The sequence below is a fragment of the Humibacter ginsengiterrae genome, assembly GCF_054780115.1.
The window spans coordinates 55,717-103,701 of sequence record NZ_BAAGWY010000014.1 but is presented as its reverse complement, the minus strand read 5'-3'; the positions used below and the strand labels follow the sequence as shown (position 1 = coordinate 103,701).

Sequence of the window (47,985 nt, the reverse complement as noted above, 5' to 3'; positions counted from 1 at the left end):
TCGGCAGCAGAAACAGCTGATCCAGATCCCCGGAACGCACATTCACACCCACACCTAATTATCCCCTGACCAGGGAATAAACCGGCTCGACTCACCGAAACGAGACCCAGATTCATGCGACAGCCTGAGCAGCACGCCGTCTGCGATGTCGGTTCTGCCGTGGTCGGCGTCCCATTCTTCGATGTGGTGGGCTTCGGTCTGCCAGGGCGGTCGGTCGCAGCCGGGCCAGAGGCATCCGCCGTCGCGGGCGCGGAGCACGATGCGTTGCGCGGGGCTGAAACCGCGTCTGCTGCGGCCTAGGTTCAGGGCACGGCCGGTGCGGTCCACGGTGATCGGGACGACCCCGTCGGTGCAGGCTGTCGTTGCCACGAAAGTACTGGGGACGGCGAATGCGGATCCTTCTAGCTGTCCGGCGTGCCCGGTAAGGCTGCTGCCGTCTCCCTCAGTGGTGGCGCGTGGCTCGCCGTCGGCCTCATGGGTGTCGACGACGGTGATGACGCGGACTGCCGGCCGATCGGTGCGGAAGGTCGTGCTGTGATCGCACGCAGCCCCGGCGTGGAGCACGTCGAGGAGGGTGTCGAACGCGAGTTGTTCATTGCTGCGCGGGTCGTCCATCATCGTCTGCGCCCACTCGAGGTCGTCTTTGGCCACGAATCGGGGGCCGCCGCGGCGGGGACTGAGCGCGAGGTCGAACAGCTGGGTGAGGAAGATCCCCGATTCGTCGTCGCAGACCGCGTGCAGGTTCAGCGCTCCGTCCCGGTCGTGCCAGGTCTTCACGGAGCGGCGTTCGTACCGTTTCGTGAAGCGTTCTTCGATCCCGTCCGGGTCGACCAGGTCCCGCACCTGCCGGGCTCGACGGAGGAGGTCCTCGTGCAGCGTGGCGCACTCCCGCTGCTGGGTTGCATAGGCGACGAGTTCGGCCGCGGCGTCCCGCAGCGCCTCGCCCGTGCAGGTGGCGGAGACGCTCTCCAGGGTGCGGAGGATGACGTGCCCGTTCTCGGTGGAGAGCGCACCGGTCATGATCGCCGCTGTGACCGGATGCTGCCACGGCAGCGCGCGCTCGGACTCCGGCAACCCGCGGATCGGGTCCTCATCGTCGAGACCATTGTTGTTCCGGCCGCCGTCGCTCGGGCCCGGCTCGGCCGTGGCAGCATCGCCGCTGCCGCTGCCGCTGCCGCTGCCGCTGCCGCTGCCGCTGCCGCTGCCGCTGCCGCTGCCGCTGCCGCTGCCGCTGCCGCTGCCTACACCCGTGCTCGTGGCCAGGCGCTGCGCCGCGTCGGTCTCGCCGATCAACTCCCCGACCTTGACCTGCCGGGCCGCTTCACCTTTGGATTCCCCGGTCAGGGACTGCACCAGCTGCACCGCGGTGCGGTGTCCCCGGCGTTGCGCCAGCCCGCCGTGCCCGAGGGCGCGTTGCGAACGTTTCGCGGCCTCACCGGCGGCGACGGTGATCACCCGGTCGAACTCCGCCCGCCCGACCGCTGCTTGCTCGAGCAACGCTTCCAAGTCCGAGTCCGGCAGGAGATGCACCGCCTCCACCAGAGAAGATGCGGAGTCGTCGGGCGTGGTTCGCGAAGCGGGGTGGAGGCTCGACACCGAGCGGCCGACACCCGCGTCTGTGGCCGACGCCGGAACCGATCTTTCGCTCGCAACCGGCTCCCGCTGCTCCAGGATGGCGCACACCATCGCGGTCATCTCGGGGAGCCGCGTGAGGTGGAATGCCATGCTGTCATCCTACCCGAATAATAGAACAAAGTACCGAGGTGGGGATAACCCATCAACCACGCACCTGTGGACGGAAAGTCGCAAATTCAGGACGTAGAGCATAGAAAATAGAACATACCTACGATAGTATGGCGATACTGCCCGGTGGACCCGTCACGACCGTTGTAACCATTGCAGTCAGCCCCGCCGCAGTCGTGCGCACCCGTTAGTGTCGGGACCATGACCGACGCTGCCGACAACCGCTCCGCCACGCCCACCGGGGCCGCCACAGACGACCGCTCCGCCACGCTCGCCCGGGCCGCCACCAATGACCGCTCCGCCACGCCCATCCGGGCCGCCACCAATGACCGCGCCCTCGCGCTGAAGGCCCTCTACGAGGCGCCCGAGATCCTGCGCGTGGTCAACGTGTGGGATGCGGTGAGCGCCCGTGTCGTCGCATCCCTTCCCCAGACGAAGGCGATCGCCACGGCCGGCCACTCCATCGCCGCGAGCTTCGGCTACGAAGACGGTGGGATGCCCGTGGATCTCGCGCTCGCCGGCGCCCGTACCATCGCCGAGGCGGTGGACTTGCCGGTGACGGCCGACTTGGACGACGGATACGACGACCCGGGTGAGACGATCCGCCGGGCGATCGGGTTCGGTGTGGTCGGTGCCAACGTCGAAGACCGGCTGCGGCCGTTCGACGAGTCCGTCGCCAGGGTGCGCGCGATCACGAAGGCGGCAGAGACGGAGGGCGTGGCCTTTCAGCTGAATGCGAGAACGGATGCTCTCTTCCTCGGTAAGGACCGCTCCCCGGAGGAGCGCATCGAGGACGCCATCTCACGTGGTCGTGCGTTCCTCGACGAGGGTGCCGCGCTCGTCTTCGTGCCCGGCGCGCTGACCCGTGACGTGGTGGAGCGGCTCGTCGACGGCATCGGCTGGGGCAAGATCTCCGTGATCGGACTGCCCGGCGCGCTGCCGGCATCCGAGTACGAGAAGCTGGGAGTGGCGCGCATTTCGTACGGACCGCTGCCGCAACGCGCGGCATTGCTGGCGCTGCGCGAGCTCGCCGCCGACCTGTACGGCGAGGGTGTCGTGCCGGAGGGCCTGCCGCCGCTCAACTGACGTCGGCGCGCACTGAGCCATCCGATTCAAGCCGCGCCGAGTCATCCGATCAAAGGGGGATCATGCGATCAACACGCGTCACGGCCAACCTTCCGGTCGACGACATCGAGGTGGCCAAGGGGTTCTACGCCGATTATCTCGGGCTGAGCAACGAGGAGTTCAATCTCGGCTGGGTGGCACGACTCACTGACCCGGAGACCGGTGCACACGTTCAATTGGTGACGAGAGATGCAGGTGCACCCGAAGACTCCGTCATCTCGGTGCACACCCCCGACGTCGAGGCCGCGTACGAGGAGGCGCAGCGCCTCGGGTACGAGATCGTGCTGTCGCTGCGCACCGAGCCGTGGGGTGTGCGCCGGTTCTTCGTTCGCGCGCCAGACGGAAACCTGATCAACATCGTCCAGCACGCGCACTGAGCGCCGCCGCCGCGAGGCCCGGTGCGTCCTAAGCTCGTCCCATGGCCAGGCTCGTGCTCACCGTCGTCGGCGACGATCGCGCCGGACTCGTGCAATCGCTCGCCGACGCAGTCAGCGAGCACGGTGGCAACTGGGAGACCAGCGAACTCGCCGAGCTGTCCGGAGCGTTCGCCGGCATCGTGCTGGTCTCCGTACCGGATGCCCGCCTCGGTGAACTGCGCGACGCGCTGCAGGGTCTCGACGGCCTCCTTCGCGTCACCGTTCACACCGGTACGGATGCCGCCCCGCACGCCGACCGTCAGCTGACCTTCTCGGTACTCGGAAACGACCGGCCCGGAATCGTGCGCGACGTCACGGGCATCCTCAGTCGCCACGGATTGACGATCGACCACTTCTCCAGCGAGACGCGCGAGGCGCCGATGGCAGGTGGCGTGCTCTTCGAGGCGGATGTCGTCGCCCGCGTTCCGGAGGGAGCGCACGTCGCCGCTGCGGTTGCGGACCTCGAGCGGCTGGCCGGCGAGATCCAGGTGGACCTCAGCGTCGCGGAGTGACGCGCTCGTCAGCTGTAGTCGTAGCTGCGCTGCTCAACAGCTTCCATCGGCTCGGCAGAGCGATCGAGCTCGCTCTGCTCTCGCCTCAGTCAGCTGTACTCGTAGCTGCGCTGCTCAACAGCTTCCATCGGCTCGGCAGAGCGAGCGAGCTCGCTCTGCTCTCGCCTCAGTCAGCTGTAGTCGGCAGTCACGGTGCGTTCGACGCCATCGAGCCGAACACGCCCGCCGTACGGCACGATCCACTGCGGCCTGGTGTGCCCGAACGGCACGCCGACGCAGACGACGGCGTCCGAGTTGTAGCGCGTCACCTGCTCGATTACGGCGTCCCGTTGCGCGGCACGCAACCGCGCCCGCTCCGCCGCCGGCGGCACAGGCGAGTTCAGCTCGCTGACCGGCGGCCGTGCGACGAGCACGCCGGCCACGACGGAAAGGATGCCCCGCTCGCCGAGCCCGCGCACCCAGCGCATCACCTGGTCGGCATCCGGAAGCTCCTCGCTCGTCTCCAGCAACAGAACCGTGCCCTCGAGATCACCGGTCGCAGGCATCCGGTCGGCGAGAGCGAGCTGGTCGATCACCTCGATGCATCCGCCCCAGGTGCGGCCCTCTGCGACCGTCGCCGGACCGGACCACGTCCATGGTTCAGTCGGCTCCCGTAGGCCGAACTCCGTCAGCGCGCGGGGATCCGTCCACGGCATGCCGAAGTCCTCTGCCTCGCCGGGCTCGGTGAGCTCGATCGAGCCGCCGTCGAGAAGAGCGGCCTTGAGCGACCGCTGGTGGATGTCGTCAACGCCCGGGCCGGCGCCGAGGTGCACCTGGGTCGATCCGCCGTAGAAGCTCGGTACGCCGAGGCGCCAGAGGTGGTTGTGCAGGTTCGTGTTGTCGCTATACCCGAGGAACGGCTTCGGGTTCGACGCGATCACCTCGTCGTCGAGGTGAGGGATGACCGTGACCTGGTCGTCGCCACCGATCGTCGCCAGCACGGCACTGATGCTCGGGTCCGCGAAGGCGGCGTTGACATCCGTCGCGCGCGCCTCGGCACTCGCCCCGAGCTGCCGGGTCGTCGGGTACTCGACGGGAATGAGCCCTGTCACCTCGGTGAGCCGGCGCATCGCCTGCTCATGCACGGCGGCCGAGACCGCCGGCGCTGCGAACGCGGGTGAGAGAACGGCGACGCGGTCGCCGGGGGCGGCCTTGGGCACGGGGACGAACCGAGCTGGTGTCATCCGGTCATTGAAGCAGACGGGCGTCGTGTTCAGCCCGCGAAGACACCGTCTGGTCGAGGAACGCGTCCGCGATGGCATGGAACCGGTCGCGGGCATCCCGGCGCACGAAGTGGCCGGCGCCTTCGATCACCGTGACGCCGGCATCGAGCGATCGGGCGATGGCGCGGTGGTTTTCGGTGATGCCGATCGCGACCGTGCCCGTCACGATGTGCACTGGCACCGAGGCGTCCCTGAGCGCTCCGAGGAGTGTCGTCCAGGGGGCGGTCGGGATGACGTCGCCGTTGCGCACCAGCTCGACGTCGGTGCGCAGCTTCGCCAGCGACCATTCGGTCAGTTCGTCGTCCGGCCACCCGGGAAACAGGGCCTTGATCTCGCTGCGCCGTTCCTCCTCGGTCATCGCCTGCTGGTGCTGCAGCGTCTCGGCTGCGTCCGTCGCGACGCGCGGATCCTGGTGGGGTGTCACGGGCAAGCGCCAGAACGGATCCTCGAGAAGAACACCGCTCAGACCAGCCGGCATGCTCGCCGCGACTGCCGCCGCGGCCGATCCTCCGGCGGAATGCCCGAACACGACGAGCGGGTCGCCGTCGAGCCGAGGCGCCAGTTCGGCTAAGAGCTCAGCGACGATGACATCGCCTGGATGTCTCTGCAGGAGTTCTCGGGTCCAGCGCGGCGACTCCCCGTGACCGCGCGGATCGATCGCCAATACGCGGAATCCAAGGGAGGCCCAATGCCGCGCCGTCACTCGTAGGGTTCCCGCGGATTCGGCCAGTCCGGGAACCGCAACGATCGTGCCGCGCCGGCCGGCGTCCGCAGGGAGGGTCTCCTCGACGTGCAGCGATATCACGGAAGGACCTCGGGAAAGGCAAGTGGCAGTTCGTTGACGATGCGCTCCAGCTCCGTCGCGACATGGTCGCCTAGCCGCCGGATCTCGGTGCCCATCGATCCGGAGATGTGTGGGGTGAGGAAGACGTTGGGCATGGTGTAGAGCTCGTGGTCGGGCGGCAGCACCTCGGGTGTCGTGACGTCGAGGATCGCCTCGATGCGCCCTGTCCGCAGTTCGGCGACGAGGGCATCCTGATCGACGATGCCGCCCCGCGAGGTGTTGATCAAAGTTGAACCATCGGGCAGCGAACCGAGCAGGGCCGCGTCGATCATCCCCTCCGTCGACGGATTCAGCGGAGGATGCAGCGTGACGATGTCGCTGGTGAGCATCAACTCGTCGAGATCCACCCGCCGTACGCCGAGGCGGCGTGCCTCCGTGTCGGTGAGGAACGGGTCGTAGACCTGCACGTGCAGGTCGAGCGAGCGGAGTCTCTCGATCACGATCCGCCCGATGCGCGACGCGCCGACGATCCCGACGGTCTTCTCGCGATTGCCCGCCGTCGGGAACTCGCGCTCGCGATCGATCCTGGTTCGGCGAGTGCGGTAGAGGCGGCGGGCCTCGAAGGTCTGCTTGTTCGCCAGCACGATCATCGCGACGGTGAACTCGGCCACCGGGATGGCGTTCATCCATCCCGCGTTGGAGACCTGGATGCCGCGGTGCCGAGCGCTCGGCGGTAGCAGGATCGAGCCCTGCCCACCGGCAAAGAGCACATAGCGCAGGCGCGGCGCTCGGTCGAGGTCGTGGTCGGTCAGCGCGGGCGCGCCCCACCCGGTGATGAGCACGTCGGCGCGTTCGAGCACATCCCGGGCATCCGGCTGGTCGAAGCTCGTGAACGGGGAAGGGTGCAAAGCCTTGGCACCATCGATTCGCAGTGCCTCGAGGTCGACGCCGAAGAGATGCTCGGCGAGCTCTGGCGGGTTCATGGCCATGGCAAAGCCGATGGTGGACCTCGGGGAGGCAGCGAGGGCGGATTCCGCCTCCGCCGTCGTGTTGCCCGGAGCGCTCGTCATGAAAACCTCATCGATCGATCTCACGGCGGAAGTCGCCGCCGCTCTGAAACTAGTTACAAACGAGATCGAATGCAACCGATGTCAAGAAGCCCGAAGGGGTCGCGCGTCAGCTCTTCGCCGCCGGGCCTGCCGAGCCGCGCCGAACCAGATGGGTCGGCAGCAGCACGTTCTCCGGCGCGTCGAGACCGAGTGCGATGCGCGCGCCGCGCACACCCACCTCGTAGAACGGCGGATGCACGGTCGTCAGCCCCGGAGTGAGGTCGCCGACGATGGGCACATCGTCGAACCCGACGATCGAGATGTCTTCAGGAATGCGCAGTCCGAGCGCTCGCGCTGCGCGGTAGGTGCCGACCGCGATGTTGTCGGTCATCGCGACCACCGCGGTGGGGTGGGCATCCGACGACAGCAATTCCCGGGCGGCGGCCTCCCCGGCCTCCTCGGTGTTCGCGGACTCGTGCATGAGTTCCCGTGGATGCCTCAGCCCGTTGCGCTTCATCGCCTTACGGAATCCGTCGAGGCGCTGCTCCGCGGTGGTCATGCCCTTGCCTTCGCCGATGTATCCGATCCGCGTATGGCCGAAGCTGACGAGCTCGTCAACAGCCGACCCGACGCCGGCCCGATGGTCGTAGTCGACGCTGAGGATGCCCGGTGCGCCTGCGATGGGAGGGCGTCCGCACAGCACGAGCGAGGCATCCACGTCTGCGAGATCTTTTGCGTAACCGGCGACACGGGAATCGAAAGCGGTGTCGGACTCGGTCGAGCCGACATAGAGCACGGCGCGGGCGCGTTGCTCCCTGAGCGTCGTGATCAACTCGCGTTCGCGGTCGAGGTCGCCCTCTGTCGTCGAGATCAGGAGCAGGTGCCCGTTCGCCGTGGCGACGCTCTCCGCGCCGGCAGCCAGGGACGCGAAGGTCGGGCCGATCATCGAGCGCACCACGAAAGCGATGGTCCCTGGACCTCTGCCGGTCATGGCCCTCGCAAGCCCGTTGACGACGTAGCCGAGCTCGTCGGCCGCGGCGAGCACGCGAGCACGAGTGTCGGCGTGCACGTTGCTGCTTCCGCCGAACACCCGCGATGCGGTCGCCGGTGAGACGCCGGCACGTGCGGCGACATCGCGGAGGTTCGCGCTGCCCACCCGGGCCGGGCCGCGCGATCCGCCCCGTCGCGAGCGTGGCGATTCGCCTGGAGTGGACATGGTCGGGATCGTACTCGGCGATCTGCGCAGAGCGTGAACGGTGACAGGCTCGCGTGGCGTGCCGGCCGGTTCTCCCGGTGTAACGGGTCGGGTCAGCCGCTTGACACGGGCCAGGACGTGGTCTAGCTTCGCGTTTGTGAAACTAGTTCCATAGCGAACTGAAACCCGAGACTCTCAGAGGAGCCACCGTGCAACGAGGCACCGCAGTCGCCGCACCACGCGGCGCCATCGCCGTTCGGCGGCGGCGAAAGCCGACGAGCCGCGGCACTCTGGGCCTGCTCCTGCTGGCCCTTCCGGGCGTCATCTGGTTCGCCGTCTTCGCGTACGGCCCGATGGCCGGGCTCGTCGTCGCCTTCAAAGACTTCAACGTCAGCGACGGCATCTTCGGGAGCCCGTGGAACGGCCTGCAGAACTTCGCGTACTTCTTCTCCAGCGGTGACGCCCCGCGCATCGTCATCAACACGATCTTCCTGAACGCGTTGTTCCTGGCGGCGTCGCTCGCGGCGGGCCTGCTGCTCGCGTTGATGCTGAACGAGATCAAGGGTCACTTCACCAGACGGTTCGGGCAGTCGATCATCTTCTTCCCGTACTTCGTCTCACCGATCGTGATCAGCATCATCCTGCAGGCCGTGCTGGCCGGTGTCGGCGGTCGTGGCGGCATGGTCAACAACATGCTGAACGTCTTCGATCTGCCGCAGGTGAACTGGTACACGGAGCCAGGCGCGTGGCCGTGGATCCTCACGATCGTCAAGGTCTGGCAACTCGGCGGCTACACCTCGGTCATCTTCCTCGCTGCGATCACCTCGATCCCCGAAGAGGTCTACGAGGCGGCATCGATCGACGGCGCCAGCCGGGCACGCATGGCGCGATCGGTGACGACCCCGCTCCTGCTGCCCACCATGGGCATCCTCATCGTGCTCGGCGTCGGCCGCATCTTCTTCGGCGACTTCGCGACGATCTACGCGATCGTCGGCGACAACGGCACGCTCTTCCCCACCACCGACGTCATCGACACCTACGTGTTCCGTTCGCTCCGAACCGTCGGCGACTTCGGCACCACCGCCGCGATCGGGCTCTTCCAGTCCGTCGTCGGGTTCGTCTTCGTCTCCGCCGCGGTGCTCGTGCAGCGCCGGGTCGACAAGGAAAGCAGCATCCTGTGAGCCTCATCGCATCCGGTCGAACGCAGACCATCACCGACATCGATGCGGAGACCGTGCTCGCGGAGATCCAGCCGGCCGGTAAAGCGCCACGGCGACGCTCCCGCGCGAAATTCGAGCCGTTCACAATCGTCAGCTACGTCTGCGTGTCGATCTTCGGTCTGTTCTGCCTCGTTCCGCTTTGGATGATCCTGGCCGGCTCGTTCACCGACGAATCCGTACTGGCGGCGAACGGCTACAGCTTCTGGCCCGCACCCTTCTCGCTGGCCGCCTATCAGCTTTTGTTCACGGGACAATCGCTGGTCAACGGCTACGTCGCATCCCTGTTCATCACCATCGTGGGAACGGCGCTGTCACTGTCGTGCACCGCATCGCTCGCTTGGGTCATCGCGCGCCGGTTGCCGCGCATCAGCAGGCCGCTGACGGTCTTCGCCTACATCCCGATGCTGTTCACCGGCGGGCTGGTGCCGCTGTATCTGCTGGTCACGCAGGTGCTGAACCTCTCCAACAGCTGGTTCTCGGTGATCCTGCCGGTCATGCTCGCGCCGTTCCTCATCTTCGTGGCCGTCAGCTTCTTCCGGCAGCTGCCCGAGGAGATCCTCGACTCGGCCCGGATCGACGGAGCGGGCGAGCTGCGCATCTTCTTCCAGATCGTCATCCCGCTCTCCAAACCGATCCTCGCGGTGCTCGGCCTGTTCTACGCCGTCACGTACTGGAACGAGTGGTTCATGGCGCTGCTGTTCATCTCGGACCCGGACAAGTTCCCGCTGCAGCTGATCCTGCAGAACCTGATCTCGAACGTGACCAACGCCGCTTCGCTACCCGGTGCATCCGCAGCACAGGCTGCAGCGCCCGTCTACCAGCTCCGCTTCGCCATGACCGTCATGACGATCGCGCCCATCCTGTTCGCCTATCCCTTCGCACAGCGGTTCTTCGTCAAGGGCCTCACCCTCGGCGCCACCAAGGGCTGACGCCAACTCTCCCTCGCAATCTGTTCACAAAGGAGTACACGGATATGTCCACGACAATCAGCCGTCGCGGCTTTCTCGCCCTGGGCGGCGCCGCTGCGATCGGCCTCGGCCTGACGGGAACCCTGGCCGGATGCAGCAGCACCGGCTCCTCGGGAAGCCTCAGCGGAACGTCACTCGCGATTCTGCCCAGCACGGCACCGAGCAACTGGAAGACCGTGCTCGCGAAGTTCAATGCCGGGCTGAAGAAGGAGCACGGCTTCGAGCTCGACGCGCAGTTCATCAACTGGACCAACTACGCCCAGCAGTCGCTGCTCAAGTTCACCGCTGGTGCGAAGTTCGACACCGCACTGCAGGCGCTCTGGCTGAACATGGCGCAGCTGCAGCAGGACAAGTCGCTGGTGGATCTCACGAAAGAGATCTCGAAGTGGCCCAACCTGTCGAAGCAGCTCGCGCCGGAACTGATCGCGTCGAACAAGTGGAGCGGCCACCTCTGGGGCATCCCCCAGGTGAACAGCGCCGGGCGCGTTCAGCACTTCAGCATCCGCAAGGATCTCGCGGACAAGCTCGGCTTCGACACGATCCAGGACTACGGCACGCTCGAGAAGTTCTTCTACGACGTCAAGCAGAAGGAGTCGGGCATCACGCCGTTCGCGGTCTCGTCGAACCAGACGTTCGAGCTCGCGATCGGTCCGCAGGGTCCGGTCGGTCTCTTCGACCAGAGCGGCTGGGCGGATCCGACGACGTACTTCAACACGCTGTTCGCCGGTTCCGGCCTCTACTTCAGCATGAACGAGAAGGACCTCGCCGCCGGCTCCGCGGACCCCGTGCCGTTCTGGGAGAACGAGCGCGTCGTCGAGACGCTGCGCCGCATCCGCAAGTACTACCAAGACGGCATCATCAACGCGAACGGGCTCAACGCCGACAGCGCGACCATCAACGCCCAGTTCCAGGCCGGCAAGTTCGCGGGCGCATGGGCGATCACCGACGGCACGGCGAGCAACGCGCTCGTCGGACTACGCAAGGCGGTGCCGAACGCGGACCTCGAGGAGGTGCTGCCCTTCGGCGGCCCGTTGACCTCGGCCAAGCCGCTTCAGACCTTCCAGGCCGACAACCTCGTGGTGGTGAATGCCAACGGCGGCAACGTCGAACGAGCGCTTGCCCTCCAGGACTACCTGTCGGTACAGGAGAACCACGATCTGCTCGAGTACGGCATCAAGGGCACGGACTGGGAGCCCGTCGGATCCGATGGGGTGAAGCAGCTGAGCACATACGCCTTCCCCGGCTTCTCGCTGTTGTGGCGCACCAAGCTCGAGCGCCGTTCGTCGTTCATGACGGAATCCGAGTCCAAGGTCTTCGACTGGGCACAGGACTACGGCAACTTCACCAAGGCGACGCTCGCATCCTTCATCCCGAACGTCACCCCGGTCAAGCAGGCCGCAGCATCCATGAACAACGTGATCACCCAGTACGCGAATCCGCTCTACTACGGCGTGGTGGATGTCGACAGCCAGCTCGACAAGCTCAAGTCCGCCGCCGACTCCGCCGGCTTGAGCACGTTGCAGAACGAGATGAAGAAGCAGGTGAACGCCTACCTGAAGAGCCAGAAGTAGCCCGGCCGCGCGTTTTTCCGGCCCCACGATGAAGTGAACGGAAGAAGACATGAGCAAAGAGATCAGTCGGCGGAGCGTGCTGGCGGTTGCTGCGGCCACCGCCGGGGTGGCGGCGACAAGCCCCTTCACCTGGGCACCCGCGCCGGCGTCAGCGGCGAGCACCGGGCGTTCGGCGAGTGCGAGCACGACTAGGCCGGCGCTGCGCGCACCGCTCGACACTGTCGTCTTCGGCGATGCGGCCTCCGAGAACGCTCATGCGTTGAGCGGCACGCTCTCCGACGTGGTCACCGGGGCGCTGTCCCAGCCCGCCCGCGTGTTCAACCCGCAGAGCACCCCAAACTGGTGGGGCGGCTCAGCGGTCTTCACCGTCAGGGTCGATCCCATCCACACGACATACCTGACCGTGAAGCTGTGGGGCGGCGACGTCTCCGACAAGGCCGATGAATCGCACAACTGGCGCCTCCAGCTCTTCGTCGACGGCAAATCTGTCGGATGGTACGACGAGAGCCCGGTCGACAACCTCGATCAGCTCGGTACCGACCCGCGCAGCCCGGGCCGGTTCTTCTTCCACACCCTCCCGCTCCCCGAGAGCTACACCAAGGGCAAGACGAGTCTGCAACTCGAGATCCGGTCCATGGGCCGCATCTGGGACTACGGCGGCACCACCGACACCTACTTCTACAAGCAGACGGAGCCGTCCCGCCCGGTCTACCGCGTGTACACCCACACCGACCCATACTTCTTGCCGCCGGCATCCGACGTGCTCGGTGCGGCGCCGGCCACCAAGAATCGGCCGAACGAGGACGACGCTGCGATCGCGAAGCTGACCACCCAGGTGCTCGCCGAGCACAACGCACTCATCTACGGTGGCGGGGCGTACGGTGCGGACGCCTGGGGTTTCAACATGCTCGCCGAGGGCTACGACTGGAAGGCCAGCCCCGCCTACCAGAACCCGGACGCGCTCACGGCGATCTGCGCGGCGATCGACAGCCGCTACAACGCCTGGAAGGCCGATCCCATCGTGCTCACGGGGTCCGATCAGCAGTGGCAGGGCTTCGGCAGGGTGGGCCTCGTGCTCGCGTACCTGTGGGAGGACATCCAGGACGAGCTCGACAAGACCGTCACCACCGGCCCGACCACCGTCGCGAATCCCGGCTTCGAACTCGGCACAGCCGGATGGACGACATCCAGGTGGCGAGGCTCGGGCACGGTGAGCGCCGACTCGGCCGTCGCGCACTCCGGCAACTCATCCCTCAAGATCACCGCGAACGCGAACGGCGCGACGGGCAGTGCCGTCGGCGTCACCATCGCCGGCCGGCCGCTGGTCGGCACCGGTACGTACGCCTTCGCCGTGTGGTGCAGAACCGACGCCGTCTCGGGACTCGGGCCGTACCTGGACATCCTGTTCTACAACGACGCCGGACAGATCGTGAAGTCCGATCAGAAGTTCTACGGTGCGACCGGCACGCACGACTGGCAGCAGCTGACGGCCAGCCTGGCGGTTCCGTCCGGAGCCACGAAGGTGCGCATCGACCTGCGCGTCGATGGCACCGGAACCGCCTGGTTCGACGACGTCACGATGCAGCAGATCGACGGCACACCGCCAGCGCCATCCGGCGAGCCGAGCCGTCGCGTCGCGTACACCGACATGCTGCTCTCCAGCCGCGACTACTGGAAGCAGAACATGCGCCACTACTCCAACCAGGCGCAGATCACGGCGATCGGCATCTACCAATGCAATCGTGGCCTGTCCCTGATCTCACCCAAGGATGCGTGGCCGGAGTCGCGTGCCCGCGAATGGGTCTACGAGAGCATCGGCCTGAAACCCTGGTACGGCCCGGAACTGCCGGACGGTACGCGTACGAAGCCACTCGGGACCGACTACTACGTCGTCACCCCGAAGGGACTCACTCGCGAGCTGGGCTACGTCGGCAGCTACGGCGAGGTCACCGACTGGCTCGTGATGATGTACGAGTCGATAACCCGCGGATACCAGGCCGTCGAGGCGCCCGAAGTGCGCGAGCAGATGGTCAAGATGGTGCAGGCGCGCGGCTACTTCCGGCAGTTCGACGCGGATGCCGACGGATACCGGGTCTCCCGCCTCGAGACGGTTGTCGGCTGGCGCAACGAGCAGTACCCCGGCATCGTCATCTACGCATCGCGCACCGTCTGGGACTGCAGCCCCGTCATGGCAGCGGCGGCCTTCGACGACCCGAAGCTCAACGGGTGGACGCAGGAGATGTTCGACGATGGGCAGTTCGCACCGCAGCTGAGCCTGATGTTCACGAACACCGGCAATCGGGTGCAGCTGAACGCCACGCGCATGCTGGCACGCGACCTGCCTGCATTCCGCCGGCTCGCGGCATCCAGTGAGCGGATGCCCGTGAACTGGGACGCTCCGGACTTCGCCTTCACGGATGAGGTCGACGGCGTGCTCGCCGTGAAGCACGGGCAGGAACTGTTCTTCGCCTCGCTGTACTGGCGAGCGCGGCAGGGCGTGAACGACTGGGGTCGCGTGCACCTGATCACCCCGTCGTCCCAGCAGTCGGCCACCGTGCGGGAGAAGACCGGTGGTCAGCTCAGCTCGAGCACCTTCACGGTGCAGGACTGGGTGAACCAGGACTACACGATCAACGACAGCAACGGCGGCTCGAACTTCCCCGAGGGCGGCATCACCCCGCCCGGGGACACCGTGCACCAGGCCTACGCGGGGGAGGTGCTTCCGCTGGCGATCATCCCGGCGGACGCCCACCCCGCGCTGGGTTCCACCGAGCTCGGGGTCGAAGAGGCCCTCGTCGGCATCGCCCCGTACTACCAGCTGAAGTACGGCCGGTACCTGGTTGCGATGAACACCACAGAAAACCAGACGTTCACCCTGAAGCAGACCGGAGCGGGCACCGGCAGCCTGCTGACGCCCCCGCCCGGAGGGTTCCACGGCGACAAGGACCACGTCGCCCTGGCCAGCGGGATTCCCGTGCCGCCGCGGAGCACAGTGGTTCTCTACCTCAGCGACTGAACTCGCGCGGCCGGTCCCATCGATCCATCGACCCGCGGCGGACGCCTGCCCCCAGCATCACGCACCACGACGAAGTACCGCGAAATCTGCAACGGAGGAAAAAGACGAATGTTCGGGTTGGGTAGACGCCGAGGAGGATGGGCGGCCGCCGCAGCGGCCACCGCTGTGATCGCGGCCGGCCTCGTGCCGGCGCAGGCGGCGCTGGCCGCCGCTGGGACCACGAGCGGTACGGCCCCTGCGGTGACCAAGATGGTGACCATCGACAAGACGACGACCGCGGGATTCGTGCACCCGGGTGTCGGCGTCGACGCCGCGAGCCTCGCAACCACACGGGACGAGCTCATCGCCGGCGCCGACCCGTGGACGAGCTACTACCAGGGGATGCTCGCCACGAAGTACGCGAGCACCACTCTGACCTCCGCGAACCAGGGCTCAGGCGAAGGCGTTCCCGCCGAGAGCGAGTTCAACAGCGTCGACGAGAGCAACAGGCTGGGCGCGGACTCCGAGGGCGCGTACACCCAGGCGATCCTCTATTACCTGACGGGTGACCCGGTCTACCGCGAGAACGCGATGAAGATCATCCGCATCTGGAGCCACATGGATCCGGCCGGCTACAAGTTCTTCGCGGACGCCGAGATCAAGACGGGCCCCTTCGTCTACCGCATCATGGCCGCAGCCGAGCTGCTCCGTTACACCTCTGTTGTGCCCAGCACCGACGGGTACCCGCTGGCCTGGACCGATCAAGACACCGCCGACTTCACGAACAACTTCGCGGTCCCGATGGTGAACACGATGGACTACGGCAACGCCTGGTACATGAACCAGGGGATTCTCCCTCTCGAGGGCGCGATGGCCAGCTACATCTTCACCGACAACAAGGCGAGGTACGACCAGGCCGTGGAGTGGTTCACCATGAACTCGACCGCTCCCGATCAGGATGTCAACGGCGCGCTCGGCTCGATGTATCGGCTTATCGACAAGAACGACCCGCGCAACCCGTACGGCTACTCCTTCGTCAACGACCTGGAGATGGGACGTGATCAGGCGCACGCGGGAGACGATGTGCTCACGCTGACCACACTCGCCCGGCTCGTGAACACCCAGGGCACGAAGCTCGATCCGAAGGCGGGCACCGTCTCGACGGCGAGCTATGCCGTCGACCCCTACCGGTTCCTGGGCGACCGGCTGCTGGCAGGCACGAACGCGTTCTTCGGCTTCATGGACGGCTACAAGATCCCGTGGATCGACATCACTCAGCAGGGCGGCAGGCTGGCCGAGGCGTATCGCGGCCGTTGGAGTGACACGCTCAACGAGGTGTACAGCATCTATCGATACGACGAGCACGTCGATGTCGCGAAGGTCGCGCCCTACGTCGCACAGCAGTTCCAGCAGCGCGACGGCGCCCTCTATTACAACTTCAACGTCAACGAGATCGGCACCAAGATCGGCTCCGACGGGCTGCAGAGCTTCTGGGGCGGAACGCTCACCGGCGACGACTACTGGCTCTCCATCCCGGCTGCGGCGAAGGGCCAGACCGTGCCGAAACCAAACAAGAACGTGTCGTTCGTGCAGAAGGCATCCCTCATCAGCGGCAGCGTCAAGACGACCTCCGACGGCGGCGAGAAGATTCTGAGCGCTCGCGTCGACAAGAAGGGTACGACCCTTGCCGTTCGCACCATGCAGTACGGCTCGCTCTCCGGCTACAGCCCGGTCGCGATCCGCGTGCGCACGAACGCCGTGTCCACCCTGCAAGTGCGCAGTCGCATGGGCGCGACCGCGTATCAGACGCTCACGGTGCCCGACACCGGCGGCCGGTGGCGGATGGTCACCTACGACATGGACTCGAGCGTGGTGCCCGGCTGGCAGTCCGGCGGAAACAACATCGTCTACTACACGTTCACCGGCGCGAGCGGTCACATCGACCTCGACTACGTCGTCCCGAACGCGGCTCCAGGTGTGACGCCGCCGCTGTTCCCGCAGGGAGCAAGCGTCACACTGGTCGGAATCGCCGGTGTTCCGATGGACGTCGGTCTCGCCGCCAAGGATTCGGGAGCAGGCGACGTGGTGGCCTACACCGTTTCGGGTGCGCCGACAGGAGTAAGCGTCGGGTCGTCCAGCGGTGAGCTTCAGTGGCGCCCGGCGAGCGGCGATGTGGGCGACCACACCATGATCGTGCAGGCGGACGACGGAACCACGATGACCGCGCTGAAGGTCACGCTGGCCATCGCGAAGAACCGTGCGGATGCCATCGCGCTCGCCGAGACCGGATATCACGCCGCCGAGACCTACACCAGCGACACCAAGCCGGCGTTCGATTCAGCCGTGGCCGACGCGAAGTCAGGGCTGACGACCGACAGTGACGCGGACTTCGCGACCGCGCTGGCGAACATCCAGAAGGCGGTCGCCGGGCTGCAGCTGCTGAACCCTGTCTCCGCCGACGGCACCCTGGCTTACGTGGGCATCACCAGCTCGACCCTGCCCGCCGGAACCTTTGGCTACCTGACCGACGACGACAACTACACCTTCCCAGGTGACTTGCACGTCAACTCCTTCACCGTCGACTTCGGTCGCGGTTACCGGGTGAAGACGACGGCGTTCGACCTGCAGGCGCGACAGACGTTCGGTAATCGCTCGCAAGGTGCCAACGTGTACGGATCGAACGACGACGTCACCTGGACGAAGCTCACCACCAAGGAGACGACGAACACGAATGAGCTGGAGACGCTACCTGTCGCATCCGGGCTGACCGACACCGCTTTCCGCTTCCTCAAGGTGCAGGTCGATGACCCGGGAGTGCCCACCGACCCGAACTTTCCCGGCATCTTCGACCTAGCGGAGTTCCACATCCACGGGGCCCGCCAGGAGGCCGTCGATCGCATCGCGAGCGCGACGATCACGTCGACCAACGCCGAACCCGGGATCGCGAGCAACGGCGACACGGTAACCCTCGCGTTCACGAGCACAGAGCCGATCACGGATGTCGCCGGCACGATCGCAGGACAGACTGCAACCATCGCCGGATCGGGCACGGGCTGGAAGGCGACGGCCGTGCTGCCGGACACGATCGCCTCGGGGCAGCCGGCCGCCTTCTCCATCGGATACACCACGGCCGACGGGCGGAAAGCGGATCCGCTCGTCGCTACGACCGACGGTTCGAAACTCTTCCTCTCGAACTCGTCAGGGCTGATCTCGAACGTGCCGGGCATCAGCACGCCCGTGTCGCCGACCGGCGATGTCGAGGTGTCGAAGGAGGCGTACGTCGCGAAGATGTTCGACGACAACGCGTCGACGTTCTCCGATGTGGGGCCGGTGAACGGGCAGTACTACATCACGCTCGACTTCGGCGACGGAGGATCCGTCGCGCTCTCCCGCGCTGAGCTGCTCGTGCGGCAGGACAACAACGGCACGAGCCGGGCGAGCGGGCTGAGCATCCAGGGATCCAACGACCAGTCGACCTGGACCACCATCACGAACAACGCCAGAGGAACGCTGGACTGGCAGACCCTCGCGCTCCGTCCTGGCACGTCGCCGGTGGCGTACCGCTACCTCAAGATCGCGAACAACAATTGGATCAACATCGCCGAGCTGCGTCTCTTCGGCGCCCGAGTGGCCCCGCCGCTCGACTCCGTGACCGCTGCGCATCTCGGCTCGACGGATGCTGAGCCCGGCATCGCGGTCGGCGGAGACACCGTGAACCTCGATTTCACGACCTCCGAAGCGATCACCGATGTCGAGTCGACGATCGACGGACATTCGGCGACCGTCACGGGAAGCGGTACCTCCTGGCACGCTTCCTTGAAGGAGGCATCGGATGCCGCACCCGGCCGCTTGCTCCCGTTTCGCGTCACGTACGCCGGCCCGAACGGGGAGCCGCGTCAGGCTCTGACCCGCACGACCGACGCATCCGGTGTGTTCCTCACCTCGAACGCCGGGCTGATCGCCGACCCGGGCAGCCTGTTCATGCCGGTGACGGCGACCGGTCAGCCCGACACGGCTAACCAGAAGTACGTCGCGAACATGTTCGACGGCAATGCCTCCACGTTCTCCGACATCGGACCGGCGAGCGGGCAGTACGCCGAGATCCTGGACGCCGGCGCGGGTCACAGCATTAGCCTCGACCACGCCGAGCTACTCGTTCGGCAGGATGCGAACGGACTCAACCGAGCATCCGGTCTCCGCATCGAAGGTTCCAACGACCTGTCGACCTGGACGCCGGTGACGAGCAACGCCGTCGGCACTCTCTCCTGGCAGACCTGGGCGCGGCCCGACGGCACCGCGGTCACCGCATACCGATACCTGAGAATCGCGAACAACAACTGGATCAACATCGCCGAGCTGCGTCTCTTCGGGAGCTACTCGGGCTGAGCCGAGTCGCCGAACGATGCGGTGCGCGCCAGGAGAACCAGTGAGCGACATAATGCCTGAGTGAGAGCACCTGACCTGGGACGACTTCGGCGCCGCGACGTGAGCTCGGCTGCGTGCCGCTCTACACGTGGTTCCAGTGCCGCAGTTTCGCCGGGCGCAGCCTGATCCACAGCACGACCGCGCACTGAGCGATGAAGTCGACCGTCATGACGGCGATCGGCTCGCCGTCCCGCTGAAGGATCAGTCCGGGCTGGTCGTTGACGGGCCTCTCGAGGACGACGAGCCCAGGCCGGGCCGCAAGGCCCCGCATCAGCACCGTCGCCGCATCGTCGACACCTCGCACGATATGCGCGTGCGGATGCTCGTCGTCGCCTGCATCGACCACGACGGCGACGTTCGGCGCCAGCAACGATGCGACGCGTGCGCCGTCGCCGCGCTCCGCGGCCAGGTGCAGATCGTGCACCGCCCGGTGGCTCGGCGACTCGACGATCGAGCGCCACGCGGCTTTCCAGGACCCAGCCCGGTCTGTCGTGGTGCGCAGCGCCCTTTGCGTCATCGCGTTCACCCTTCCAGCATGCGCTCGTCCCCCCGTCATGACCCAGCGGATGCTCAAGTTCCGGAAAGCTGCAGAGGTTCCGCGGCCTGCGGTCCGGCGGATTCACGTCCGTTGGGTGCGAGGATTGAGCCGTGTCGGAGACGTATCGTGCGCGCTCGTCCGACGGGAGCGCAGGGGATGCGGACTACGGACGCATCGGATCGAAGTACAGCTTGTTTCGCGTCCCTGATCCCCGGATCGCTAGGTTCGTCCTGGATGCGCTGGGCGATGCCGAGACCGTTCTCAATGCCGGCGCGGGTGCTGGCGGCTACGAACCAGTCGATCGCGACGTGACCGCGGTGGAACCATCCGCAAGCATGCGCGCTCAGCGGCCCGCGCGCCTCTCGGCCGCCATCGATGCGACAGCCGAGAATCTTCCGTTCCCAGACAACTCGTTCGATGCTGCGATGACGACTTTATCCGTGCACCAGTGGCGGGATCTTGCGGCCGGCCTGCGTGAGATGAGGCGGGTCACGGGTGGTCCAGTGGTGGTGCTCACGTGCGACCCCGGCCTGCTGCACCGGTTCTGGCTCACCGAGTACGCACCAGCGGTGATCGCCACCGAACACCAGAGGTACCCAGCGATCGCTACCCTGCGGACCGGCCTCGGCGGGACGGCGGCAGTCCAGCCGGTACCGATCCCATTGGACTGCACAGACGGCTTCAACGAGGCCTACTACGGCCGACCCGAAAAGCTCCTCATTCCGGAGGCCAGACAGTCTTGTTCGGCGTGGAGCTTCATCGACGGCAGCCTGGCCCACTCCTACACGGACCACCTCGCCGCAGATCTGAGAACCGGCGCGTGGGACGCGAAACACGGCGCGCTGAGGCAGGAGCCGTCGTACAACGGTTCCCTCGTGATCGTCCGCGCGGCGCCCCGCTAGAGGGCGCCCTCCCCGGGTCGGGCGCGTGTGTTGGAATCGTCGGGTGGAAGCGCGGGATCTCGACCAGTGGCTTCGGCCGACTGGCGGCTGGCCCTCCTGGGCGACGTCCGCGCCGTACCGCTACGAAGCGCATCCGCAAGCATCCGCGTTGGATGAGATGGATGCCGGAGCAAACTGCCAGCGGTACGCGTACGCCGTCTTGGAGCTCTTCGATCGCCGCGTACCCCCACACCGTTCCAGCCAGCTCTGGGAAGACGAGAGCCTTTCACACCCCGAACGCAACGATGCCCAGGACCTTGATCTGGTGCTGTTCAACGACACGCACAGCGCCTGGGGCGCACATGTCGCGATCGTCGCCGGCGCTCGGCTCCTCCACCTTTGCGCGGAAGAGGGCGGGCCCGCGCTCTGGTCTTGGAACGACTTCGCGACCAGAGCCCGCTACAAGCACATGGTCGGCCTCGTGCGAGTGGCCAATAGTGAATAGGAATATCTCTCGATTCAGCAAAGTTGAGCCATATAGACTCAAGTTTGTACGGGCATCCGCTCGGCGCAGAATCGTGCTCAGACGACTCGATGCGACTTGACGGATGCCGCGCCACCATAAAGGGAGAAGTAGATGGCGAACATGCAGGGCGCGCCCTCCAGCCAGGAGGAGCAGAAGAGCGCGCTCGAACAGTACGGAGTGGACCTCACCGCGCTGGCCAAGGCGGGCAAGCTCGACCCGGTGATCGGTCGCGACTCCGAGATCCGTCGCGTCAGCCAGGTGCTGACCAGACGTACCAAGAACAACCCGGTGCTGATCGGCGAGCCCGGCGTCGGCAAAACGGCGGTGGTCGAGGGCCTTGCCCAGCGCATCGTCGCGGGCGACGTCGCCGAGTCGTTGAAGAACAAGCGCCTCGTCTCGCTCGACATCTCCGCTCTCGTGGCCGGCGCCATGTACCGCGGCCAGTTCGAAGAGCGGCTGAAGAGCGTGCTCAAGGAGATCGACGAGTCGAACGGCGAGGTCATCACGTTCGTCGACGAGCTTCACCTGCTCATGGGCGCAGGCGGCGGCGAGGGGTCGGTGGCGGCGTCCAACATGCTCAAGCCCATGCTCGCGCGTGGCGAGTTGCGCCTGATCGGTGCGACGACCCTCGACGAGTACCGCGAGTACATCGAGAAGGATGCCGCACTCGAGCGCCGCTTCCAGCAGGTGTACGTGGGTGAGCCGAGCGTCGAAGACACGGTCGCCATTCTGCGCGGGTTGAAGGGTCGCTATGAGGCTCACCACGGCGTGACCATCTCGGATGCCGCGCTGGTCGCTGCGGCCGCTCTCTCGAACCGCTACATCACGGCGCGACAGCTGCCAGACAAGGCGATCGACCTCATCGACGAGGCGATGAGCCGCCTCAAGATGGAGATCGACTCCTCTCCGGTGGAGATCGACCAGCTCAAGCGCCAGGTGGACCGCATGAAGCTTGAGGAGCTGGCGCTCAAGAAGGAGAAGGACGAGGCATCCAAGGAGCGTCTCGCGAAGCTGCGCGAAGACCTCGTGGAGCACGAGCGCGAGCTCGCCCAGCTCGAGGAGCGCTGGGAGCGCGAGCGCATGGGGCTCAACCGCGTCGGAGAGCTCAAGAAGAAGCTCGACGAGGCCATCACCCAGCGCGATCTGGCGTTGCGCGAGGCGAACTACGCGAAGGCGTCCAAGCTCGAGTACGAGACCATCAAGCAGCTGCAGCGCGACCTCGACGAGGCCGAGAAGGCGGAGAGCGCGCCGGATGAGCCGCGCATGGTGAACGAGCAGGTCACCGAAGAAGACATCGCGGCGGTGATCGCGGCGTGGACGGGCATCCCGGTCGGGCGCCTCATGCAGGGCGAGACCGAGAAGCTGCTGAACCTGGAGAGCGAGCTCGGCCGCCGCCTCATCGGCCAGAAGCGTGCCGTGCACGCGGTCGCGGATGCCGTGCGCCGCTCCCGCGCCGGAATCAGCGACCCGAACCGGCCGACCGGTTCGTTCCTGTTCCTCGGGCCCACCGGCGTGGGCAAGACCGAGCTGGCGAAGGCGCTCGCCGAGTTCTTGTTCGACGACGAGCACGCCATGGTGCGCATCGACATGAGCGAGTACGGCGAGAAGCACACCGTTTCCCGTCTCGTCGGCGCCCCTCCCGGCTATGTCGGTTACGAGCAGGGCGGGCAGCTGACCGAGGCGGTGCGCCGTCGCCCGTACAGCGTCATCCTGCTCGACGAGGTCGAGAAGGCGCACCCGGAGGTGTTCGACATCCTCTTGCAGGTGCTCGACGACGGACGCCTGACAGACGGTCAAGGCCGCACGGTCGACTTCCGCAACACCATCCTCATCCTCACCTCGAACCTGGGTTCCGCGATCCTGATCGACCCGACGCTGTCGTGGCACGAGAAGGAGGAGCAGGTGCAGGCGCTGGTGCGGCAGGCGTTCAAGCCCGAGTTCGTGAACCGGCTCGACGACATCGTCGTGTTCTCCGCGCTCAGCGAGGAGGAGCTCGGCGAGATCGTGTCGCTCTACATCGACCGGCTGCAGGCGCGCCTGCACGAGCGGCGGCTCGAGCTCGGCGTGACTCCGGATGCCCGTGCCTGGCTCTCCGAGCGCGGCTACGATCCGATCTACGGGGCGCGTCCGTTGCGTCGCCTGATGCAGCACGAGATCGACGACCGCCTCGCGACGGCACTGCTGGAGGGACGCGTGCGCGACGGCAGCACGGTGCTCGTCGACCTCGCTGCCGACGGCGAGCACCTCGAGGTTTCGCCGGTCGACTAGCCGGGCTCGGTGTCCCAGCCGCGGAGTCGCGAGGCTGCACGCCCGCCCCGACACGATGGGTAATACCCGCTGTCTCGGGGGTCCTGTGCAGTTTCGCGACGAGCCTGGGCTGTCTCGTGAGACGGCCGTGTGCGAACTGGACCGATACGCCCTACGCGGCGACGACGGCGCGCGTCGGCTCCACCAGGAGCCGACCGCCGCGGCCGGTCACGCTGAAGCCCACCCGTTCGAGAAAGCCGCGGCAGTCCGCACTGGCGGAGTCCGCGCGGAGCCAGATCGGGCATCCGTGCTCCTCGGCGATGTGGGCGAGGCGCCGCATGGCCAGTGTGCCGATGCCCTGCCCCCGGTGCTCGAGGAGTACGCCGAGCTGAATGAGCTGGACGCCTCCATCGCGCATCACGGTCAGCATGCGTCCGCAGAGCCGGGCCTGGTACTCGATGGCGACGTCGACGGCATCCGGGAACTCCGCACTGAAACGCACCCGCTCCTCGACGTATTGCATGCTGGCGAGTGCCGCCCGCGTCGCCGCATCGACGGAGAGCGTTGCAATCTCGGAGGTGTGCACCTGCTGGAAGAGCCTGAAAAGCGCCGGGCCGTCGGTGGCGATCGCGGGACGGTAGCGCAGGTCGTCGGCGGCGATCACGGGCGTCGGCCGGTGATGCTCGACGAGCGACGACGAGCCGCGCGACGCGAACGTGCGGATCCCGCGATGAAGAGCTGGGCATCCGGAACCGCGCACGACGTGATCTCGGTGAGGCGATAGACGCCGGCGGGTGGCGGCGTCGAAGACGCCGTGAACATCAGGCCGAAGCGGGTTTCGGTGTGCGCCGAACCGCTGGTCAGTTCCTCAACGGATGCGAGGGTGAGATCGTAGCTGCCGTACTCGCTGGCCGCCTCGAAGTGGTGGCCGACGGCATCCGCATACAGCTCGCGCGCCGGAACGGATGCCTGCGCAACCGCCGGCACGACGCTCGTCGCCATCGCGACACCCGCGTACTGCGGCGCACCGGCCAGTATGACCGTGCGCCGGGTCACCGAGCGACCACTCCCCGCATTCCGTTTCGCCATGTCCACGCTCCCCCAGCGTCAATCGACAAAGTCTGGGCGACACCTTATTCCCGCGGCCGGGGGCGACGGAAGAGTGGAGCGAGCACTTCGTAAGAGTTTTTCGACGGATGTCGGCGTGTCGCGTCGCCGACCTTCGCGAGGCGGCGCTACGTGCCTGGACGCGGTCGCAGCGCCGCGTGCGTCCTCCGGCCTGGCTCTGCCGCGTGAGCTTTCGAAATTGCGGTCCCGGGATGCCGCTAACCGCTGAACTAGCGACACCTTCGGCCCGCAATTTCACGGAGAGCCGCACCAACGCGACTTGCGGTCCCGGGATGCCGCTACTCGCTCAGGTAACGACACTTTGGGCCCGCAACTCTTGGGGCGGGGGTGTCGGTGGCCGGCGGGTAGAGTGGCCGGATGCATTCCCTGGATTTCGTGGCGCCCGCCGGGCGTGAGGAGGTCGCCGGCGTCCGCGCCGGCGGCAGATAACGACCTGCGCCGACCGGATGCCTTACTCCGGCCGCGCGCTTAGGTACATGCGGTGCACGGCGCCGCCCGAGCGGTCAAACCGCCACTCTTCAACGAATCCCGGCCGCACGGCCGACCACGAATCCGACAGGAATACCCATGCTTCCCGTGACCGAGCGGGAGATCCGCGCGTGCTTCGTCAACGCCACTCTCCGCGAACGCAACAATCTCACCCTGCCCGCCGATTTCGCCGACCTGGACTGGGACGCCATCGACTACCTCGGCTGGCGTGACCGCAAGTACGACGGCCTCGCCTACGTCGTCGTGCGACTCGAAGACGCACCCGTAGGCATCCTCCTGAAGCGAGCGGATGCCCGCAGCCGTCGCAAGTCCCAGTGCTCCTGGTGCGAGGATGTGCACCTGCCGAACGACGTGGTGTTCTACGGCGCCAAGCGTGCGGGCAAGGCCGGACGCAACGGCGACACCGTGGGCACCCTCGTCTGCGAGAACTTCGAGTGCTCGGCGAACGTGCGCCGCAGGCATCCGGCTCCGTATCAGGGATACGACGTCGAGGCCGCGCGGGCGGAGCGCATCGAGTCGCTGCGCGAGCACGTCGCCGCGTTCGCGGAGCGGGTGCTCGGCGGGGAGTGAGCTTCCCGCCGCTCGACCGGCCGGCTCGACATCATTCAGGTCGCAGTTTCTGTCGGAAAGGCGCCTTCATACCGACGAAAACTGCGACCTGAATGTGGTCGTTGCAGCTCCTGTCGTCACCCGCCTTTACGCGTTGACGAGCAGCAACTCATCCAGCGGCAGCCGCGTACGGGGTGCGCGCTCACGCTCGCGGGTGTTCTCCGGAAGGTCGTCGACGTCGCCCAGAACTCCGACGGCCGTCACGCTGACGAGGTCGAAGCGCTCGTCGACCTCGAACGCCTCGCGCAGCTCGCCGGCGGCGAATCCGCCCATCTGGTGCACGTGCAGCCCGTCGGCGTGCGCCTGCACGCTGAAGTGCGCCAGCGACTGGCCGAGGTCGTACTGAGCCCAGCGAAGAGGCTGGCCGTCCTCCGTCGCGCGAGCGGCCAGTCCGACGACGAGCGCCCCCGCGTTGACCGCCCAGAACTGGTTGAAGCCCATCAGATTGGCGACGATGCTGTCGAACGCCGGCGTGCCTCGCCGGGCCACGATGAATCGCCACGGTTGGGTGTTGGCCGCGGAGGGTGACCAGCGGGCGGCCTCGAGGGCGGCGGTCAGCTTGGTCTCGTCGATCGGCTCGCTGGCGTCGAACGCTCGAGGGCTGAAGCGCTCGGTGAGCACGGGATGGATCGGGGTGCTGGTCTCGGCGATGCGGTCGGACGCAAGTGTCAGTGACACGGGTCTCCTCGAGGAACGTGAGGCTTTCCGAGCGCGCGGATACACCGCTCGCGTTCAGCCTCTGACGAAAAGGGAACACGGCGACGCTGCCTGCGCTCTATGCAAACACATACGCCGCAGGTGTATTCCCGCCTCGGGGTACCGATCGTCACACGGGGCTTGTGCCCGCTACCCGCCGTACGCGAGCGCTACAACGATCGGCACCCGCTACACGAAATTGCTGTAGCGGATGCCGATCTGTATAGCGGTTCCGACTGGCGAGCCGGAGGCCCTGGTCGTCAGTGTTCGCGCTGCGCGCTCGGCTGACTCCGTCGCCTCGGTCAAGCGAGCAGACTCGCTCGACTCTCGGCTCGGTCGTCAGTGCGGAGCGACCGCCGGCGCATCCTCGTCGGACGACTCCTGCCGCACCCGGCTGCCCCAGAGGGCGAAGAGCACGAACGCGATGAGCACGAACACCGCGCCTCCGAGTACGGCCGCCGCCACGCCACCCGCCTCGCCGCTCATCGCCGTGACCGAGACGAACACGGTGGTGAGTGCTGCGACGCCGATCGATCCGCCGAGCTGCTGCATCGCCTGCAGCACGCTGGATGCCGCACTCACGTGCTCCTCCGGCGCCCGGTCCATCACGACCGCGGTGATCGGCGCGAACGTCATACCGGCGCCGACGCCCATCACGAGGATCGGACCGAGGATGCCCGTGAGGAACGAATCGTGGGAGTCCAGGGTGCTGAGCCAGAGCAGGCCGGCTGCGAGCATCCCGAGCCCGATGGCGCCGACGATCCACTCGCCGATGCGCGGGAGGAATCGCGGAACCAGCTGGCTCACCGTGACGAGCGTCACGACGAACGGCAGCAGCGACAGGCCGGTGGCGAGCGGGCTGAAGCGCAGCACCTGCTGGGTGAACAGCGTGATGAAGTAGAAGAACGCGAACATGCCGGCCGGCACGAGCAGCATCGCCACCAGCGGGGCCACGTTGCGCGGCCCGCGGAACAGCTGCAGCGGCACGACGGGGCTGTGGTGCCTGCGCTCGATCAGCAGCAGCGCGAGCAGCGACACCAGCGCCACGCCGAATGCGATGAGGGCGACCGGGTCGGTCCAGCCCGCGCTGGCGGCGGTCGTGAACCCGTAGATCAGCGCGACCATGCCGAGCGTCGAAGCGACCGCGCCGCCCACGTCGAGGCGGGCGCGTTCGCGATCCGTCTCGCGCAGGAACAGCAGTGCGCCGACGACGATGAGGATGCCCACCGGCACGTTCACGAACATCACCCACTCCCAGCCGAACCCGGTGGTGAGCACGCCGCCGAGGATGAGCCCGATGGCGCCGCCGCTGCCGGAGGCGAGAACGAAGAGCGACAGCGCGCGGTTGCGCTGCTTTCCCGGCGTGGTGCTGGCCATGATCAGCACGAGCGTGCTCGGTGCCGCGATCGCCGCACCGATTCCCTGCACCACTCGAGCGGCAACCAGGATCTCGGCGGTCGGGGCGAGGCCGCCGGCGGCGGACGCGATGATGAACACGAGCGTGCCGATGATGAGTGCTCGCTTCGCTCCGATCATCGAGCCGACCTTGCCGCTGAGCAGCATGAGGCCGGCGAACGCGAGCGCGTAGGCGGTGACCACCCACGACAGGCCGACGGGAGTGAACCCAAGCGCTTTCTGGATGTCGGGCAGCGCCACGTTCACGATGCTCGCGTCGACCACGAGCATGAGCTGCGTGACGAACACGACCACCAGGCCGAGGGTGCGGAACCGGGAGGTGCGGGCATCCGCTCGGGATGCCATGTCGGTGGTGTTGGAGACGGATCCCGTGCGTTCGGGCAACCGGATGCCGTCGGTGGGTGGAACGAGTGCAGTGTCGGCCATGTCTGGCGCGTCCTCTGTTCTGTCGGTGGGGGTTCTGTCGGTGGGGCTCTGTCGGTGGACTGCCGAAACCCCGAGGTTGAGGTAAGGCACTCAATCCGCGGTCGCCGAGGTATCGTGGGTATCCGGAGGAGCTCTCCTGTTAGTGAATATCACGATACGGAGACTGTCTCCGCTTTGTCAACGAACCGCTGTTCGTCGTCGGCGAACAGCACGAGGAGCCGGTCGCCTGCCGCGATCCGGCCCAGGACGAGAACGTCAGGAGCACGACAGATGGGCACCGCCACCGCCGCAGCGCCGCGGCCGTTGAGGGCCGATGCGCAGCGGAACTACGACCGCATCGTAGAGGTCGCCAGTGACGCTTTCGCCGAACGCGGGGTGCTCACCTCGCTCGACGACATCGCATGCCGAGCGGGTGTCGGCCCCGGAACGCTGTACAGGCACTTCCCCACCCGCGACGGGCTCATCGCCGCGGCCCTAGGCGACAGCCTCGACCGGCTGGAGGCGCTGGCGGAGCGGCTGAAGGCATCCGACGATCCGGGTGCGGCCCTCGACGAATGGATGCTCGCACTCGCGAATCACCTGCGCACCTACGACAACCTGCCGGAGTCGATCGCGGAGTCGTTCCGCACCGACGACTCGCCGTTGCGGAACTCGTGCCGGCCGCTGACCGACACGACCTCGGTGCTGGTCGCACGCGCGAAGAACGCGGGCGCCATCCGCGACGACATCGAGCCGCGCGACCTGTTCGCGCTCGTCTCCTCGGTGGCGTGGGCGTCGCAGCGTCGCGGCGACACGGATGCCGGCCTGAAGCGGATGCTCGGGCTCGCGACCTCGGGGATCCGCTGAGGGTTCAGCACGTGGCCCCCTCCGGCATCCGCTGAGGGTTCAGCACGTGGCCCCTCGATCACGCGGACGTGACCGCGCACTGCGGCTCCGCAGGTCGTAGGTGGCGGCTGCTCGAGTCGCGCAGCGCCCTCAGCACTCGATGACGTTCACCGCGAGGCCCGCGGCGCTGGTCTCCTTGTAGCGATCGCTCATGTCGGCGCCGGTCTGGCGCATGGTCTCGACGGCGACGTCGAGGGGCACCAGGTGGCGACCGTCGCCGTGCAGCGCGAGGCGCGCGGCCGACACCGCGGTGGATGCCGCGATCGCGTTGCGCTCGATGCACGGGATCTGCACGAGTCCGCCGACGGGGTCGCACGTGAGACCGAGGTGGTGCTCGACCGCGATCTCCGCCGCGTTCTCCACCTGGTCGGGGGTGCCGCCGAGCACGGCGCAGAGCCCGGCCGCTGCCATCGCGCACGCGGAGCCGACCTCGGCCTGGCATCCGCCCTCCGCGCCCGAGATGGATGCGTTCGCCTTCAGGATCGAACCGATCGCGGCGGCCGTCAGGAGGTAGCGGTGGGCGTCGGCATCCGTTGCGCGCGGGTTGAACCGCAGGTGGTACTCGAGCACGGCGGGCACGATGCCTGCCGCGCCGTTCGTCGGCGCGGTGACGACGCGGCCGCCCGCCGCGTTCTCTTCGTTGACGGCGAGGGCGAAGGCGCGCATCCATTCCGCGGCGAAGTCGGGTGCGTCGGGCGGCATGGTCTCGAGTTGTTCGCGCATCGCTTCGGCGCGGCGGGGTACGTGCAGGCCGCCGGGCAGTTCGCCATCGGAGTGCAGGCCGCGCTCGACGCAGTCGTGCATCGCGTCTCGGATGGCGTCGAGTCCCGCGACCAGTTCAGCCTCGCTGCGCCGCTCCAGCTCGATACGGTATGCGACGTCGCAGACGCCGAGCCCGTTCTCCTTGCACAGGGCGAGCAGTTCTGCGGCCATCGAGAACGGCCACTCGGTCCGCTGTCCGGTGCCCTCGGGCTCTGACTCCACCCCGCGCTCCGCGATGAAGCCACCGCCGATCGAGAAGAACGTGCGCTCGACGACCGACGTACGCGAACCGGCCGCGTATGCACGCAGGGTGAGCGCGTTCGGATGCTCGGGCATCCGGGTGCGCGGCTCGAATGTGAGGTCGGATGCCTGGAACGGCACCTCGTGCGAGTGCCCGTCCCCCGTGCCGAGCGTGAGCACGCCGAGCTCCGATGCTCGCGCCCACGCGCCGTGCACCGCGGCCGGGTCGCACGTCTCGGAGCGCTCACCGGCAAGGCCCGCCACCACCGCATCCGGAGTTCCATGGCCGACGCCGGTCGCCGCGAGCGACCCGTACAACGTGCACTCCACGCGGGTCACATGCGGAAGGATGCCGGCCTCGGCCAGCTCCGCCACGAAGCGTCCGGCGGCACGCATCGGGCCCACCGTGTGCGAACTGGACGGCCCGATCCCGATCGAGAACAGGTCGAGCGCCGACACGTACACGGACATACCGCCAGTGTGCATCCTGCGCCGTGCGGTATCCGTCGCCGCCGTCCAGCATGCCGGACGTCGGCTACGGGGCTCGACGGGCGAGCACGGTACGGACGGTCGAGCACGGAACGGACGAGCGAGCACCGTGCGGACGCCCAGCGCGTGGTGGTTCGTCCGTTCCGTGCTCGCTCGTCTGTTCGGTGGTCTGGTGTGGTGTCCGTCGCTACGGCAGCTCGTGCACCGCCGACGCCTCCTCGATCTCGATGGCCTGCCGGCGCGCCAGCTCGCGCTCACCGGCCACGTCGACGCGTCGCGTGAAGAGCCAGTACGCGACGGCGGCCACCGGAAGGCCGATGAAGAGGGAGATGTCCACCCCTCCGAGTGCGTGCGAGACCGGCCCGGCGTACACGCCCGCGACGTTGAAGAACGGGATCATCGCGACGAACCCGAGCACGTAGGCGCCGATGCCGGCCCAGCCCCAGCGTTTGTAGATGCCGTTCGGCTTGAAGATCTCGGCGATCGCGTAGTGCCCGCGCCGCACGATGAAGAAGTCCGTGAGGTTGACGGCCGTCCACGGAATGAACAGGTACAGGATCAGCAGCAGGAAAGCGTTGAAGTTCCCCAGGAAGTCCGCGGTGGCGAACAGCGCGAAGCCCAGCGAGAGTGCCGCGGTGATGCCGAGGGTGATCATCCGGATGGCCAGCGTCGGCTTCACCTTCACGAAGCTGTCGATCGACGAGATGAGCGTGAGCGACCCGCCGTACATGTTCAGCGCCGTCACCGAGATGAGCCCAAGGCCGAACACGATCAGCGCGATGATCCCGAAGCCGGGGAACAGGGCATCCGCCACCTTCTTGAGGTCGACCACGGTGTTCGTGCCGATGTCCTTGGCCGAGACGGCGATGTAGGAGCCGAGGAACATCATCCACATACCGCCCAGCGCGCTGCCCCAGAACGTGACGTTGAACGTGCTGCTCGTCTTCGTGTCCGCCGGCAGATACCGCGAGTAATCGGAGACGTAGATGGCCCATGAGATCTGGTATCCGGCCGCGACACCGAGCTGGCCGAAGAACGCCACGGGGTTGAAGGCGCCGAGGTTGAACTCGGATGCCGGAATGTGCAGGTGGATGATCGCCGAGATCGACACGAGCGCCAGCACGACGATCGTGAGGTAGGTGAGGTAGCGCTCGAACGAGTGGATGAAGTCGTATCCCACGAGCGCGATCACGACGGCGACGATGGTGACCACCCAGATCCAGAGCGGGTTGGATGCCTGACTCGGGCTGATCGCACCGCCGAGCGCCTCACCGCCCAGCACCGAGTTGAAGATGTTGAAGCCCGCGTACTGGATGTAGGCGAACAGCCACACGAGAAGGGCGCCGATGTATCCGAACTGCGGCCGGGACTGGATCATCTGCGGCAGGCCGAGCTGCGGACCCTGCGAGGAGTGCGCCGCCATGAAGAACGTGCCGATGCAGATACCGACCGCGATGGCGATGAACGACCAGATGAGGTTGCCGCCCGAGGTGATGCTGATCAGGCCCGTGGCGAGCGTGGCGATCTGCGCGTTGCACATGAACCAGAGCGGCCCGATGTGCGACACCTTGCCGTGTCGCTCCGCCTGGGGAACGTAGTCGATCGAACGCACCTCGAGTCCGGTGCGGCGGGTGGTTGTCTCGGTTGCAGACATGGGTCGCCTTCGGGTCGCGCGCGCCCGCGTCGTCGCGAGCGTCACAAGAACCGGATGCTAAGACCGCGACTCAGGTTCGTGCCAGGCTTTAATCGCGAACCTGTCAGCCTTCGCAGGCGGGATGCTCAACCGGCGGCGGCGCTCGCGGTCAGCGCTTCCACGATCGCAGCGACGAAGTCGTCGATGTCGTCCTCAGTGGTGTCCCATGAGCACATCCAGCGCACCTCGCCGCGCGAAGCGTCCCAATCGTAGAAGCGGTGCTGCTCACGGATGTGTTCGGCGGCATCGTGCGGAAGCGTCGCGAACACGCCGTTCGACTCGGTCGCCTGGGTGAAACCGAGGCCCGGAGCGCGGCCGGACGCCACGGCATCCTCCAACTCGGACCGCAACCGGCTGGCCATCGCGTTCGAGTGCCGCGCACTCCGCAACCAGAGCCCGTCGCTCAGCAGGGCGATGAGCTGCGCGGAGATGAACCTCATCTTCGATGCGAGCTGCATGTCGAGTTTGCGCAGGTAGGTCATGCCCTGCGAGGCATCAGGGTTCAGCACCACGACGGCCTCACCGAAGAGCAGGCCGTTCTTGGTGCCGCCGAAGCTGAGCACGTCGACGCCGGCATCGCTCGTGAAGGCGCGCAGCGGCGCATCCAGGTGGGCGGCGGCGTTGGCGACACGGGCGCCGTCCATGTGCACGCGCATCCCGAGCGAGTGCGCGTGGTCGGCGATGGCGCGCACCTCCTCGACGGTGTAGCAGGTGCCGAGTTCCGTGGTCTGCGTGATCGACACGGCCAGTGGCTGTGCGCGGTGCTCGTCCCCCCAGCCCCACGCCTGCTTGTCGATCAGCTCGGGTGTGAGCTTGCCGTCCGGGGTCTCGACCGTGAGCAGCTTCAGCCCGCCGACCCGCTCCGGGGCGCCGTTCTCGTCGGTGTTGATGTGGGCCGTTGCGGATGCCACCACCGCTCCCCAGCGCGGCAGCATCGACTGCAGCGCGGTCACGTTCGCCCCGGTGCCGTTGAACACCGGATACACCTCGACGCCCTCGCCGAACTGCTGCGCGAACACCTCGTGCAGGCGGTCCGTGTAGGCATCCGCCCCGTAAGAGATCTGGTGACCGCTGTTCGCAGCGACGATCGCGTCGATGATCTCCTGATGCGCGCCGGCATAGTTGTCGGAGGCGAACGCGCGGGAGTCGGGGTCGTGCAGTCGAAGTGTCATGATGCATCCATCTTCGCGGATGCCCGACACGCCCCGAAATCGCGATATCACTTTACGATGGGTGCATGGATACTGCTCCGCAGCGGCCCGACGCGGCGCCGTTCGCGTACTCGGGCGCCCGAGTCGACATCGACGAGCGGCCCGCGCGGGTGATCAGCGGCGCGTACGGGATCGCGGCGATCGCCGTTCTCGTGGTGATCGCGATCATCGCGATCATGCAGGGCCAAGCGCGGTTCGTCATCCTTCCGATCCTCGCGATCGCGGTCGTGCTCGGCTCACTGGTGATCGTGCAGCCGGGCGAGGCGCGGGTGATCCAGCGGTTCGGCCGCTACGTCGGAACGGTTCGCCGCCCCGGCCTCTCCTGGGTGCTGCCGTTGACCACCCGGCGCAAGATGAGCGTGCGCATCCGCAACTTCGAGACGAAGCGCCTCCGAGTGAACGACGCGGAGGGCAACCCGGTGGAGATCGCCGCGATCGTCGTCTGGCAGGTGACCGATACGGCCAAGGCCGTCTACGCGGTGGATGACTACCTCGACTTCGTCGCAGTGCAAGCCGAGTCGGCGGTGCGGCAGATCGCGAACGCCTATCCGTACGACGCCGCCGGCGAGGATCGCATCTCGCTCCGTGACTCCACCGACGTGGTGGCGAGCGAGCTCTCGCACGAGGTCACGATGCGGGTGGCGCTCGCCGGAATCGAGATCGTCGAGGTGCGGATCAGCCACCTCGCCTACGCGCCGGAGATCGCGCAGGCGATGCTGCGCCGCCAGCAGGCCGCGGCCGTCGTGCAGGCGCGTTCGCGCATTGTGGAGGGCGCGGTCGGCATGGTCGAGATGGCCCTCGATCGCCTGAATGACAGCGACTACGTCACGCTCGACGACGAGCGCAGGGCCGCGATGGTCAGCAACCTGATGGTGGTGCTGTGCAGCGACCAGCCGGCCTCCCCCATCGTCAACGCAGGAACGCTGTACTCGTGATGGATGCCACTCTTCGCCAGGTCAATGCCTCGGGCGCCGGCTCGGCCTCCCGCGCAGATCGCGGGTGATCACGATGAGCGTGGAGCGCAAGAACGTGCTGCTGCGGCTCGACCCGGCGGTGCACGACGCGATCGCGCGGTGGGCATCCGGTGAGCTGCGCAGCGTGAACGCGCAGATCGAGATCCTGCTCCGGGATGCCCTCAAGCAAGCGGGCAGGCTGCCCAAGGAGGTCGCTCCGCTGCCCAAGCGCGGCCGGCCGCCCCGGAGCTGACCGCGCACTCTCGGTGGCACGAACCCGCACGCTCGGGAGGAGGAACCCGCACTCTCGGGAGGGGGAACCCGCACCCTCGGGAGGAATCCTGAGGGGATTCGAGGGATACGCGCGACCCTAAAGTGATATCGTTTTTTTGTGCCTGGGAATGAGCCCTCCATCGTGCCGCCTGAGGCGCCGACGGCGGCCGCGCCTGCGCTGCAGGTCAGCGGGCTGACGGTCGCCTACGGGCAGCAGATCGCCGTCAATGGTGTGAGCCTGCAGATCGAGCGCGGCGAGATCTTCGGCCTTCTCGGCCCGAACGGCGCCGGCAAGACGAGCACGCTCGGTGCGATCGAGGGGCTGATCCACCCGCGAGCAGGCACCGTGACGGTCGACGGGATGGATGCCCGCCAGCACCCCACCGAGACGAAGGCGCGTCTCGGGGTGCAGTTGCAGACATCCAGCTTCCAGGCCGAGCTCAGCATCGAGCAGATCGCTAACCTGTACGGCGGCCTGTACGGTGTGCGACTCACGCGGGAGCGCATCAGGCAGAGGCTCGACGAGATCGGGCTCGACCAGGAGCGAGGCAAGCGGTTCAAACAGCTCTCCGGCGGGCAGCAGCAGCGGCTGGCGCTGTACATCGCGACCATCCACGACCCGCTTCTCCTGCTGCTCGACGAGCCCACCGCCGGCCTCGACCCGCAGTCGCGCAGGGCGCTCTGGTCCCGCATCGAGCAGTTGCGCAAGCGGGGCAGCAGCATCCTGCTGACCACGCACTCCATGGAGGAGGCGCAGGCGGTGTGCGACCGCGTCGCGATCATCGATCACGGCGCGCTGCTCACGGAGGGCACCCCTGCCGACCTGATCGCGAAGCACAAGGACGATCCCAGAGTGCTTGCCGTCGCACACGGAAACGTCACGCTCGAGGATGTCTTCATCGGCCTGACGGGAAGTGAGATCCGTGACTGACGTCGCCTTCCATCGTCCACCGCTCGGGCTGGCCATGCGCTCGCTGCTGCGCGCCGACGCCATCGTGCTGATGCGCAGCCGGATCGCGACGGTGCTGAGCCTCGCGCTGCCCGTCGTCATCATCATCGTCACGAGTTTCAACAAGAACGTGAACCGGCTGGGCAATCCCAGCCTGGTCATCGGGCTCGCCATCACGCTCGGTCTGCTCGCCTCGTGCCTGCTCGGTTACAGCCTCGGGCTCGCCCGCGACCGCGAGATCGGCGTGCTTCAGCGGCTCCGCGTCACGCCGGCGCCGACCTGGACGATCATGACGAGTCGCATCGTCGTGCAGATCGTCACCAACCTCATCTCCTCGCTCATCGTGCTGATCGTCGGAGTGATCCTCCACGGCCTCGCGCCGAGTTTCGGCCAGTACGTGCTCGTGCTCGTGGTCGCCGTGCTCGGCGCCGCGGTGTTCCTGTCGATCGGTCAGGCGCTCGTGGGGCTCGTTCCCTCAACGGGCGCGATCAACGCCATCGGGCGCATCCTCTTCATCCTGCTCGTACTGGTCGGGATCCTCGGCGGAACGGGCGTGCTCGGCGATGTCATCAAGTCGATCGCGGGATGGACGCCCGTCGGCGCCCTGATGACGCTCTTCAGCGACGTGCTCAACGGCACCGGATGGAGCGAGCAGGATCTGTACGCACTGCTGGCCTCCCTGGGCTACGTGGTCGTGTTCGCGTTCATCGGCATCCGCTGGTTCCGCTGGGAGGCCCGGTGAATCTATCTCGCCCTTCGGGCACGCGAGAAGGGCGGCACCCCGCTTCTCACACTCGATCGCGAACTCGCCTCACAGCTGGACGAGGCGGAGCCTCTCGCGTAGGCGAGGTTCACGCCCGGAACGATCCCGGCCGGGGCTGGATCCAGTCGGGATTCGAGTATCCGCTCTCCCACGGAAACCGGCCGTTCTTGTCGTCGTAGGTCAGCTGAAGCAAGGGAACGGAGCACCAGTCCGCCTTCTGGTAGAAGCGGTTCGCAGCGAACGCGATCTCTCCCGGATTCGGCACCTCCTCCACAGTCACCCGGTGCGACCACTGCTCGAACGTCAGCAACTCGCCGGGAAAGAGCACCCGGCCATCGCGCACCTGGTCCGCGACATCGTTGAGAAGAGCGCCGGCGGTGTTCTGATCGATGCCCATGACGAGCAACTCCGGGTGCCCGATGCCGAACAGGCCGATGGTGTACGCGAACGACGGCAATTGAATCCGCGAGTCGCCGATCACGTATGGGATGAACACACCACGCGTGCGAATGATCTCGGCGGTGTTCTTGTCTTCCTGGTCGGGCCATGCCTGCTCGGCCGGGGTAGGAATGATGGTCATCGTGTCCTCCCTGTGACGGAACTTTGATGACCGGAACGTTAGAACGCACGTACGACACCACGGTGGCGGCCGAGAAGAACTCTCGCGGCCGGGTGCCGTGATCAGCCCAGCGACGTGCCCGTGATGCCCTTCGTCGACTCGATGGTGTCGCCCATCTTCTTGTTCAGCGCCTCGTAGAACATCGAGAGCGGAAACTCGTCGTCGAGCACGGCATCCGTGTACCCCTTCGGCGCGCCGGCGAGAACCTCCTCCGGCAGGCCCGTCGCCCACACGGATGCCGGGTTCGGCGCGAGCACGCCGCTCACCAGCTCGTAGGCAGCCAGCCAGTGCGCCGTCTTGGGGCGGTCGATCGAGCGCCAGTACAGCTCGTTGATGGTGTCGCTGAGCGAGACGACCGCGTCACCGACGGCATCCCAGTCGATGGAGAGCTGCGTGTCGGTCCAGTCGAGCACGTGGTGCTGGTGCAGCCACGCGAACAGCAGCTGCCCGCCGAGCCCGTCGTAGTTGCGCACCCGGCTGCCCGTGATCGGGAACCGGAAGATGCGGTCGAACAGGATGGCGTAGCGCACGAGGGAGGCGTGCTCCAGGATGCTGCGCTGGTCATCCGTGAGTTTCCCGCGCGGCATGGCGCCGAGCGTCTTCTCAAGCCGGTACGCCTCGCGGTACGCGGTGAGGTCGCAGCGCAGTTCCTCGAGGGAGTACAGGAAGTACGGCATGCGCTGCTTGATCATGAACGGGTCGAACGGAAGGTCGCCGCGCATGTGGGTGCGGTCGTGGATGATGTCCCACATCACGAACGTCTCCTCGATGAGCGACTGGTCGTCGAGCAGGCGCGCGGCCGGCTCGGGCAGGTCGAGCTTCGTGATGTCGGATGCCGCCCGCACGACCACGCGGTAGCGAGCGGCTTCGCGGTCCTGGAAGATCGCGCCCCAGGTGAAGGTGGGCAGCTCGCGCATCGCCACGGTCTCGGGGAACAGCACGGCGGAGTTCGTGTCATAGCCCGGCGTGAAGTCGATCAGCCGCAGCGAGACGAACAGCTTGTTGCCGTAGTCGGTGCGCTCGAGCTCCGCGACGAACTCGGGCCAGATCGTCTCGACGATCAGAGCCTCGACGTGGCGGTCCGGCGACCCGTTCTGCGTGTACATCGGGAACACCACGAGGTGCCGGAGGCCGTCTATGCGGTGCTGCTGCGGCTGGAAGGCGACGAGCGAGTCGTAGAAGTCGGGCACGCCGAATCTGCCGTCCACCCAGTGCTCGAAGTCCGCCTGCAAGGCGGCGAGATAGTCGGCGTCGTGCGGGAACAGGGGTGCCAGGTCGCGGATCGAGTCCACGATGGTGGCGACGTGAGCGCGCGCATCCGCGTGACGGTCGGCATCCGGGATCGAGCCGTCCTTGACCTGGTCGGCCTGGATGCTCGTGGCCGCGCTCTTCAGTGCCAGCCACGCCGGGTCGGCAGCGATGGTCGCCAGGCGTGCGGCATCCGTGGCCTCGTCGGCTCCCGTGGGAAGAACGATGGACATGACGAGACCTCCTCGAACGTGAATTCTCTTGCGTCTCCTTCGAGCGTAACGACGAGGTTCGAGGATGAGTTTGCCGAGTTGGCGTTCAGAGTTGCGTCTCTGAGCGAAAGCACGCAACGACGTTGCGTTCAGCCAATCGGGTACTCCACGTACGCGAAGCGCGCGCCGTCGGGCGACCAGCTCGCGACGTTCATGGTGCCCTGACCGCCGAAGAGGTCGACGACGTCGACCGGTTCCCCGCCGTCGGGATCGATGCGTCGGATGCGCACCCGCTCGTTCGCCGGATGCCCGACCACCCCCGGCGGGTAGCTCACGTACACGAGGTCCCGACCTCCGGGCGCAACGTGCGGGAACCAGTTCACCCGTTCGTCGAACGTGAGCTGCTCGATGGCCGACCCGTCCGGCTTGCAGCGGAACAGCTGCGCATGGCCGGCATCCTTCGACTCGCGCTCCGAGTTGAAGTAGATCCACTCGCCGGTCGGGTCGAACTCGGCGCCGTCGTGCGGGGCATCCGAGTGCGTGAGCTGCGTGTCATCCGCTCCATCGATGCCGATCGTGAAGACGTTGGTGCGAGCCGGGGTGCCCGGGCCTGGATTGGGGCCCAGCGGTTCGAGTCCGATGTAGGAGAGGGTTCGGCCGTCGGGCGAGATGCCGTGGAGGTAGTGGTTGAACGGATGCGCGTGCTCACGCGTCACGCGGCGGGTCGCGCCGTCGGCGAGCGAGACCTGGTGGATGTGCTTGTCCTCGGCCGATATGTAGAGGTAGCGGCCGTCGGGCGAGACGACGTGGTCGTTGTTCGAGCTGTCGATGTCGCCGGTGGGCACGGGCTCGACGTCGCCGCCCGCGACGGGGATGCGGTGGATCAGGCCGTCCTGGTTGAAGACCAGCCACTCCTCGTCGCCCCAATACGGCGAGACCGTCCAGTTGGGCGCCTCGAAGACCGTGTGGGCGCTCTCATGCACGGTGCGACGTTCGCCGGTCGCGATGTCGACGACGACGAGCCTCGAGATCTGACCGGGTTCCAGGGTGCGCCACGCGCGCGTTGCCATCTCGTCTCGCTTCCGTTTGGTTCACCGGGCCCGCTCAACCAAAGGTAGCCGCACCCTGTCTCCCTCGGCCGCCCGCCCCACCTCCCGTTCAAGTCGCAAAGTCTGCCGCTATCGCGGCCTCATAACGGCAGACTTTGCGACTTGAACGGGGAGGACTGCAGCGTTCGCCGGACGGCGCAGCCGCCCGGCGTCGGCACAAGCGGCTGACAAGATGGGTACGTGACGGTGATGGGCGTGATCCGCAGGTGGACGCCCGTCGGCGTGCCCGTGATCGCCGCGATCGCGCTTGTGCTGGCGTGGGGCACGAAGCCGGGGATCGGGCTCGCCATCCTGCTCGCGGTCATCCTCATCGGCGCCATCCTCGTGGCCGTTCATCACGCCGAGGTGATCGCGCACCGGGTCGGCGAGCCGTTCGGGTCGCTCATTCTCGCGGTCGCCGTGACCATCATCGAGGTCGGCCTCATCGTGTCGCTCTCGGCCGGAGGCGACGAGCACGCGGCGACGCTCGCCCGCGACACCGTGTTCTCGGCGTTCATGATCACGACCACGGGGATCGTCGGCCTTGCGATCCTGGTCGGCGCACTCAAGTTCGGCACGGTGCGCTTCAACTCGGAAGGGTCGGGCGCTGCGCTCGCCACGGTGTCGACGCTCGCGGTGCTCTGCCTCGTGCTGCCGGACTTCACCGAGGCATCCGGCCCGCGGTTCTCGCCGACGCAGCTCACGTTCGCCGCGATCGCGTCGCTGGCGCTGTACGTGCTGTTCGTCATCACGCAGACGATCTCGCACCGGCGCATCTTCCTGCCGGTGAGCGAGTCGGGCGGCGTGATCGGCGAGGATGACGACGAGGAGGATCACGGCGAGCCGCCCACCCTCGGCGCGGCGCTGATCAGCCTCGTGCTGCTGCTCGTTGCGCTCGTCTCCGTGGTCGGCCTGGCCAAGCTCGAGTCTCCGTCGATCGAGGGCGGTGTGGTGGCGCTCGGGCTTCCAGAGTCTGTGGTCGGCGTGATCATCGCGCTGGTCATCCTTCTGCCGGAGGGCATCTCAGCGGTGCGCGCGGCGCGGCGCAATCACATCCAGACCAGCCTCAACCTCGGCCTCGGGTCGGCCATGGCGAGCATCGGGCTGACGATTCCGGCGGTCGCCGTGGCATCCATCTGGATGCCCGGGCAACTGGTGCTCGGACTCGGCGACACGCAGATCGTGCTGCTGCTGCTCTCGATCGTGGTGAGCATCCTGACCGTCGTCCCCGGCCGTGCGACGAAGCTGCAGGGCGGCGTGCACTTAGTGATCTTCGCGGCGTTCCTGTTCCTGTCGGTTTCGCCGTAGGGAGCAGCGGGCCCGCTGCCGGCCCTGGAGCGCGTAGAACCTGTCAAGCGAGCGGCATATGCGGATGAATCGACTTGCAATTTCGGTGACATCGTGATCTACGACGCGAGATCCGCGTAATTCCGCGGGAAAACGGCTCCCAGGGCTCTCGGATGCTCTGTGCACACCCCGTCCAGTGCTACTGAGTACCGTGTCGGAGTCGTCGGATTTTTCGGCATTGCGCCCCGACAAAACCCCCTTGGGTGGGATGCCGTTCTGACGAACGCCCCGACCCGACGGACGCCGCCTGCTGCGTCTGAGGGGCGTCTTGCCGGTGCGCGTTCCGCGCGCCAGGCCACCGTCGTGCCCCCACACGGCGGTGTGCCGGCATGACGCGAGGTGCGCCGGATTCTCACCGAACCGGGCGTGCAGCAAGGGGTGAGCCCGACCCGCCCGGATGCTGAGGCGCGCGTGAGTGCGTGTGTCAGGCATCCGTTGCCCGGATGACGCGTGCGCGCACCCGGGTGGACGACGCGGGGAAGCCCCGATCATTGGAACCCTTTGACCTTCCTCACGCGTATTGCCCCCGAAAGCCTCCGAAACACCCTCCGCCCCCTCCTCGGCAAGTCCGCCCGTCACCGCCGTGCCAGCGCGATCGCGCAGCACAAGCGAGCACTGCTCGTCACCTCGGCGGCCATCGTCGCCGTGGGAGCCGTCGTCACTCCGGTGGTCATGCAGAACGCCTACGCCGAGCCGGCCAAGCAGACGACCGGCGCGGCATCCGAAGTGCAGAAGGGTTCGCCGATCGCGGCGATGGCCATTCAGCACAAGGCCGCGCAGGACTCGTTCGATGCACTCGCCGTCGCGCAGATCACCGCCGAGCAGGTGCAGGGACGTGCTGACACGACCGAACTGAACAACGCGATCTCCGCGCTGAAGAACAACTACTCGTCGGATGCCGGCACTTTGCACAAGCTGACCGTCGCCGCGAACGACGCTGTCGAGAAGGCCGCCGTGGCCGCCCAGGCACACGACGCCGCGGTCGCAGCGGCGCAGCAGGCGGCAGCGGAAGCAGCAGCCAAGGCTGCCGCCGAGGCGCAGGCCGCGGCCCAGGCGCTCGCGCAGGCCAACACACCGGATGGCGCCCGCGCCGTCGCGCAGTCGATGATGTCCAGCAAGTACGGCTGGGGCAGCGACCAGTTCCAGTGCCTGAACAGCCTGTGGAACCGCGAGTCCGGCTGGAACTACCAGGCCTACAACTCCGGGAGCGGCGCCACGGGCATCCCGCAGGCCCTTCCCGGCTCGAAGATGGCCGCCTTCGGCAGCGACTGGGCGACGAACGCCGCAACGCAGATCGCGTGGGGTCTCAGCTACATCTCCAACTCCTACGGCACGCCGTGTGCCGCGTGGGGTCACTCGCAGTCCTCCGGCTGGTACTGATCCTTCTGGCCGCTCCGCCCTGAGGCACGGCCGCTCCTGTTCTGCCAGAGCTGCAGCCGCTCGTTGGCATCGAGATCTCGTCTCACTGACAAAGAATGCGATTCGTTTCGGCGCTAAGAGCACTTTCTGTCAGTGAGACGGGGCCCGCGTGTAGCCCGCGTGGTCCCCGCATGCTGCGAGCACTCGAAGCGTCGCAGGACGCAGCTCAATGGGTCACGGCGAGCAGCGCGGCGAGCGGTGCGGGCAGGCATCCGTTCGCGACGGCGGTCGCGGTGAGCGCCTCGGCGTAGCGCAGTTTGCGCCTGGCGCCGCTGCCGAGGAAGCGCCGCAATTGCGCCTCGAGCGGATGCCCGCGCCACGCCGGCTGCGCCTGCAACGTGCGGAAACGGGCCAGGTCGCCTTCGGCTTCGAGCACGCGCTCCGCCTCTGATGCGCCCACGGCACGAATAAGTTCGTCCTCGAGGTCCTCGACGCACACGAAGAGTCGCAGGTCGACGCCCGTGTCGATCGCTCCGCGACGGAGCACCTCGACCTCACGCGCGTCGCACAGCGCGGCGATCGGCACGTCGCTGTGCTTGGTGTGGAGTCCGGCGAGAACCCGTGCTGCCGCGTGAGCTCCGCCGATCGGAACGACGACAACGCCTTCGGCGCGAAGGTCCCTGCCGGTTCCAGCAGCAGCCGTCTCCACCGCGATCTGATCACTGACGCCTTCGACGAGGACCAGGGATGCCGCACCACCGACCCTCGCGAGGGCCGCGGCGGTGGCGCGGGTGGTGGCATCCGGACCGCTCTCGTATCGCGCGGAGGCGCCGCCGCGGGATCCGGGCACGGGCGCACGGGTCATGACCTCGTGAACTTTCGACCGCTCGGCACGCCGTCAGCATAAGCGGGCCGGCGTGCGGCGGCGTGCCGGCGGACGGCAAGTAGGCGGGCCGGCGGGCGGCATGGAGGCGGGCCGGCGGGCGGCAAGGAGGCGGGCCGGCGGGATGGCGGCGGGCCGGCCGGGTGCATGGTTCAGGTCTCACTAGATGTGGCCTCCTGGCCCCCAACCCGCAACTTCTGCGACATGCCGGGAACGTGTGTCGCAGAACCGGTGGGATCCGCGGCCAGTGAGCCGCAGGTTCTGTGACGCGGTCTGCGGGGTCAGAGCGCGGGACTCGGTGAAGTAGCCCGCACGTCGGCCGGGCCGCCGCGACTCGCACCGATCGCGACATCGAGCGCCCCGTTCGTCCTGCAGACTGCAGGAGTGGACGCAGGATCCGCCAGAGCGAACTCCGGCATGAGTGGCAGCCCGGCGGCCGTTGTCATCGCTGCGCTCGCGGAGGTGGCGGATGCCGGTGACGCCGTGTTCTTGCAGCGCTTCTTCAAGACCGGACCGGGCGAATACGGCGAGGGCGACGTCTTCATCGGTGTGCGCGTGCCGGCGGTGCGCGCGGTCGTGAAACGGCTCGGGCCTCTGTCGCTCGAAAGCATCGCGGAACTGCTCGGGAGCCACGTGCACGAGCACCGGCTTGCGGCGCTCGTGGCACTGAATGCGCTGTTCGCCCGGGCATCGGCATCCCGCACCCGTGACGACGACCAACGAGAGCGCCTCGCAGCGTTCTACCTGAACGCTGTGCGGGCAGGACGCGTGAACAACTGGGACCTCGTCGACGCCTCCGCCGAGTACGTGCTCGGCGAGTACCTCCTCGACCGGCCGCGGTTCATCCTGTTCGAACTCGCCGACTCCGACGACCTGTGGTGGCGCCGCGTCGCGATGCTGTCGACCTTCGCGTTCATCAAACGCGGGGATGCCTCGACCACGCTCGAACTGGCATCCATGGTGCTCGACACCGGCGACCGCCGCGATCTGACGCAGAAGGCGGTCGGATGGATGCTCCGCGAGGTCGGCAAACGCGTCGACCGCGGGCTGCTCATCGGCTTTCTCGACGAGAACGCCCACCGGATGCCGGCCGTGATGTTGTCGTACGCGACGAAGCACCTCGGCGCGGACGAGCGCGCGGCGTACCGGGCGGCGCGCATCCGCTGAGCCAGCGCTCCTGGGCGTCCACCGTGGCCGCATCCTTCGACACCTTCGACAGGGCGGTGCGCCATTGTCGCCCCGGTTGCAGCCTTCATTACTCATTGACAAACTTCCTTACCTTGAGATAGAAAGTTACAGCGGTCGCTCGTACCGGAGGGTCGGGCGAGTATCCGCACCCCACTCGACAGCGCCGACAGTCGCGGCGACGCCGACTCAACGAGGAGTAGTAGAGAATGCCAAGCAATCGCGGGTCATCCTTCTTCGCCAGTGCGGCGGGGACCCCCATCACCCGGCGCGGCCTCCTGAAGGCATCCGGTGCCGGGGCGGCAGCCATCGGGCTATCGAGTCTTTTGGCCGCGTGTTCCACGGGCGGCGGATCGTCGTCCGGCGGAAAGGCCACGGTGCGCATGTGGACGTGGTACACGGAGATCAAGGACACGCTTCCCAAGGTGATCTCCGACTTCGAGTCGAAGCATCCGAACATCAAGATCGAGAACCGTATCTTCGGAACGCCCGATCAATACCTGCCGGCGCTGACCGCGGCTGTGTCGGGCGGCGATGTTCCCGAGATCTTCGCTCCGCACGTGCGGGCCATCACCTACGGCGAGCAGGGGATCTCGGCCGATCTCAAAAAGGACCTCGGATCCGACTTCCTCAAGGGATTCTTCAAATCCACGAACGACGAGTACACGAAGGGCGGGAAGCAGTACGCCGTGGGCTTCGAGGCTCAGACGTTCGGCATCTTCTACGACCCGGATCTTCTCGCCAAGGCAGGTGTCGATGGCGAGCCCGAAACCTGGGACGACCTGATCGAGGCCGCGGCCAAGATCAACGCGATCGGAAAGTCGGCCGTCTCGATCAGCTGCAATCCTGGCACGAGCGCCCTCGACTTCTTCCTTCCGCTCATCACGCAGGTGACCGATGATCCCACCTGGTACCTCAAGCTCGATCAGCTCGAGAAGGGGTACAGCTACACCAGCAAGCCGGTCGTCCAGGCGCTCGAGCTCAACGACAAGATCGTCAAGGGCAAGGTGTTCCAGCCCGGCACCACGGGAACCTCCGGCGACCAATCGCAGCAGCTGTTCTACACCGGTGGCGCCGCCATGTTCTTCGCTGGGTCGTGGACGCCGTCTGGGCTGATCACGAATGCGTCGCCCGACTTCGTCAAGCGCTACAAGATCATGAAGACGCCGGCGATCAAGAGCGGCGCCAGACACTGGACGGCTGACCAGGCTGGAGCAGGTCTGGCGGTCTCGGAGACGAGTAAGAACAAGGATGCGGCGCTCACGTTCCTCAAGTACCTGTACTCGGAGGGCGTCTACTCGAACCTCATGAACGCGTCCAATGCGATGCCTTCTACGCAGGCTGCGGTCGAGCAGATCACCGAACCGCATGTGAAACAGATGGCGGGATGGCTGACCGACGGGTGCCCACACATCCCATTCGGTTCCGGATCGTCGGCGGCAGGCGACCCGTTGCAGAAGATCTTCGACCAGACGGCCACGCCGGCCGAGGTGGCGAAGCAGATGCAATCGGCCGTCGAGAACGCCAGAGGCTGAGTGAGGACGCCTTCATGAGCACCTCCTCATCGACGCTGCGCGCCGGGATACGGCAGGCGCCGCGCTCCGGTGCGCGGCTCTGGAAGCTGCAGCGTTCCGAGCGACTCGCCGGCTACGGCTTCATCGTTCCGATCACCGTGCTTTTCGTGCTCTTCGTGGGCTGGCCGATCGTCTTCGCGATCTACCTCAGCTTCACCAGGTGGAGCGGGTTCGGTGCCCCGAATGTCATCGGGCTCGACAACTACACGCGGATGTTCAGCGATCCGGTCGCGGCGACGGCATTCGGTAACACGCTGCTCTTCGCGATCATCACGACGGTGCTTCAGACGGTCATCCCGCTGATCATCGCCGTGCTGCTCTCCAACGTCTGGCGCGGTCTGAGTGTGGTCGTTCGTACGATCCTCTTCATTCCGGGCATCATCTCGTTCGTCGTCTCCGGCGTGCTGTGGAAGCTGATCTACGACCCGAATCTCGGAACGCTGAACAACCTGCTGAAGGCGATCGGACTCGGAGCCTTGCAGCAGCACTGGCTCTCCGACCCTGCAGTGGTGCTGCCCTCGATCATCGTCGTGTCGTTGTGGGGCGCTGTCGGGATGAACATGCTGATCTTCTTCGCGGGCATCCAGGGCGTCGATCCTACGTACTACGAGGCTGCGCAGGTCGACGGGGCGAATCGGCTTCAGCAGTTCTGGTACGTCACGATGCCGAGTCTTCGTGTCGTCACGGCGATCGTCATCAGCCTGAACCTCATGAACGGGTTCAAGGTGTTCGATCTCATCTACGTGATGACAGCGGGCGGTCCCAACCACGCCTCAGAGGTCTTCGGTACCTACCTGTACAGCCTCGCTTTCGGCTCGACAGCCGGATCGATTCCGCAGCTCGGCTACGGCAGCGCATTCAGCGTGATCGTCATGCTCCTCTGCGGTGTCGCCGTGCTCGTGCAGATCGTGCTCTCGAGAAGGGCGAGCCGATGACCGCCCTCCTGAGCCGTGCCGAGGCCGCCTCCTCCGCGGTGGGCGCCAAGGCGGTCCGCCGCAGGCGATTCCCCGTGGGTCGGTCGTTCGTCGCGTTCATTCTTCTAGCCGTGGCCGCCTTCACGATCTTCCCTCTAATCTGGCTGGTACTCACTTCCATCAGACCGGCGAACACGGTGTTCGGCGGGAGCATCTGGCCGACCTCGGTCTCGCTTGACGCCTATGCGAAGGCGTGGAGCTCGACGGATTTCGGGCTGCACTTCGCCAACAGCCTTTGGATCACCCTGGCGACCGTGCTCGGCGTAGTCGTCTTCGCATCGCTCGCCGGATACGCGTTCGCCAAGCTGCGTTTCCCCTTCAAGAACGTCATCTACGTGATGCTGCTCGCCACGCTCATGATGCCGTCCACGTCGCTGATCATTCCGCTCTATCTGCAGCTGAAGAGCTTCGGGCTGCTGAACAGCCAGGTGGGGCTGCTCGTGCTTTACGTCTCGAGTTCGGCGCCGTTCTCCATGTTCTTGATGAGAGCCTTCTTCGAGACCCTGCCCGACGAGCTCGTGCAAGCCGCCCGCATCGACGGTGCGGGTGAGTTCCAGATCTTCTGGCGCATCGTTCTCCCGCTGGCCCGGCCGGGACTCGCCACGGTGATCATCTTCCAGTTCCTGCAGACCTGGAACGAGTTCATCTACGCAAATACCGTGCTGCAGAACACAGAAGAACTGCCACTGCAACCCGTGCTGTTCGGACTTGTCGGCCAATACCAGACCGACTGGCCGACGCTCTGCGCCGGTCTGACCATGTCCATAGTCCCCGTCGTGCTCGTCTACGTCTGGATGCAGCGCCAGTTCGTCGCGGGAATGACACTCGGAGCCGTCAAGAACTGACGCCGGTACCACCACTGCGGCGCATCGTGTCTGTGCGCCGCCCATCACCCCGCCCTGGAGAAGAAACATGCCCATTCAGAACATCCAGCTCAACGTCGCCGACGTCGCCCGCTCGGTCGCCTTCTACCGCGACTTCATCGGCGCGGTACCCGTGGGCGAGGTGAGCGATGATCGCGCGGTGCTCGATGTGGTCACGGCGACCATCGAGCTCG

The 47,985-nt window shown here is 66.8% G+C and carries 41 protein-coding genes (1 of these 41 only partly in view); 24 read left to right on the top strand and 17 right to left on the bottom strand.

The features are described from left to right. Positions 1–54: 54 nt before the first annotated feature. On the bottom strand, positions 55–1,725 hold the full coding sequence (locus ACYVII_RS15510) for an HNH endonuclease signature motif containing protein (RefSeq protein ID WP_460536712.1): 1,671 nt from the start codon (positions 1,723–1,725) through the stop codon (positions 55–57). Between the two features lie 219 nt (positions 1,726–1,944). Here ACYVII_RS15510 and ACYVII_RS15505 point away from each other — a divergent pair, with 219 nt between their 5' ends. The 3 genes from ACYVII_RS15505 to ACYVII_RS15495 all read left to right on the top strand — a co-directional run bounded on the left by ACYVII_RS15505 (position 1,945) and on the right by ACYVII_RS15495 (position 3,796). After that, positions 1,945–2,829, top strand: coding sequence for an isocitrate lyase/PEP mutase family protein (locus ACYVII_RS15505; RefSeq protein ID WP_460536709.1), 885 nt, complete (start codon positions 1,945–1,947; stop codon positions 2,827–2,829). A 62-nt stretch (positions 2,830–2,891) separates the two neighbouring features. After that, positions 2,892–3,245 carry a VOC family protein gene (locus tag ACYVII_RS15500; protein WP_460536707.1) on the top strand — a complete coding sequence of 118 codons (354 nt, stop codon included), beginning with the start codon at positions 2,892–2,894 and terminating at the stop codon, positions 3,243–3,245. Between the two features lie 41 nt (positions 3,246–3,286). Next, entirely contained in the window at positions 3,287–3,796 is a 510-nt protein-coding gene (locus ACYVII_RS15495) for a glycine cleavage system transcriptional repressor (RefSeq protein WP_460536705.1), read from the top strand. A gap of 170 nt (positions 3,797–3,966) precedes the next feature. Here the strand turns inward: ACYVII_RS15495 and ACYVII_RS15490 are convergent, their stop codons facing one another. From ACYVII_RS15490 to ACYVII_RS15475, 4 genes are all read right to left on the bottom strand, one after another. Continuing rightward, a complete protein-coding gene (locus ACYVII_RS15490) occupies positions 3,967–5,019 on the bottom strand; it encodes a S66 family peptidase (RefSeq protein ID WP_460536703.1) in 1,053 nt (350 codons plus the stop codon). A gap of 4 nt (positions 5,020–5,023) precedes the next feature. Next, positions 5,024–5,863: an alpha/beta fold hydrolase gene (locus tag ACYVII_RS15485; RefSeq protein ID WP_460536701.1), complete on the bottom strand. Its 840-nt coding sequence runs from the start codon at positions 5,861–5,863 to the stop codon at positions 5,024–5,026. After that, positions 5,860–6,912 (bottom strand): hydroxyacid dehydrogenase, encoded by a 1,053-nt coding sequence (locus tag ACYVII_RS15480; protein WP_460536699.1) that lies wholly within the window; start codon positions 6,910–6,912, stop codon positions 5,860–5,862. Before ACYVII_RS15480 ends, ACYVII_RS15485 begins: the two co-directional genes overlap by 4 nt. A 106-nt stretch (positions 6,913–7,018) precedes the next feature. Beyond that, positions 7,019–8,107, bottom strand: coding sequence for a LacI family DNA-binding transcriptional regulator (locus ACYVII_RS15475; protein WP_460536697.1), 1,089 nt, complete (start codon positions 8,105–8,107; stop codon positions 7,019–7,021). A gap of 188 nt (positions 8,108–8,295) precedes the next feature. On the opposite strand from ACYVII_RS15475, the gene ACYVII_RS15470 reads away from it, so the two are divergent. The 5 genes from ACYVII_RS15470 (at position 8,296) to ACYVII_RS15450 (ending at position 19,226) form a co-directional block, all read left to right on the top strand. Next, positions 8,296–9,267 carry an ABC transporter permease subunit gene (locus tag ACYVII_RS15470; RefSeq protein ID WP_460536695.1) on the top strand — a complete coding sequence of 324 codons (972 nt, stop codon included), beginning with the start codon at positions 8,296–8,298 and terminating at the stop codon, positions 9,265–9,267. Then, positions 9,264–10,235 carry a carbohydrate ABC transporter permease gene (locus tag ACYVII_RS15465; protein WP_460536693.1) on the top strand — a complete coding sequence of 324 codons (972 nt, stop codon included), beginning with the start codon at positions 9,264–9,266 and terminating at the stop codon, positions 10,233–10,235. The genes ACYVII_RS15470 and ACYVII_RS15465 overlap by 4 nt, the downstream gene beginning before the upstream one ends. Positions 10,236–10,279: 44 nt before the next feature. After that, a complete protein-coding gene (locus tag ACYVII_RS15460) occupies positions 10,280–11,845 on the top strand; it encodes a type 2 periplasmic-binding domain-containing protein (protein ID WP_460536691.1) in 1,566 nt (521 codons plus the stop codon). Positions 11,846–11,894: 49 nt separating this feature from the next. Beyond that, positions 11,895–14,861 (top strand): carbohydrate binding domain-containing protein, encoded by a 2,967-nt coding sequence (locus ACYVII_RS15455; protein WP_460536689.1) that lies wholly within the window; start codon positions 11,895–11,897, stop codon positions 14,859–14,861. A 108-nt stretch (positions 14,862–14,969) separates the two neighbouring features. After that, the gene (locus ACYVII_RS15450) at positions 14,970–19,226 is read left to right on the top strand and encodes a discoidin domain-containing protein (protein ID WP_460536687.1); all 4,257 of its coding nucleotides are present in this window, start codon (positions 14,970–14,972) and stop codon (positions 19,224–19,226) included. Positions 19,227–19,347: 121 nt separating this feature from the next. On the opposite strand, the gene ACYVII_RS15445 is transcribed toward ACYVII_RS15450, so the two are convergent. Then, the gene (locus tag ACYVII_RS15445) at positions 19,348–19,782 is read right to left on the bottom strand and encodes a sigma-70 family RNA polymerase sigma factor family protein (RefSeq protein ID WP_460536685.1); all 435 of its coding nucleotides are present in this window, start codon (positions 19,780–19,782) and stop codon (positions 19,348–19,350) included. Positions 19,783–19,913: 131 nt separating this feature from the next. On the opposite strand from ACYVII_RS15445, the gene ACYVII_RS15440 reads away from it, so the two are divergent. From ACYVII_RS15440 to ACYVII_RS15430, 3 genes are all read left to right on the top strand, one after another. Further along, entirely contained in the window at positions 19,914–20,705 is a 792-nt protein-coding gene (locus tag ACYVII_RS15440; RefSeq protein WP_460536683.1) for a class I SAM-dependent methyltransferase, read from the top strand. A 43-nt stretch (positions 20,706–20,748) separates the two neighbouring features. After that, positions 20,749–21,189, top strand: a complete 441-nt coding sequence (locus ACYVII_RS15435; RefSeq protein WP_460536681.1) for a hydrolase — start codon at positions 20,749–20,751, stop codon at positions 21,187–21,189. Between the two features lie 132 nt (positions 21,190–21,321). Next, complete coding sequence (locus ACYVII_RS15430) at positions 21,322–23,478, top strand: ATP-dependent Clp protease ATP-binding subunit (protein WP_460536678.1); 2,157 nt, start codon at positions 21,322–21,324, stop codon at positions 23,476–23,478. A 151-nt stretch (positions 23,479–23,629) separates the two neighbouring features. Here ACYVII_RS15430 and ACYVII_RS15425 read toward each other — a convergent pair whose 3' ends face one another. Continuing rightward, the gene (locus ACYVII_RS15425) at positions 23,630–24,121 is read right to left on the bottom strand and encodes a GNAT family N-acetyltransferase (RefSeq protein ID WP_460536676.1); all 492 of its coding nucleotides are present in this window, start codon (positions 24,119–24,121) and stop codon (positions 23,630–23,632) included. Beyond that, positions 24,118–24,546: a hypothetical protein gene (locus ACYVII_RS15420; RefSeq protein ID WP_460536674.1), complete on the bottom strand. Its 429-nt coding sequence runs from the start codon at positions 24,544–24,546 to the stop codon at positions 24,118–24,120. The genes ACYVII_RS15425 and ACYVII_RS15420 overlap by 4 nt, the downstream gene beginning before the upstream one ends. Before the next feature lie 606 nt (positions 24,547–25,152). Here ACYVII_RS15420 and ACYVII_RS15415 point away from each other — a divergent pair. Then, positions 25,153–25,644: an FBP domain-containing protein gene (locus tag ACYVII_RS15415; protein ID WP_460536672.1), complete on the top strand. Its 492-nt coding sequence runs from the start codon at positions 25,153–25,155 to the stop codon at positions 25,642–25,644. A gap of 126 nt (positions 25,645–25,770) precedes the next feature. Here the strand turns inward: ACYVII_RS15415 and ACYVII_RS15410 are convergent, their stop codons facing one another. Both ACYVII_RS15410 and ACYVII_RS15405 read right to left on the bottom strand, forming a co-directional pair. Then, on the bottom strand, positions 25,771–26,361 hold the full coding sequence (locus ACYVII_RS15410) for a nitroreductase family protein (protein ID WP_460536670.1): 591 nt from the start codon (positions 26,359–26,361) through the stop codon (positions 25,771–25,773). A 357-nt stretch (positions 26,362–26,718) separates the two neighbouring features. Further along, the gene (locus tag ACYVII_RS15405) at positions 26,719–28,221 is read right to left on the bottom strand and encodes an MFS transporter (RefSeq protein ID WP_460536668.1); all 1,503 of its coding nucleotides are present in this window, start codon (positions 28,219–28,221) and stop codon (positions 26,719–26,721) included. A gap of 270 nt (positions 28,222–28,491) precedes the next feature. On the opposite strand from ACYVII_RS15405, the gene ACYVII_RS15400 reads away from it, so the two are divergent. Next, the gene (locus ACYVII_RS15400; protein WP_460536666.1) at positions 28,492–29,067 is read left to right on the top strand and encodes a TetR/AcrR family transcriptional regulator; all 576 of its coding nucleotides are present in this window, start codon (positions 28,492–28,494) and stop codon (positions 29,065–29,067) included. A 129-nt stretch (positions 29,068–29,196) separates the two neighbouring features. Here ACYVII_RS15400 and ACYVII_RS15395 read toward each other — a convergent pair whose 3' ends face one another. The 3 genes from ACYVII_RS15395 to ACYVII_RS15385 all read right to left on the bottom strand — a co-directional run bounded on the left by ACYVII_RS15395 (position 29,197) and on the right by ACYVII_RS15385 (position 33,462). Beyond that, positions 29,197–30,579: a serine dehydratase alpha family protein gene (locus tag ACYVII_RS15395; RefSeq protein WP_460536664.1), complete on the bottom strand. Its 1,383-nt coding sequence runs from the start codon at positions 30,577–30,579 to the stop codon at positions 29,197–29,199. 205 nt (positions 30,580–30,784) lie between these two features. Then, complete coding sequence (locus ACYVII_RS15390) at positions 30,785–32,251, bottom strand: purine-cytosine permease family protein (RefSeq protein WP_460536661.1); 1,467 nt, start codon at positions 32,249–32,251, stop codon at positions 30,785–30,787. A 125-nt stretch (positions 32,252–32,376) separates the two neighbouring features. Continuing rightward, a complete protein-coding gene (locus ACYVII_RS15385) occupies positions 32,377–33,462 on the bottom strand; it encodes a threonine aldolase family protein (protein ID WP_460536659.1) in 1,086 nt (361 codons plus the stop codon). Between the two features lie 65 nt (positions 33,463–33,527). Between ACYVII_RS15385 and ACYVII_RS15380 the strand changes: the two genes are divergently transcribed. From ACYVII_RS15380 to ACYVII_RS15365, 4 genes are all read left to right on the top strand, one after another. After that, a complete protein-coding gene (locus tag ACYVII_RS15380; protein WP_460536657.1) occupies positions 33,528–34,436 on the top strand; it encodes an SPFH domain-containing protein in 909 nt (302 codons plus the stop codon). Between the two features lie 73 nt (positions 34,437–34,509). Beyond that, positions 34,510–34,707: a type II toxin-antitoxin system antitoxin gene (locus tag ACYVII_RS15375; RefSeq protein ID WP_460536655.1), complete on the top strand. Its 198-nt coding sequence runs from the start codon at positions 34,510–34,512 to the stop codon at positions 34,705–34,707. Between the two features lie 138 nt (positions 34,708–34,845). Next, a complete protein-coding gene (locus tag ACYVII_RS15370; protein WP_460536653.1) occupies positions 34,846–35,658 on the top strand; it encodes an ABC transporter ATP-binding protein in 813 nt (270 codons plus the stop codon). Beyond that, positions 35,651–36,418: an ABC transporter permease gene (locus tag ACYVII_RS15365; RefSeq protein WP_460536651.1), complete on the top strand. Its 768-nt coding sequence runs from the start codon at positions 35,651–35,653 to the stop codon at positions 36,416–36,418. The genes ACYVII_RS15370 and ACYVII_RS15365 overlap by 8 nt, the downstream gene beginning before the upstream one ends. Before the next feature lie 109 nt (positions 36,419–36,527). On the opposite strand, the gene ACYVII_RS15360 is transcribed toward ACYVII_RS15365, so the two are convergent. The 3 genes from ACYVII_RS15360 to ACYVII_RS15350 form a co-directional block, all read right to left on the bottom strand. Then, entirely contained in the window at positions 36,528–37,019 is a 492-nt protein-coding gene (locus tag ACYVII_RS15360) for a DUF4262 domain-containing protein (protein ID WP_460536649.1), read from the bottom strand. A gap of 101 nt (positions 37,020–37,120) precedes the next feature. Continuing rightward, a complete protein-coding gene (locus tag ACYVII_RS15355) occupies positions 37,121–38,539 on the bottom strand; it encodes a DUF6421 family protein (RefSeq protein WP_460536647.1) in 1,419 nt (472 codons plus the stop codon). Positions 38,540–38,667: 128 nt separating this feature from the next. Further along, entirely contained in the window at positions 38,668–39,588 is a 921-nt protein-coding gene (locus ACYVII_RS15350; RefSeq protein WP_460536645.1) for a TolB family protein, read from the bottom strand. Positions 39,589–39,816: 228 nt separating this feature from the next. Between ACYVII_RS15350 and ACYVII_RS15345 the strand changes: the two genes are divergently transcribed. Together ACYVII_RS15345 and ACYVII_RS15340 are read left to right on the top strand one after the other, a co-directional pair. Next, complete coding sequence (locus ACYVII_RS15345) at positions 39,817–40,914, top strand: calcium:cation antiporter (protein ID WP_460536714.1); 1,098 nt, start codon at positions 39,817–39,819, stop codon at positions 40,912–40,914. 540 nt (positions 40,915–41,454) lie between these two features. Continuing rightward, positions 41,455–42,333: a lysozyme family protein gene (locus ACYVII_RS15340; protein WP_460536643.1), complete on the top strand. Its 879-nt coding sequence runs from the start codon at positions 41,455–41,457 to the stop codon at positions 42,331–42,333. 205 nt (positions 42,334–42,538) lie between these two features. Here ACYVII_RS15340 and ACYVII_RS15335 read toward each other — a convergent pair whose 3' ends face one another. Continuing rightward, positions 42,539–43,177: a toprim domain-containing protein gene (locus ACYVII_RS15335; protein WP_460536641.1), complete on the bottom strand. Its 639-nt coding sequence runs from the start codon at positions 43,175–43,177 to the stop codon at positions 42,539–42,541. A gap of 402 nt (positions 43,178–43,579) precedes the next feature. Here ACYVII_RS15335 and ACYVII_RS15330 point away from each other — a divergent pair, with 402 nt between their 5' ends. The 5 genes from ACYVII_RS15330 to ACYVII_RS15310 all read left to right on the top strand — a co-directional run. Further along, positions 43,580–44,362 (top strand): DNA alkylation repair protein, encoded by a 783-nt coding sequence (locus tag ACYVII_RS15330; protein WP_460536639.1) that lies wholly within the window; start codon positions 43,580–43,582, stop codon positions 44,360–44,362. 227 nt (positions 44,363–44,589) lie between these two features. After that, positions 44,590–45,915, top strand: a complete 1,326-nt coding sequence (locus ACYVII_RS15325; RefSeq protein ID WP_460536637.1) for an ABC transporter substrate-binding protein — start codon at positions 44,590–44,592, stop codon at positions 45,913–45,915. Positions 45,916–45,929: 14 nt separating this feature from the next. Continuing rightward, a complete protein-coding gene (locus ACYVII_RS15320) occupies positions 45,930–46,889 on the top strand; it encodes a carbohydrate ABC transporter permease (RefSeq protein WP_460536635.1) in 960 nt (319 codons plus the stop codon). Beyond that, positions 46,886–47,773, top strand: a complete 888-nt coding sequence (locus ACYVII_RS15315) for a carbohydrate ABC transporter permease (protein ID WP_460536633.1) — start codon at positions 46,886–46,888, stop codon at positions 47,771–47,773. Before ACYVII_RS15320 ends, ACYVII_RS15315 begins: the two co-directional genes overlap by 4 nt. A 67-nt stretch (positions 47,774–47,840) precedes the next feature. Beyond that, positions 47,841–47,985, top strand: the 5' end (the start) of a protein-coding gene (locus ACYVII_RS15310; RefSeq protein WP_460536631.1) for a VOC family protein. It continues 620 nt past the right edge of the window; only the first 145 of its 765 coding nucleotides appear in the window; it begins with the start codon at positions 47,841–47,843; its stop codon lies beyond the right edge, outside the window.

What these genes read in the sequence shown, in the direction of transcription:
- ACYVII_RS15355 (WP_460536647.1), bottom strand. Translation starts at nt 38,539, where the DNA reads ATGTCCATCGTTCTTCCCACGGGAGCCGACGAGGCCACGGATGCCGCA.
- ACYVII_RS15380 (WP_460536657.1), top strand. Translation starts at nt 33,528, where the DNA reads ATGGATACTGCTCCGCAGCGGCCCGACGCGGCGCCGTTCGCGTACTCG.
- ACYVII_RS15510 (WP_460536712.1), bottom strand. Translation starts at nt 1,725, where the DNA reads ATGGCATTCCACCTCACGCGGCTCCCCGAGATGACCGCGATGGTGTGC.
- ACYVII_RS15455 (WP_460536689.1), top strand. Translation starts at nt 11,895, where the DNA reads ATGAGCAAAGAGATCAGTCGGCGGAGCGTGCTGGCGGTTGCTGCGGCC.
- ACYVII_RS15445 (WP_460536685.1), bottom strand. Translation starts at nt 19,782, where the DNA reads ATGACGCAAAGGGCGCTGCGCACCACGACAGACCGGGCTGGGTCCTGG.
- ACYVII_RS15430 (WP_460536678.1), top strand. Translation starts at nt 21,322, where the DNA reads ATGGCGAACATGCAGGGCGCGCCCTCCAGCCAGGAGGAGCAGAAGAGC.
- ACYVII_RS15345 (WP_460536714.1), top strand. Translation starts at nt 39,817, where the DNA reads ATGGGCGTGATCCGCAGGTGGACGCCCGTCGGCGTGCCCGTGATCGCC.
- ACYVII_RS15480 (WP_460536699.1), bottom strand. Translation starts at nt 6,912, where the DNA reads ATGACGAGCGCTCCGGGCAACACGACGGCGGAGGCGGAATCCGCCCTC.
- ACYVII_RS15395 (WP_460536664.1), bottom strand. Translation starts at nt 30,579, where the DNA reads ATGTCCGTGTACGTGTCGGCGCTCGACCTGTTCTCGATCGGGATCGGG.
- ACYVII_RS15415 (WP_460536672.1), top strand. Translation starts at nt 25,153, where the DNA reads ATGCTTCCCGTGACCGAGCGGGAGATCCGCGCGTGCTTCGTCAACGCC.
- ACYVII_RS15475 (WP_460536697.1), bottom strand. Translation starts at nt 8,107, where the DNA reads ATGTCCACTCCAGGCGAATCGCCACGCTCGCGACGGGGCGGATCGCGC.
- ACYVII_RS15420 (WP_460536674.1), bottom strand. Translation starts at nt 24,546, where the DNA reads ATGGCGAAACGGAATGCGGGGAGTGGTCGCTCGGTGACCCGGCGCACG.
- ACYVII_RS15385 (WP_460536659.1), bottom strand. Translation starts at nt 33,462, where the DNA reads ATGACACTTCGACTGCACGACCCCGACTCCCGCGCGTTCGCCTCCGAC.
- ACYVII_RS15325 (WP_460536637.1), top strand. Translation starts at nt 44,590, where the DNA reads ATGCCAAGCAATCGCGGGTCATCCTTCTTCGCCAGTGCGGCGGGGACC.
- ACYVII_RS15400 (WP_460536666.1), top strand. Translation starts at nt 28,492, where the DNA reads ATGGGCACCGCCACCGCCGCAGCGCCGCGGCCGTTGAGGGCCGATGCG.
- ACYVII_RS15460 (WP_460536691.1), top strand. Translation starts at nt 10,280, where the DNA reads ATGTCCACGACAATCAGCCGTCGCGGCTTTCTCGCCCTGGGCGGCGCC.
- ACYVII_RS15350 (WP_460536645.1), bottom strand. Translation starts at nt 39,588, where the DNA reads ATGGCAACGCGCGCGTGGCGCACCCTGGAACCCGGTCAGATCTCGAGG.
- ACYVII_RS15500 (WP_460536707.1), top strand. Translation starts at nt 2,892, where the DNA reads ATGCGATCAACACGCGTCACGGCCAACCTTCCGGTCGACGACATCGAG.
- ACYVII_RS15360 (WP_460536649.1), bottom strand. Translation starts at nt 37,019, where the DNA reads ATGACCATCATTCCTACCCCGGCCGAGCAGGCATGGCCCGACCAGGAA.
- ACYVII_RS15405 (WP_460536668.1), bottom strand. Translation starts at nt 28,221, where the DNA reads ATGGCCGACACTGCACTCGTTCCACCCACCGACGGCATCCGGTTGCCC.
- ACYVII_RS15315 (WP_460536633.1), top strand. Translation starts at nt 46,886, where the DNA reads ATGACCGCCCTCCTGAGCCGTGCCGAGGCCGCCTCCTCCGCGGTGGGC.
- ACYVII_RS15490 (WP_460536703.1), bottom strand. Translation starts at nt 5,019, where the DNA reads ATGACACCAGCTCGGTTCGTCCCCGTGCCCAAGGCCGCCCCCGGCGAC.
- ACYVII_RS15495 (WP_460536705.1), top strand. Translation starts at nt 3,287, where the DNA reads ATGGCCAGGCTCGTGCTCACCGTCGTCGGCGACGATCGCGCCGGACTC.
- ACYVII_RS15390 (WP_460536661.1), bottom strand. Translation starts at nt 32,251, where the DNA reads ATGTCTGCAACCGAGACAACCACCCGCCGCACCGGACTCGAGGTGCGT.
- ACYVII_RS15505 (WP_460536709.1), top strand. Translation starts at nt 1,945, where the DNA reads ATGACCGACGCTGCCGACAACCGCTCCGCCACGCCCACCGGGGCCGCC.
- ACYVII_RS15375 (WP_460536655.1), top strand. Translation starts at nt 34,510, where the DNA reads ATGAGCGTGGAGCGCAAGAACGTGCTGCTGCGGCTCGACCCGGCGGTG.
- ACYVII_RS15450 (WP_460536687.1), top strand. Translation starts at nt 14,970, where the DNA reads ATGTTCGGGTTGGGTAGACGCCGAGGAGGATGGGCGGCCGCCGCAGCG.
- ACYVII_RS15320 (WP_460536635.1), top strand. Translation starts at nt 45,930, where the DNA reads ATGAGCACCTCCTCATCGACGCTGCGCGCCGGGATACGGCAGGCGCCG.
- ACYVII_RS15335 (WP_460536641.1), bottom strand. Translation starts at nt 43,177, where the DNA reads ATGACCCGTGCGCCCGTGCCCGGATCCCGCGGCGGCGCCTCCGCGCGA.